40 protein-coding genes (2 of these 40 cut by a window edge) are annotated in these 57,671 nt (G+C 69.9%); 19 read left to right on the top strand and 21 right to left on the bottom strand.

Annotated features, from left to right (window positions below):
• The 5 genes from ACWDV4_RS21030 to ACWDV4_RS21010 form a co-directional block, all read left to right on the top strand.
• Window positions 1–1,214: the 3' portion of an AMP-binding protein gene (locus ACWDV4_RS21030; RefSeq protein ID WP_449981331.1), read on the top strand. It extends 313 nt beyond the left edge of the window; only the last 1,214 of its 1,527 coding nucleotides appear in the window; its start codon lies off the left edge, out of view; it ends in the stop codon at window positions 1,212–1,214.
• Window positions 1,215–1,237: 23 nt separating this feature from the next.
• Entirely contained in the window at window positions 1,238–4,426 is a 3,189-nt protein-coding gene (locus ACWDV4_RS21025) for a non-ribosomal peptide synthetase (RefSeq protein WP_449981329.1), read from the top strand.
• Window positions 4,427–4,714, top strand: a complete 288-nt coding sequence (locus ACWDV4_RS21020; protein ID WP_449981327.1) for an acyl carrier protein — start codon at window positions 4,427–4,429, stop codon at window positions 4,712–4,714. It abuts the gene before it with no gap.
• A 143-nt stretch (window positions 4,715–4,857) separates the two neighbouring features.
• Complete coding sequence (locus ACWDV4_RS21015) at window positions 4,858–6,273, top strand: MFS transporter (RefSeq protein ID WP_449981325.1); 1,416 nt, start codon at window positions 4,858–4,860, stop codon at window positions 6,271–6,273.
• Entirely contained in the window at window positions 6,254–15,706 is a 9,453-nt protein-coding gene (locus tag ACWDV4_RS21010) for a MupA/Atu3671 family FMN-dependent luciferase-like monooxygenase (protein ID WP_449981323.1), read from the top strand. The genes ACWDV4_RS21015 and ACWDV4_RS21010 overlap by 20 nt, the downstream gene beginning before the upstream one ends.
• 90 nt (window positions 15,707–15,796) lie before the next feature.
• Here ACWDV4_RS21010 and ACWDV4_RS21005 read toward each other — a convergent pair whose 3' ends face one another.
• Window positions 15,797–16,333 (bottom strand): TIGR03618 family F420-dependent PPOX class oxidoreductase, encoded by a 537-nt coding sequence (locus tag ACWDV4_RS21005; RefSeq protein WP_449981322.1) that lies wholly within the window; start codon window positions 16,331–16,333, stop codon window positions 15,797–15,799.
• Between the two features lie 155 nt (window positions 16,334–16,488).
• Between ACWDV4_RS21005 and ACWDV4_RS21000 the strand changes: the two genes are divergently transcribed.
• The 5 genes from ACWDV4_RS21000 to ACWDV4_RS20980 all read left to right on the top strand — a co-directional run bounded on the left by ACWDV4_RS21000 (window position 16,489) and on the right by ACWDV4_RS20980 (window position 25,163).
• Window positions 16,489–17,784, top strand: a complete 1,296-nt coding sequence (locus ACWDV4_RS21000; RefSeq protein ID WP_449981320.1) for a tetratricopeptide repeat protein — start codon at window positions 16,489–16,491, stop codon at window positions 17,782–17,784.
• A 241-nt stretch (window positions 17,785–18,025) separates the two neighbouring features.
• Window positions 18,026–20,659 carry a fibronectin type III domain-containing protein gene (locus tag ACWDV4_RS20995; RefSeq protein ID WP_449981358.1) on the top strand — a complete coding sequence of 878 codons (2,634 nt, stop codon included), beginning with the start codon at window positions 18,026–18,028 and terminating at the stop codon, window positions 20,657–20,659.
• Between the two features lie 34 nt (window positions 20,660–20,693).
• A complete protein-coding gene (locus tag ACWDV4_RS20990) occupies window positions 20,694–21,680 on the top strand; it encodes an AAA family ATPase (RefSeq protein ID WP_449981318.1) in 987 nt (328 codons plus the stop codon).
• A 10-nt stretch (window positions 21,681–21,690) separates the two neighbouring features.
• Window positions 21,691–22,854, top strand: coding sequence for a DUF58 domain-containing protein (locus tag ACWDV4_RS20985; protein ID WP_449981316.1), 1,164 nt, complete (start codon window positions 21,691–21,693; stop codon window positions 22,852–22,854).
• Window positions 22,848–25,163, top strand: coding sequence for a DUF3488 and transglutaminase-like domain-containing protein (locus ACWDV4_RS20980; RefSeq protein WP_449981314.1), 2,316 nt, complete (start codon window positions 22,848–22,850; stop codon window positions 25,161–25,163). The genes ACWDV4_RS20985 and ACWDV4_RS20980 overlap by 7 nt, the downstream gene beginning before the upstream one ends.
• Window positions 25,164–25,228: 65 nt before the next feature.
• Here ACWDV4_RS20980 and ACWDV4_RS20975 read toward each other — a convergent pair whose 3' ends face one another.
• The gene (locus ACWDV4_RS20975) at window positions 25,229–26,203 is read right to left on the bottom strand and encodes an LLM class F420-dependent oxidoreductase (RefSeq protein WP_449981356.1); all 975 of its coding nucleotides are present in this window, start codon (window positions 26,201–26,203) and stop codon (window positions 25,229–25,231) included.
• 101 nt (window positions 26,204–26,304) lie between these two features.
• A complete protein-coding gene (locus ACWDV4_RS20970; protein WP_449981312.1) occupies window positions 26,305–27,186 on the bottom strand; it encodes a phosphatase PAP2 family protein in 882 nt (293 codons plus the stop codon).
• Window positions 27,187–27,340: 154 nt separating this feature from the next.
• Here ACWDV4_RS20970 and ACWDV4_RS20965 point away from each other — a divergent pair, with 154 nt between their 5' ends.
• A complete protein-coding gene (locus ACWDV4_RS20965) occupies window positions 27,341–27,988 on the top strand; it encodes a DUF3159 domain-containing protein (protein WP_449981354.1) in 648 nt (215 codons plus the stop codon).
• Window positions 27,989–28,041: 53 nt separating this feature from the next.
• On the opposite strand, the gene ACWDV4_RS20960 is transcribed toward ACWDV4_RS20965, so the two are convergent.
• Complete coding sequence (locus ACWDV4_RS20960) at window positions 28,042–30,948, bottom strand: glycoside hydrolase family 48 protein (protein WP_449981310.1); 2,907 nt, start codon at window positions 30,946–30,948, stop codon at window positions 28,042–28,044.
• Between the two features lie 767 nt (window positions 30,949–31,715).
• On the opposite strand from ACWDV4_RS20960, the gene ACWDV4_RS20955 reads away from it, so the two are divergent.
• On the top strand, window positions 31,716–33,116 hold the full coding sequence (locus tag ACWDV4_RS20955; protein ID WP_449981308.1) for a GH1 family beta-glucosidase: 1,401 nt from the start codon (window positions 31,716–31,718) through the stop codon (window positions 33,114–33,116).
• A gap of 27 nt (window positions 33,117–33,143) precedes the next feature.
• Here ACWDV4_RS20955 and ACWDV4_RS20950 read toward each other — a convergent pair whose 3' ends face one another.
• From ACWDV4_RS20950 to ACWDV4_RS20940, 3 genes are all read right to left on the bottom strand, one after another.
• Window positions 33,144–33,566, bottom strand: coding sequence for a roadblock/LC7 domain-containing protein (locus ACWDV4_RS20950; protein WP_449981306.1), 423 nt, complete (start codon window positions 33,564–33,566; stop codon window positions 33,144–33,146).
• Window positions 33,563–36,142 (bottom strand): sensor histidine kinase, encoded by a 2,580-nt coding sequence (locus tag ACWDV4_RS20945; RefSeq protein ID WP_449981352.1) that lies wholly within the window; start codon window positions 36,140–36,142, stop codon window positions 33,563–33,565. The genes ACWDV4_RS20950 and ACWDV4_RS20945 overlap by 4 nt, the downstream gene beginning before the upstream one ends.
• A 65-nt stretch (window positions 36,143–36,207) precedes the next feature.
• Window positions 36,208–37,620: an FGGY family carbohydrate kinase gene (locus ACWDV4_RS20940; RefSeq protein WP_449981304.1), complete on the bottom strand. Its 1,413-nt coding sequence runs from the start codon at window positions 37,618–37,620 to the stop codon at window positions 36,208–36,210.
• A 304-nt stretch (window positions 37,621–37,924) separates the two neighbouring features.
• Between ACWDV4_RS20940 and ACWDV4_RS20935 the strand changes: the two genes are divergently transcribed.
• A complete protein-coding gene (locus ACWDV4_RS20935; RefSeq protein WP_449981303.1) occupies window positions 37,925–39,859 on the top strand; it encodes a chorismate-binding protein in 1,935 nt (644 codons plus the stop codon).
• A gap of 8 nt (window positions 39,860–39,867) precedes the next feature.
• On the opposite strand, the gene wrbA is transcribed toward ACWDV4_RS20935, so the two are convergent.
• Window positions 39,868–40,485, bottom strand: a complete 618-nt coding sequence (gene wrbA / locus ACWDV4_RS20930) for an NAD(P)H:quinone oxidoreductase (RefSeq protein ID WP_449981301.1) — start codon at window positions 40,483–40,485, stop codon at window positions 39,868–39,870.
• Window positions 40,486–40,769: 284 nt separating this feature from the next.
• On the opposite strand from wrbA, the gene ACWDV4_RS20925 reads away from it, so the two are divergent.
• The 4 genes from ACWDV4_RS20925 to ACWDV4_RS20910 all read left to right on the top strand — a co-directional run bounded on the left by ACWDV4_RS20925 (window position 40,770) and on the right by ACWDV4_RS20910 (window position 42,775).
• Window positions 40,770–41,201, top strand: coding sequence for a hypothetical protein (locus tag ACWDV4_RS20925; RefSeq protein WP_449981299.1), 432 nt, complete (start codon window positions 40,770–40,772; stop codon window positions 41,199–41,201).
• Between the two features lie 73 nt (window positions 41,202–41,274).
• Entirely contained in the window at window positions 41,275–41,559 is a 285-nt protein-coding gene (locus ACWDV4_RS20920) for a hypothetical protein (protein WP_449981297.1), read from the top strand.
• Window positions 41,531–41,842 carry a hypothetical protein gene (locus ACWDV4_RS20915; RefSeq protein WP_449981295.1) on the top strand — a complete coding sequence of 104 codons (312 nt, stop codon included), beginning with the start codon at window positions 41,531–41,533 and terminating at the stop codon, window positions 41,840–41,842. Before ACWDV4_RS20920 ends, ACWDV4_RS20915 begins: the two co-directional genes overlap by 29 nt.
• A 123-nt stretch (window positions 41,843–41,965) precedes the next feature.
• Window positions 41,966–42,775, top strand: coding sequence for a metal-dependent hydrolase (locus tag ACWDV4_RS20910; protein WP_449981293.1), 810 nt, complete (start codon window positions 41,966–41,968; stop codon window positions 42,773–42,775).
• Window positions 42,776–42,787: 12 nt separating this feature from the next.
• Here ACWDV4_RS20910 and ACWDV4_RS20905 read toward each other — a convergent pair whose 3' ends face one another.
• The 7 genes from ACWDV4_RS20905 to ACWDV4_RS20875 all read right to left on the bottom strand — a co-directional run bounded on the left by ACWDV4_RS20905 (window position 42,788) and on the right by ACWDV4_RS20875 (window position 50,176).
• On the bottom strand, window positions 42,788–43,249 hold the full coding sequence (locus tag ACWDV4_RS20905; RefSeq protein WP_449981291.1) for a ribosomal protein L7/L12: 462 nt from the start codon (window positions 43,247–43,249) through the stop codon (window positions 42,788–42,790).
• Between the two features lie 23 nt (window positions 43,250–43,272).
• Entirely contained in the window at window positions 43,273–43,866 is a 594-nt protein-coding gene (locus tag ACWDV4_RS20900; RefSeq protein WP_449981350.1) for a nucleotidyltransferase family protein, read from the bottom strand.
• 136 nt (window positions 43,867–44,002) lie between these two features.
• Complete coding sequence (locus ACWDV4_RS20895) at window positions 44,003–45,676, bottom strand: bifunctional 3'-5' exonuclease/DNA polymerase (protein WP_449981348.1); 1,674 nt, start codon at window positions 45,674–45,676, stop codon at window positions 44,003–44,005.
• Window positions 45,677–45,791: 115 nt separating this feature from the next.
• Window positions 45,792–46,748, bottom strand: coding sequence for a carbohydrate ABC transporter permease (locus ACWDV4_RS20890; protein WP_449981289.1), 957 nt, complete (start codon window positions 46,746–46,748; stop codon window positions 45,792–45,794).
• Window positions 46,749–46,760: 12 nt separating this feature from the next.
• Complete coding sequence (locus ACWDV4_RS20885; RefSeq protein WP_449981287.1) at window positions 46,761–47,672, bottom strand: carbohydrate ABC transporter permease; 912 nt, start codon at window positions 47,670–47,672, stop codon at window positions 46,761–46,763.
• A 17-nt stretch (window positions 47,673–47,689) separates the two neighbouring features.
• Complete coding sequence (gene ngcE, locus ACWDV4_RS20880) at window positions 47,690–49,123, bottom strand: N-acetylglucosamine/diacetylchitobiose ABC transporter substrate-binding protein (RefSeq protein WP_449981286.1); 1,434 nt, start codon at window positions 49,121–49,123, stop codon at window positions 47,690–47,692.
• Window positions 49,124–49,210: 87 nt separating this feature from the next.
• Entirely contained in the window at window positions 49,211–50,176 is a 966-nt protein-coding gene (locus ACWDV4_RS20875) for a MurR/RpiR family transcriptional regulator (protein WP_449981284.1), read from the bottom strand.
• A 203-nt stretch (window positions 50,177–50,379) separates the two neighbouring features.
• On the opposite strand from ACWDV4_RS20875, the gene ACWDV4_RS20870 reads away from it, so the two are divergent.
• The gene (locus ACWDV4_RS20870; RefSeq protein ID WP_449981346.1) at window positions 50,380–51,363 is read left to right on the top strand and encodes an N-acetylglucosamine kinase; all 984 of its coding nucleotides are present in this window, start codon (window positions 50,380–50,382) and stop codon (window positions 51,361–51,363) included.
• Window positions 51,364–51,467: 104 nt separating this feature from the next.
• Here ACWDV4_RS20870 and ACWDV4_RS20865 read toward each other — a convergent pair whose 3' ends face one another.
• From ACWDV4_RS20865 to ACWDV4_RS20855, 3 genes are all read right to left on the bottom strand, one after another.
• The gene (locus ACWDV4_RS20865) at window positions 51,468–53,162 is read right to left on the bottom strand and encodes a tetratricopeptide repeat protein (RefSeq protein ID WP_449981283.1); all 1,695 of its coding nucleotides are present in this window, start codon (window positions 53,160–53,162) and stop codon (window positions 51,468–51,470) included.
• A 115-nt stretch (window positions 53,163–53,277) separates the two neighbouring features.
• Entirely contained in the window at window positions 53,278–53,853 is a 576-nt protein-coding gene (locus ACWDV4_RS20860) for a hypothetical protein (RefSeq protein WP_449981281.1), read from the bottom strand.
• Window positions 53,854–53,881: 28 nt separating this feature from the next.
• A complete protein-coding gene (locus ACWDV4_RS20855; protein ID WP_449981279.1) occupies window positions 53,882–54,481 on the bottom strand; it encodes a hypothetical protein in 600 nt (199 codons plus the stop codon).
• Window positions 54,482–54,589: 108 nt separating this feature from the next.
• Between ACWDV4_RS20855 and ACWDV4_RS20850 the strand changes: the two genes are divergently transcribed.
• Window positions 54,590–54,919 carry a hypothetical protein gene (locus ACWDV4_RS20850; RefSeq protein WP_449981277.1) on the top strand — a complete coding sequence of 110 codons (330 nt, stop codon included), beginning with the start codon at window positions 54,590–54,592 and terminating at the stop codon, window positions 54,917–54,919.
• A gap of 120 nt (window positions 54,920–55,039) precedes the next feature.
• Here the strand turns inward: ACWDV4_RS20850 and ACWDV4_RS20845 are convergent, their stop codons facing one another.
• From ACWDV4_RS20845 to ACWDV4_RS20835, 3 genes are all read right to left on the bottom strand, one after another.
• Window positions 55,040–55,657 (bottom strand): hypothetical protein, encoded by a 618-nt coding sequence (locus ACWDV4_RS20845; protein WP_449981275.1) that lies wholly within the window; start codon window positions 55,655–55,657, stop codon window positions 55,040–55,042.
• Between the two features lie 784 nt (window positions 55,658–56,441).
• A complete protein-coding gene (locus ACWDV4_RS20840; RefSeq protein ID WP_449981274.1) occupies window positions 56,442–57,326 on the bottom strand; it encodes a phosphotransferase in 885 nt (294 codons plus the stop codon).
• Between the two features lie 7 nt (window positions 57,327–57,333).
• Window positions 57,334–57,671, bottom strand: partial view of a hypothetical protein gene (locus ACWDV4_RS20835; RefSeq protein ID WP_449981272.1) — the 3' portion only. 1,018 nt of this gene lie beyond the right edge of the window; the window shows 338 of its 1,356 coding nt (coding positions 1,019–1,356); its start codon lies off the right edge, out of view — the gene reads right to left on this strand; the stop codon is at window positions 57,334–57,336.

The raw sequence follows: 57,671 nt of genomic DNA, 5'->3' as shown, positions 1-57,671 counted from the left end.
GGCAACTCCGGTACGCACTGGAGCACTGCGCCGCCAGGCTCGTCCTGTACGGCGGTGACACCTCGCCACCGGCCGCCCCGGCGGGCGTACCGGTCCGGTCCCTGGCCGACCTGCTGGCCAGTGTCGACAACGGCGGCACCGCGGCGACGGATCTCCCACCGGTACGCCCCGGTGACCTGGCCCAGATCCTCTACACCTCGGGTACCACGGGCCGACCGAAGGGGGTCGCGGCCAGCCACGCCAACCTGACCGTCGGCGTGCCGAGCCACCCGCGCCGGCTGGCCCTGGCCCACTCGGAACGGTTCCTGCACGCCTTCGCGATCGGCACCAACGCCGGGCAGACCATGCTGTTCAACGCGCTCACTTCCAAGCCGACCGCGCTGACCCTGCCTCGGTTCACCCCGGTCCGGTTCGCCCGACTGATCGAGTCGGCCGGGGTGGGCACGGTCTTCGTGGTGCCGTCCATGGCCATCGAACTGCTCGACTCCGGGGCGCTGACCGGCCGGGAGCTGGCCGGCGTACACCTGATCGGCTCGACCGCCGCGCCGCTGGCCCCGGCGGTGGCCGCCCGGCTGGCGGCAACCTTTCCCGAGGCGGCGATCGTCAACTACTACACCTCGACCGAGGCGGCACCGGCGCAGACGGTCATGATCTTCGACCCGGCCCGACGGGACGCGGTGGGTCGGGCGGTCGACGGTCAGCTCCGGATCGCCGATGCCGACGGCAATCCGCTGCCCACCGGGACCATCGGCGACGTCTGGTTGCGGGCCCCGCACTCCCGGGCCTACTACCAGGACGAGGTGGCCAACCGGGCCACCTTCCGCGACGGCTGGGTCCGGATGGGCGACATCGGCCGGCTCGACGACGGCGGCTACCTCTATCTGTCCGACCGGCACGAGGACGTGATCAAGTCCGGGGCCTTCAAGATCTCCTCACTGGAGGTCGAGGCCGCGTTGCACGAACATCCGTACGTTGCCGAGGTGGCGGTGGTCGGCCTACCGCACCCGGTGCTGGGGTCCGCAGTGGCCGCTGTGGTGGTGCCCCGTCCGGACACCCCACCGGCCGAGCTGGCCCTGCCGGCACTGCGCGGCTTCCTCGCCGGCCGGCTCGCCGACTACCAACTCCCGGCCCGGGTGCTGCTACTCGACCAGCTACCCCGCAACGCCGGCGGCAAGGTCCTTAAACGACAACTGACCAGCCAGTTCGACAACTGATGACAACTGAGGGAAACCCCGATATGGGAGGGCACGTGGGCATCGCCGAGGCGACGTACGCGCAGCACGCGGTCTGGTTCACCGAGCAGGCCGGTGTGGCCGGTACGGCGTACCAGATGGCGCTCGGCATCCGGTTCACCGCCGACCTGGACCGGGCGGCGCTGGTCGAGGCGTGCCAGGCGGTGATCGCCCGACACGAGGTGCTGGGCACCCGGATCGTCGTGGACGCCGACGGGACGCCCCGGCTGGCCCCGGCCGACGATCAACCGAAGGTCGGTTTCGGAGAGCTGACCGAGGAACGGATCGCCGAGGAACTCGCCCGTCCCCACGACCTGCGTACCGGCCCACTGGCCCGGTTCACCCTGATCACCGGCACCGACGGGCGGCACCTGCTGCTGGTCACCGCCCACCACCTGGTCTTCGACGGCATGTCCAAGGACGTACTGGCCCGGGATCTGGCCACCGCGTACGCCGCTGCCGTCCGCCCCGCTGCCGTCCGCCCCGGCGCCGTCCGCCCCGGCGGTGAACGCGCTGGCGAGCAGGTCGACCTCGGGCCACTACCAGCCGGGTACGCCGCACACGCGGCAGCCGAGCGGGACCGGGTCGACGCGGAACTGTCAGTGGCCCTCGCGTACTGGCAGCAGCACTGGTCCGGCCCGGGCGGGGTGATCCTGCCCGGCCTGCGCCGGCTACCGACCGGCGCGGAACCCGGGGCGGCCGTCGACCTCGACCTACCGGCCGAACTCGTCGCCGGACTGGACCGGGCCACCGCCTCGCTCGGCGTGACCCGGTTCGAGCTGCTGCTCGCCGTGGTGCACGCCCTGCTGGCGAGGTACGGCAACCGGGGCACGCCGGTGGGCGTCGGCCTGTCCACCCGTACCCCGGAGCAGGCCGACCACATCGGACTCTTCGTCAACGAGCTGCCGGTCGGGGTCGCCGAGGCCACCGGAACGTTCCGAGCCCATGCGCAGGCTGTCCGGGCCCAACTGCGGGAGTTGTACCGGATCCGTGCGGTGCCGCTGGCCCATGCGGTGTCTGGGCTGCGGCCGGCACCCGCACTGACCCCGGTCTCGGTCGGCTACCGCCGTCGGGCACCGGAGCCGACCTTCCCCGGGGTGGCGAGCAGCGTCGAGTGGAGCCTGTTCAGCGGAGCCGCCCGCAACGCGCTGCACATTCAGATGGTGGACTCCCCGGCCGGGCTGACCGTGAGCCTCCAGCACAGTCCGGCGGCCATTCCGACCGAGGCAGTGGCCCGGATCGGGGGCCATTTCCGTACGCTGCTGGCCGCTGTCGTCGCCGACCCGGAGCGGTCGGTGGCCGACCTGCCGATCCTGCCCGCCGACGAATTCGAACAGCTACAAGACTGGAGTGGGACCGACCGGCCGTATCCCGGCAGCGCCACCGTGCCCGGCCTGTTCGCGGCCCGGGTTCGGGAGACGCCGGACGCGGTGGCTGTGGTCGACGGTGACCGGAGGTTGAGCTACGCCGAACTCGACGCCGCCAGCGCCCGGCTGGCCGGGCTGCTCCGGCAGCGGGGCGTCGGCACCGGTTCGCGGGTCGCGGTCGCCCTGGACCGGTCCTGGTCGGCGGTGGTGACGCTGCTGGCCGTGCTGCGGTGCTGGGCGGCGTACGTACCGGTCGACCCGGGCTATCCGCCAGCCCGGCAGACGCTCATCCTCGACGACGCCGACCCGGTCCTGGTGGTCACCACCACCGAGACGGCCACCCGGCTGGACCCGAGGCTCTCGGTTCTCGCCCTCGACCAGGTCGAGCTGGGTAACGGGCCGGCACCGGCCCGCGAGGAGAAGCCGCCGACCCCCGACGACCTCGCCTACGTGCTGTACACGTCGGGCTCGACGGGACGGCCGAAGGGCGTCGCGGTCCGGCACGGCTCGTTGGCAAACACAATGCTGGCCATGCGGGACCTGCTGGACAGCCGGCCGGAGCACGCTTGGCTGAACCTCACCTCGCTGTCGTTCGACATCTCCGGCGTGGAGCTGTTCCTGCCGTTGACCACCGGCGGTCGGGTGGTGGTCGCCTCCTCGGTGAGTGCGTTGGATGGTGCCGGCGTGTTGCGGCTGGTCCGCGACAGCGGGGTGACCCACGTGCAGGCAACCCCGTCGGGATGGCGGGTGTTGCTGGCGGCCGACCTGGGCGGGTCGCCGAATCGGTCCGACGGCCGGCTGGCTCCGGAGCCGCTGGTGGCGGTCACTGGCGGCGAGGCGTTGCCGGTTCCGCTGGCCCGCGACCTGCGGGCCCGGGTCACCCGCCTGATCAACGGGTACGGCCCGACGGAGGCCACCATCTACGCCACCTTCGCGGAGATCCCCGCTGAGCCGGACGAGGTGAGCATCGGTCGGCCGGTCGTCAACACCCGCGCGTACCTGCTGGACGATGAGCTGCGGCCGGTGCCGATCGGGGTGCCTGGCGAGCTGTATCTGGGTGGACTCGGCTTGGCCGCCGGCTACCTGGGGCGGCCCGACCTGACCGACGAGCGCTTTGGACCGGATCCGTTCGGGTCGTCGGATGGTCGGCTCTACCGCACCGGGGACCGATGTCGGTGGCTGCCGGACGGGCGGATCGACTTCCTCGGCCGCACCGACGACCAGGTGAAGATCCGGGGGCATCGGATCGAGTTGGGTGAGGTCACCACTCGACTGTTGGAGCATCCGGCGGTGGCCGAGGCGGCGGTGCTCCTGGCCGAAGCCGCCGCCGAGGAGCCTCGGCTGGTCGGGTACCTGGTGCCTCGCGGCACGACCACACCTGAGCCGGCGGACCTACGTCAGCATCTGGCCCACAGCCTGCCCTCGGCCATGTTGCCGGCCGACTGGGTCGTCCTGGATCGGCTGCCGCTGACCCCGAACGGCAAACTGGACCGGGCCGCACTGCCCGCCCCGGCGGCACGGGGCACGGCCACGGCCGCCTCTGCCTCTGCCTCCGTTGCTGGTCTGGCGGACGCGGTCGGTCCGGCCGAGGCAGCCGATCCGGTGGTCGCACAGTTGACGGTGATCTGGCAGGACGTGCTGCGGATCGACGACATCGGTCCGGACGAGGACCTGTTCGACCTTGGCGGTCATTCGCTGAGCATCACCCGGATCAGCAGCCGGATCCAGCAGCGGCTCAGCGTGGAGGTGCCGTTGGACGTCTTCTTCGATACGCCCACCATCGCCGAGATCGCCGAATTCATCCGAGACGCCCGAGGAGCAAACTGAATGCATACCAACGAGGCGCTACGGCAGCGGGTCGCCGAGCTGATCAGCAGCGTCACGGGCGGCCAGGTGCCGGTTGCGGACCTGCTGACCGGCGGATCGATGGTCGCCCTGGGCGTCGACTCGCTCGGCCTGCTGCGCCTGGTCGACGCGATCGAGCTGGAGTACGACGTCGAGGTCGAGTTCGACGGCCCGGCGGGCCGGCTGGACACTCTGGACGACGTCGTCGCGGTGCTGGCCGCCGCCCGGACGCCCAGTGACCAGGACGAGGCCATCGAGACACCGGTTTAAGGGGTTTCTTCGCAGATCTTGGTGAGGGTTGGCCCTTCGAGGGGCCAACCCTCACCAAGATCTGAGTGCTACGTGGACCATGTATCTCGCCCGGACACCCACGCCCGGCCGACCGAGCCACGATACCCACACACCGCCCCGAAATGGTTACCCTTCGCAACCGGCCGCCCGCATCGTCGGAAGATCGAAGTACCGCAACGGATCTTGTGTCCACAATCGACGCGACCTCGGGCTACGCTACTGCCGTGACCCGCGCCGGTTCCCCCGCCCGGGGGCACGGCTTGCTCACTGCCGCTTACGCAGTGTCATCGTACGGAACATATCTCAACCTGGTCGCGCTGAGCCTGTTCGCGTTCCAGGTCACCGGCTCCGGCCTGCAAACCGGACTCTTCATGGCGCTACGGCTCGGATCCGGGATCATCGCCGGACTCGCTGCCGGGATCCTGGCTGCCCGCCACTCCCGCCGAGCCCTGATGATCGGTTGTGATCTGCTGTCGGCCGGGGCGATCACCGCGCTCGCGCTGGCCCCCGCCTCGGCACAACACCTCCTCCTGTACGCAGTGGGGGTCGTACTCGGCGTCACCCAGACCCAGTGGGGTGTGGCGATGCGGGCGAGCGTGCCCGACCTCGTCGGTGCCGAGCGGCGTACCGGGGCCAACAGTCAGCTCGTCACCGCCCGCTCCGTGGCGATGCTGCTCGGCTTCGCCTCTGCCGGAGTGTTGGTGGCCCAGTGGGGTTTCCAGCATGTGTTCCTGATCGACGCGGCGTCGTACCTGCTCTGCGCGCTGCTGCTGCTCGGCGTACCACTCGGCCGGGCCGCCAGGAGTCAGAAGGCTGCCAAGAAGCAGAAGGCTACCGGGGCGGCGAAGCAGCAGCCACGTCGATCGCTGATCCACTGGCGGCTACCGGCGGTCGGCGCGATCCGGGCCATGCCCGCGCTACTCCTGGCGATGGTCGCGGTACGCAGCATGGACGCGTTCGGGTCGGCGTCGCACAACGTGGGCCTGCCGATCTACGCCAACCTCGTCTCGCCGGAGAACCCCGCCTCGTTCTCCGCGACCTTCCTGACCGCGTGGGCGGTCGGCACACTGGCCGCCGGTGGCCTCCTGAGCTGGCGCGGCCGCAAACAGGAACTAGCGCACCCGGAACTGACCTTCGGTATCGCCACCTGCCTGATGTCGGTCTTCTTCGTGCTCTCCTTCGCCGATCCACCGGTGTGGCTGCTCGTGCTACTGGCGGCGGCCGCGGGCATGGCGGACGGCTGCGCCGAGATCACCTACACCGCGCGGTTGCAGGGGGTGCCGGACAACGTACGGGCCCAGGTGCTCGGGTTCGCCGTCACCGCCCAGAACACCGGCTTCGGGCTTGGCATGGTCGGCTGCGCCGCGCTGCTCGACGTCTTCGCCCCGTTCCCTGTCGTCGCCGCCGCGCACACGGCGGCCCTGGCAGCGGCGATCGGCTTCCTCATCGTCCACATTCGCACTGTCCGGGCCGGCTCCCGCCGGTCCGCGCCCCGCCCACAGACCACAGAGGTGGCCCGTGAGTTCAGCGACGCCTGACCGACCGCCCGCGATCAGCTACGGGGGTGACCTGCCGGTCGATCCGGAGCATCCCCTGACCATGCCGGCGGCGCTGCTGCGTGCGGCCGACCGGTTCCCCGACTCCGGCGTGCACCTGGTCGGCCCGACCGGCGAGCGCGGTCACCTCAGCTACCCGGATCTGTTGACCCAGGCTCGTGCGGTGCTCGGCGGGTTGCATCGGCGCGACGTCCGGGCCGGACAGTACGTCGTGCTCCGCCTCTCCGACGCGGAGTTCTTTCCAGCCTTCTGGGGCTGCCTGCTTGGTGGCATCGTGCCCGTCGTCACCGGCGCGCCCCCGTCGTACGAGATCGATGGGCCGGCGCTGCGGGCCATCAGCCACACCTGGCAGGCGCTGGGCCGACCGATGGTGATCGGCGGGGCCGACGACCTCGACGGTCTGCGCGAACTGCCCCTGGCCGACGATGCCGTCGCCGTGGCAGAGTTGGCCGCCGCCCGTCCCGTGGATCCGCCGACGTTGGACATCACCCCGGACTCCGTGGCGATGCTGCAACTCTCCTCGGGCAGCACCGGCACACCGAAGATCATCCAGATCACCCACCGGGGCGTCAGCGAGTACGCCGTCGGCGCCCGAACGATGTTGGACGTCCAGCCCAGTGACGTACTACTCAACTGGCTGCCGCTGGACCACGTCGCCGGGCTGATGCTCTACCACCTCGGCGGGGTGTTCCTCGGCGCGACCAGCATCCAGGTGGAGACGCCGTTCGTACTCACCGATCCGCTGCGCTGGCTCGACCTGATGCAGGAGTACCGCGTCACGCACAGCTGGGCACCGAACTTCGCCTTCCGACTGGTCGCCGACGCCGCCGGTCGGGCCACCGACCAGGCCACTGACCGGGCTGCCGGACGCAGTTGGGACCTGCGTACGATCCGCCGCCTGGTCAGCGGTGGCGAACAGTGCACCTGGGAGACGTTCCAAGCGTTCCTCGACGTGACCGCCCCGGCCGGGGTGACCGCCGCCGCGCTGAGCCCCGCCTGGGGCATGTCGGAGACCTGCACCGGCATCACCTTCGCCTCCCTCGGCGACCCCGGCAACTGGCAGCGGGTACGCACCAGCAGCCTCACCGGGGATCTCCAATGGGCCGAGGAGCACGAGGAGGACGTCACCACGTTCCTGTCGGTCGGAGCGCCCGCGCCCGGTGCCACGCTCCGCATCGTCGACGAGGCCAGCCAGGTGCTGCCCGAAGCCCGGATCGGCCGACTCCAGGTCCGCTCGGCACGGGTCACCCCCGGCTACCTGGGTGATCCCGATGCCACCCGGGCTGCTTTTCCGGAACCGGGCTGGCTGGACACCGGTGACCTCGCCTTCATGATCGACGGACGGATCACCATCACCGGCCGCGAAAAGGATCTGATCATCCTCAACGGCCACAACTACCCGAGCCACGAGGTCGAACGGATCATGGTGGGAACGGCCGGCATCGTGCCCGGGCTGGTCGCCGCCTGCGGTGTACCGGACCCGCACACGGGCACCGAGACGCTGGTGATCTTCTACGTTCCGGATGCCACCGAGCCGATCGAGCCGGGACAGGTCGAGCGCCACGTCGCTGCGATTGTCGGGCAGCGGCTGCACGTCGCGGTGGGCGACGTCGTCGCCGTACCGGAATCGGAGTTTCCCCGGACCAGCGGCGGCAAGATCCAGCGGGCCTTGCTGCGGCAGCGCTACCTTGCTGGGGCGTACCGGCCGGACCCGGTGGCGGCCAAGTCGGACCCGGACGGGTCGGCGCTGTCGCCAGCGGCGGGGGCCGGCATCCGGCAGGACGTACGACAGCTGGTGCTCGACGCGGTCGGCGAGATCGTCGGCGAACCGGTGGATCCGACCCGTCCCTTCTACGAACTCGGGTTGGGCTCGGTGCAGATCGTGCGGTTGCGCGCCCGGTTGGCGCAGGTGCTCGGCCGGGACATCCCACAGCCGGCGTTGTTCGCTCACCCGACCGTGGAGAGCCTCGCCCATTTCCTCGCCGGGGCGGAGTCGACGGCGCAGGAGAGCACGTCCACACCCGGGCAGCCGGCGGACGGCCAGAAGACCCCGGTAGCCGACCGGCGGATTGCGATCATTGGCATGGCAGCGCGGCTGCCCGGTGCCGCCACCGTCGCGGAGTACTGGGCCAACCTCACCGCTGGCGTGGCGAGCCTGCGGCGCTTCAGCCCCGACGAGCTGGCCGCCGCCGGTGTACCGGAGGCGACCATCCGGGACGCCGACTTCGTACCGGTCAGTGGGGCCCTCGACGACGTCGCCGGGTTCGACGCCGCCCACTTCGGCATCAGTGCCCGGGAAGCCGAGTTGCTGGACCCGCAACACCGGTTGTTCCTCGAAACCTGCCACCACGCACTGGAGGACGCCGGCTACGCCGGCAGCGGTGACGATGCCCGGATCGGCCTCTTCGCTGGCAGCGGGATGAACCTCTACTCCCACCACACCTACCTGCGTAACAACCTGGCGGCGGCCAGCGGCTCCACGGACCAGGCCACCTCGATCGGCGTGGCGCTGGGCAACCAGCCCGACTTCCTCGCCACCCGGGCGGCGTACCGGCTGGGGTTGACCGGGCCGGCGGTGAACGTCCAGACCGCCTGCTCGACCTCCCTGGTCGCGGTGCACCTGGCCGTGCTCTCCCTGCTCAACGACGACGCCGACATCGCGATCGCCGGTGCGGCGGCGGTACACGTCCCGCAGGTGACCGGATACCGCCACACCGAGGGCTCGGTCCTGTCCCGGCAGGGCCAATGCCGGCCCTTCGACGCGGACGCCGACGGCACGGTCGGTGGCAACGGTGTCGCGGCCGTGGTCCTCAAGCGACTCGACCGGGCACTGGCCGACGGGGACACCATCCACGCGGTCGTCCTCGGCACCGCCGTCAACAACGACGGTGCCGGCAAGGTGGGATTCACCGCACCCGGCGTGGCCGGGCAGGTCGATGTGGTGCGCCGGGCGTTGCGCACCGCCGGCGTGCCGGCCGACTCCATCGGGTACGTCGAGGCGCACGGCACCGGCACCGCCCTCGGTGACCCGATCGAACACCAGGCGCTCGCCCAGGCCTACTCGACCGGCACCCGCTATCTGGGCTCGGTCAAGGCAAACATCGGCCACCTGGACAGCTGCGCCGGGCTGGCCGGGCTGCTCAAGGCGGTGCTGGCGGTTCGTACCGGCCAGATCCCAGCGCAGCTGAACTTCGACCGGCCGCACCCGGCGATCGATCTCACCAGTGGCCCGTTCCGGATCGCCACCACCCTGACCGCCTGGCCGGCGAACGGCACTCCGCGCCGCGCCGGCGTCAGCGCGCTGGGGGTCGGCGGCACCAACGCACATGTGATCGTCGAGGAGCCGCCGACTCCGGCGGCTGACCCACCCGGTACGGCGGGGGCACCCGGGCTGCTCCCGCTGTCGGCCACCGACCCGGCGGCGCTGCGCCAGCTCGCCGAGGCGTACCGGGATCAGCTGGCTGGGCAGGACCCGCCGCGCCCGGCGGATCTCGTCGTGACCGCCGCCCGTGGTCGCCGCCACCTGCGCCATCGGCTCGTGGTCCTTGGCGACTCCCCTGCCGAACTGGCGACTGCCCTCGGTGCCTTCGTCGTCGACGGGGCGGCGGAGGGCGGGCTGGGCGGCCGGCCCCCGACCGGGGCGATGTTGACCGGTGAGGTCCCGACCCAGGGGGTCGGGACGCTGGCCATGGCGTTCCCCGGCCAGGGCGGCACCCTGCGTCCGCTGCTGGCGCTCGCCGAGCGGTTCGATGTGGTGGGTGAGCTGCTGGCGCAGACCGCCGCCAGCTACCACCAGGCGGTGGGCGGCGATCTGTACGAGCAGCTTGCCGACACCGGACCCGACGGACCGCCGACCGAGGTGAGCCAGCCAGCCCTGGTCGCCCTCGGAATCGGGCTGCACCGGCTGTGGCACACCTGGGGGGTACGACCGGCCTACCTGCTCGGCCACAGCGTCGGGGAACTCGCCGCGCTCGCCGCCGCCGGGGCGCTCTCGGCAGTCGACGCGATCCGGTTGGCGAGCCACCGAGGTCGGCTCATGCGGGACGGGATGGCGCCGGGCGCGATGCTTGCGGTGGCCGCCGACCGGTCCACTCTGGATCGACTGTTGGACGCTGTACCCGACCTGGAACTGGCCGCAGTCAACAGCCCGACCCGGTACGTCGTCGCCGGCGCACCGGAGACGGTCGCGGCGGCACTACGGCAGGTGGACCTCCTGGGTGCGACGAGTCGACGGTTGGCCGTCACCCGGGCGTTCCACACCAGCGCCGTGAAAAAGGTGCTGACCGAGTTTCGCGAACTGGTCGCCGAGATCGACATCCGGCCAATCGAGTCGCCCTTCATCAGCACCCTCGACGGGGTGCTCCGGGAACCGGGCTGGCTGCCGAACGCCGACCACCTGTGCCGGCAGGCCCGGGAACCGGTCCGGTTCGACGCGGCACTACGTCGACTCGCCGAGGTGAAGGTACGTCTGGTCGTCGAAGCGGGTCCGGACGCGACGCTGACCGGCCTGGCCCGGACGACGACGCCCGGTGTCACATGGCAGCCGTCGCAGCCAGCCGGGCAGCCACCCGTGGCCGGCCTGTGGCGGGCCCTCGGGGCGCTCTACTGCGTCGGCGCGCCCATCGACTGGGCGACGGTCACCGAGGGCAGCGGTGGGCGGCGGGTGCCGCTGCCGACGTACCCCTTCCAGCGACGTAGGCACTGGATATCCGGGCAACCGGATACCGCCGCCCGGACGACAGGAGACGACCCGACCGTGAACGACGTTCTGGAACAGGTCCGGGCCATGACCGCGACCCGGCTCGGCGTCGAGCTATCGGAGATCACCCCGGACGAGACCTTCCTCGGGCTCGGCGCCGACTCGCTCCTGCTGCTCACCATGTCCCGCGAGGTCGACCGCGAGTTCGGCATCCGGGTCCCGATTCGCGACCTCTTCGGTGGCCTGAACACGCCGCGCCGGCTCGCCGAGGCGATCGCCGCGGCTGCCGCAGTCCCTGCCCCAGCCGCTCCGGCCACAACCGTCCCTGTCCCAGCCGCTCCGGCCGGAACACCAGCAGACGGAACGGCGGTAGGTGCGACGCCGGCAGACAGGACCGTGGCAGGTGGGACGACACCGGCGCTCACCGACATCGTCCATCGACAACTCGATCTGATGCGCCAACAACTCGACCTGCTCGCCGGAGCCACGCCGCCAGCCCCGGTGGAGTCAGCCGCGCCAGCGTCACCGCAGCCAACGTCGGTGAAGCCGGAGAAGGCCACGCCCCCGGAGGTGACCGCTGAGCCGGAGGCCGAGACCACCGACTTCAGCCTGTACTTCTTCGGCGACTACCCCGCCTCGGCCGACCAGGACCGTTACCGGTTGATCCTCGACGCGGCCGAGTACGCCGACACGCACGACTTCCACGCGGTGTGGTTCCCGGAACGGCACTTCCACTCGTTCGGCGGAATCTTCCCCAACCCGTCAGTCCTCGCCGCCGCCATCGCCGCCCGTACCGAGCGGATCCGGCTCAACGCCGGCTCGGTGGTCCTGCCGCTGCACCACCCGGTCCGGGTGGCCGAGGAATGGTCGATGGTCGACAACCTGTCCGGGGGACGGGTGGGGCTGGGCTGCGCCCCGGGCTGGCACGCCAACGACTTCGTCTTCTACCCGGAGAACTTCGGCAAGCACAAGCAGGTCATGTACGAGCACCTGGCGACCGTGCAGCAGTTGTGGCGGGGCGAGCCGGTGCCGGCCCGGTCCGGCAGCGGAGAGCAGATCGAGGTACGGCTCTTCCCCCGACCAGTGCAGGAGATGCCACCGTTCTTCACCGCCATCGTCGGCAACCCCGACAGCTATCGGGAAGCGGCCCGGCGGGACATCGGCGTGGTCACCAACCTGATGACCCAGGACGTCGCCCAACTCGCCAAGAACATCGCGCTGTATCGGCGTACCCGGGCCGAACATGGGCTGGACCCGGCGGGTGGCCGGGTAACGGTGCTGCTGCACACCTACCTCGGCCCGGACACCGACGAGGTACGCCGGCAGGCGTTCGAGCCGTTCTGCGCGTACCTGCGGTCCTCGTTCAGTTTGCTCGGCCAGGTCACCAACAGTCTCGGCATCAACATCGACCTGGCCAACACGCCCGAGGACGACCTGCGGTTCCTGCTCGCCCAGGCGTACGAGCGCTACTGCGAGCAGCGAGCCCTGATCGGCTCGCCGGAGAGCAGCCAGGAGGTGGTACGGGCGGTACTCGACGCCGGGGCGGACGAGATCGCCTGCTTCGTCGACTTCGGGGTACCGCCGGAGGCCGTACGGGCGGGCTTGCCGTTCATCGATGCGCTCCGCCGGTCCACGCCACGCCGCCACGACACGACGGGCCGCCGGGCCGCTGTACCCCTCCGCGACACGACGGGCCGCCGGTCCACGCCACGCGGCCACGACACGATGGGCGACGGGCAGGCACCACCTGAGGCCGGGCCGGCCCAGCCCGAGGTGGCTCCCCTGTCCCCGGCACAACGGCGGCTCTGGTTGGTCGAGCAGATGCAGCCGGGCACTCCGGCGTACAACGAAGCCGCCGCGACGCGGCTGGACGGCGCGCTGGACGTCCCCGCCTTGCGGGCGGCGCTGCGTGACGTGGTCGACCGGCACGCGCCGCTGCGTACCTCGTATCGGCTGGTGGACGGGGAGCCGATGCAGGTGGTCCACCGTGAGATGGCGGTGGAGTGCCCGGTCGTGGACCGCACCGGCTGGGCCGAGCAGGACGCTGTACGGCAGGCGCTGGATGAGGAGAGCCAGCGGCGGTTCGACCTCGTCGCCGGTCCGCCGTTCGCGTTCCGGTTGCTGCGGTTCTCCGCCACGCACCACGTTCTGGTCACGTCGTTCCACCATCTCGCCACCGACGGCCACTCGTACGGGGTCTTCACCCGGGACCTCTCGGCCTGCTACCGGGCCCGGTCAGCGGGCCACGCACCTGCGCTACCGCCGCTACCGGTGACCTACCCCGAGTTGGCCCGGGGCCGGCGGATCGACGCGGAGCAACGGGCAGCTGACCTGCGCTACTGGCGGGAGCGGTTGACCCCGCCCGCACCCACCCTGATGCTCCCCACCGCCCTGCCCCGGCCAACAGCACCGTCGGCGGCCGGGCGCAGCCTGTTCGAGACGATCCCCCCGGCGCTCACCACCGAGGTCAATCGGTTCAGCCGGACGGCCGGGGTGACCGTCTTCAGCACCCTGATGGCGGCCTTCGCCGTCATGCTCGGCCGGGCCAGCGGCGAGCGGGACTTCGTCCTCGGCACCGGTGTGACCAGCCGCGACGAGCAGGCCACGGATCTCATCGGGTTCTTCGTCGACACCGTGCCGCTGCGCTGCGATTTGACCGGAGATCCGACCTTCGCCGAACTGGCTACCCGAGTCCAACGATCCGTCGTGGACGGTCTGCCGTACACCGGGTTGCCCTTCGACGATCTGGTACGGGAACTGGACCCGCCCCGGGAGCCGGGCCGACACCCGCTGTTCGACGTCGCCGTCGAGTACGAGAGCGGCGGTGCCTTCGCGTACGACCTGCCCGGGGTCACCGCCACCCCGCTGCCGCAGGGCCTGGCCAAGGCCCCGGTCGACCTGATGGTCTATCTCTCGCACGGTGAACAGATCCGCTGCCATGTCGAGTTCCGTACCGAGGTCTTCGACGAGGCAACCGTCCGAGGCTTCCTCACTGACTTCCACCGCGTGCTCGAGCGGGCCACCGTCGATCCGGCGCTGTCCCTGTCCCGGCTCGCCCCGGCCGCCGGTACCGACGGCGATGCCGGGCTCAGCACGACGGAACAGCTGGTCCACGATGCCTGGTGCGCGGAACTCGGGGTGTCCCGGGTGCCGGTGGATCAGGCGTTCTTCACGGTCGGCGGGCATTCACTGGCTTCGGTACGGCTGGCCAACCGGCTCTCCGAGCTGTTCGGTACGGCTGTTCCGGTGCACCGGCTGCTGACCGCGACCGGTATCCGGGACCTGGCGACCATGCTCGCCACCGACGAGTTGGCAGCACACACCGGAAGCCAACCACCGGTGGATGACAAAGACCGACCGACGGAGGACAAAGACCGACCGGTGGACGCCGGAGACCGGCCGGTGGAGGACGAGGCCCCCGCCACCTATCAGCAGGAACAGATGTGGTGGCGACAGCGGCAGGTGCCGGATCCGCCGGCCGTCCACATCGCGCTGCGGGTGGATCTGACCGGACGGCTGTCCGTGCCAGCATTGACCACAGCACTCGACACCCTGGTACGCCGACACCCCGCACTGCGTACCAGGCTGGTGGAGCGGGACGGGACGCTGGTCCAACAGGTGCTCGCCCACCGGCCGGTCACCGTGGCGGTGTCGACGGTGGCTCCCGACGACGTCGAGGCGTGGGCCGTCGCCACCGGGCGGATGCCGTTCGTCGACGGGGAGCCGCTGCTACGGGCGACGCTGGCCCAGGCCCGCGCAAACCAGGCCCAGGCCGGCACGGACCAGGCCGGCACGGACCAGTTGTCACTGCTGGTGGTGATCCACCACCTGGCCGCCGACGGATGGTCGGTCCTGCGGCTGCTGGACGAGTTGGCGGAGACCTACGCGGCGACGTTGGCCGGTCGTTCACCCGCCCTGGCTCCGCTGCCGGCCAGCTATGCCGGCTACGCCCGCCAGCAACGTGGCATGCTCCCAGAGGAGGGCGTACGGAAATACTGGCGCGGTCAGCTCGCCGACGCGCCGGCCCGACTGGAGCTGCCCACCGACCGGCCGCGCCCAGCCGGGTCCCAGGCGGGGGCCGAGTTCACCTTCACCGTCCCCGCCACGCTCACGGATCGGCTGACGGAGTTGACGCGGGACACGAAGACCACACTGTTCCCGGTGTTCGCCAGCGCGTACGCGATGCTGCTGTCCCGGCTCACCGGTGGTGACGACATCGTGCTGGCCAGCCCGTACGCCCATCGTGCCGGTACGGAGCACGAACCGGTCGTCGGGCTGTTCGCCAGTCCGATGCTGCTGCGAATCCGCCCGACCAGCGACTTGACCTTCGCCACGCTCGTGGCGGACACCGACGCCACCATCCTGGACGCGGTACGACACCAGCCGGCCCCGGTGACCGTGGTCCACCAGGAACTCGATCCGCGATGGCGACCCGGCCAGCCCTCACCGGTCGGAACCGCCCTGTTCACCTGGAACCCGGGGCTGCCCGAACTGTCCCTGCCGGACCTCGTCGCACGGGTGGTCGACCAGCCCTTGGCCTGTGCGCGACGGGACTTCGCGCTGATGCTGAATCCGGCTGGGGACGAGGTCTCCGGTGTCGTCGAGTACGCCAGCGACCTGTTCGAGGAGAGCACAGTCGCCGACTGGTGTGACCGGTTCATCCGGCTGCTCGACGCGGTGAGCGAGGATCCGCATCGGCGGCTCGACGCGTACTGACCGGGGATCGGCAACCCAGCCCGGATCGGCGGCCCGCCCCGGATCGTTCGCTGCTGCGGATCTTTGCTGCTGCGGCGATTCCCGGGCGGGTCACTCTCCGGTGGAGATGTCCAGAGCGGTGCCGTACAGGCGGGACACCCGAATCCGGATCACCACCCGCTGGTCCGCCACCACCTGGTCGAGGAACGCCGCCTCGTCGGCGGGGTCGGCGAAGCCGGGGGTCAGGGCGAGCAGTTCCCGTCCGATCGCGTCACCGGGGACGGTCGAGACCGCCGAGACCTCCGCTTCGCCCTCGGCAACCGCGAAGGACCAGACATCCGGACCGTTGACGTGTAGTGCGGCGTGCGGATCACGCTTGAGCTGGCGCACCTTGAGCCGGTCGGCCGTACTGGAGATCCGCAGCATGCGCTCATCCGGTGCCCAGTTGTAGAGCACGGTGGACAGATGCGGGTGCCCACTGCGTTTTACGCTCGCCAGCACCCCGAACTGTTGCTCACCCAGCAGTCGGGACAGCTCCTCAGCGCTGAGTTGCCGCGGCCCGGGGCCGGATCCCGGCCGCTGCCCTGCGGTTTCCGGCTGTGCCGTCTCATCGACCACAGCAACTGCATCGATCCTGCTCGTGTCCATCGTTTCGACCCTTCCGCCGACTGACCCCGACGAACAAACCTTAGCAGATAGTTTCGTTGCAGATAATCCTACTCGGGCTTGAATTCCTCGGTGGCGGGGAAGACGAAGTCGACCAGGGCCTGTCGACTGGCGCTTCCCCCCTCGGGACGGGCAGCATGACGGACGTGTCCCAGCCGCCCCCACTTCCCGCCGTACGTCGCGACGCCCAGGCCCGCCGCGACACGGGCGACCTCGCCGGAGCCCGCAACCTACTGACGGCCGCGCTCGAGGCCGGCCGCGCCGCGTACGGCAAGGATCATCCAGAGGTACTCAACACCGCACACCTGCTGGCCCGGCTACATCAGGAGGCCGACGATCCGGCCTCGGCCCGACGCGTCCTGGAGGAGGCGCTGGCCGACGGGCAGCGCCGGTGGGGGGACGCCGACCCGCTGCTACTCGCGATCTCCTTCGACCTCGGCACGGTGGCCGAGGCCCTGGGCAACCGGCACGAGGCTCGACGCAACTTCACCCGAGTGGCCACCACCGGTCCCGGGGTGCTGGGCGAAGACCACTGGTCGGTGCGGGCAGCACGGGACTACCTGGGCCTCCCGCAAGCCGACGAGGGCACGGTCGCCCTGCCTGCGCAGCCGGCCACATCACCGCCGGTACCGGCAGCGCCGCCCATACCCGCCCCCGCACCCCCTCCTGCCCCTACCCCTGTCCCTACCCCTGTCCCGCCTCCGCCCCCTGCTCCTACTCCCCCACCGGCTCCTACTCCCCCACCGGCTCCTACTCCGCCACCGGCTCCCGCTCGGCCACTGGGACCGGTGGCCGAGCCTCCGACCACGCCCCTCGTCACGGTGCCGGTCTCGGCACCGCCACGTATGGCCGCTCCCCCACCCACCGCGTACCCGGGCAATGGCTATCCCCCGCCGACACCGGGACCCCAGCCGTATGTGACCGGACCGTCGGGCAGGGCCGCCCCTGCTCGGCCGATGTCGGCACCTCCGCTCGCACCTTCGAACCCGCAGGGCTCACGGGGACGGAACGGAATGGTGATCGCTCTCGTCGCGGTCGCGGCCGCAGTGGTGGCGGTAGTCGCGCTGGTGATCGTTGTCGTGTTGCGGGACAGATCGACACCGCTGCCCCCGGCCGAGCAGACGCAACCCTCCACCACTCGAACCACCGCCGGCGATCCCCCTACCGAGCTACGGCTACGCGACGACCAGTCGAGCATCACGATCACCTGGACCGACCCGACCAACGGCACGGTGCCGTTCATCGTGGCTGGCGGTCAGGCCGGTAGGAGCCTGGGCGCGATGGCCACACTCGACGCCGGGGTCACCAGCCATACGATCAACGGTTTGAACCCTCGACTCGACTACTGCTTCACCGTCCTGGCGGTCTATTCGACGGACGGCTACGCCACCTCAGGACAGGTCTGCACCGCCCGCAGCAACTCGCCAGGGTGACGCAACGTCACCAGCCCTTTTCCACCTCAGCCACCTGACCTGGGACGACGATGCGGAGGCTCGCGAGTTCCAATACGCCGCGTCGAAGTGTCCATAGTCGGACAGATCGGGTTACCGCACGTAACGACCAGGCCCTATGATGGCACCCGGCTCGGCGTGGAACGCTGGCGTCAGCACTGACCAGGGACGTTTGCGACGTATGGGGAGGCGGCCGGCTGTGGTCACCACAGACAACGGCAGCATGGGCGGCGACATCGGCGACGGCCCGGTCGATCCAGCGACGACACCTCGTCGCCGGTCCCGACGGATACGCGGCGGGATCGTCACGATCGGCACGGTCGGGGCGCTGGTCGCCGCAATGGGCCTGACCGTGCTGGGGCTCGGTGCGGCCGACAACGCGGTGGCCAGCTACGACGCCAGCTCCTGGCTGTGGAGCGCCGCCAAGGGTGAGTTGGCCCGGGTCAACGGGCTCACCGGGCGGGCGGACACCCGCGTGCAGGTGCCCACCGGTCGCACCCATCCGGTCCAGGTGGTCCAGACCGATCGGCTGCTGGTGCTGCGGGATCTCAACACCGGCCTGGTCAGCTCCCTCGATCTGGCTACCCTGCAGGTGAGCGCCACTACCCGAACCACCGCCGGGCTCGGCGTCAACGTCGCCCTACACAAGGACTCCGCCTTCGTCATCGACGCCGTACAGGGCATTGTCCGCCAACTCGACCCACGAACGCTGACGCCAATCGGCGAACCGATCAACTACCCGCCGGGCATCACCGGCGGTGCCTTCGACGGCGCGGGCCAGCTGTGGATCGGCATCCCCAGCCAGGGCACTGTCTCAGCGATCACCGCCGGCCCGCTACCCGGATCTGCCGGTGGCAGCGGCGGTAGTGGTGGCCTCAGCCCCAAGCAGGTACGTACGGTGGCGGTCGCCGACCCCAGCCACGACCTGGCGATCTCCACTCTGGACGACGGGGTGGCCGTACTCGACCGGACCACCGGCGCGCTGACCACCGTGCGCGGTGAGGAACAGCGGACGGTCAACCTCACCCTGGGCGGACTGGGCAGCCTGCCGCCCCGGACCAACGGGCCAACGGTGGCGGTTACCGTCGCCGAGCACCGACAGGTCTTCCTGGTCGACGCCGCCGGCGCGGTACGACAGTTCAAGGTGCCCGGCGAGGGAATCGAGCTGAACCCGGCGGTGACCTGGGCGGGCCGGGTCTACTGCACCGACCCGGCCGACGGGGTCATCTACTCCTTCGACCAGAGCGGCCAGCCGACCGACAAGATCGAGGTATCGGGCGCGAACGGACCGCTGGAGTTGGAGGTCCGGGAGAACCATCTGTTCATCAACGCGCCGAACTCGGCGAACGCCCGGGTGGTCGACGACAAGCATCAGGTACGGACGGTCGACAAGTACACCAACGACATCCTCGGCGGCGACCCGCCGAAGAGCATCCCGCCGACGCCGCCGAAGAAGCCGGCGGTCAACAAGCCGAGCGCACCGCGTAGCGTCACCGCCGCTGCTGGGGACGCCCAGGCCCGGGTGAGCTGGCAACCGGCCGCCGCCAACGGTGCGCCGATCATCAAGTACGTGGTGCGTGGCGCCGACCGGACCTTCGAGGTTGGCGCGAACCAGCGCGCACTGGAGGTCACCGGCCTGGTCAACGGCGAGACGTACCGCTTCTCGGTGCACGCCGTGAACGCCAAGGGTGCCGGGCCGGAGCGCACCAGCAACCCGGTCGTGCCGACCTCGGAGGTGCCCGCCGCACCGGCCAGTGTGACCGCCCAGGAGCGGCCGGACGGCACCGTGCTGGTCAAGTGGCCGGCCGCCGACGGCCTGGGCCACAAGATCGCCAAGTACGCGGTGACCGCCATCTCGCCCGGAGCCAACGCCCCAGCCGGTGAGTCGACCAAGACGGAGTTGGTCATCCCCGCCGGTGAACTGGAGTACGGCACCCAGTACGCCTTCACGGTGGTCGCGGTGAGCCAGAACGGCGCGGGTTCCAAGGCGTCCCCGGTGAGCAACACCGTGGTTCCGTTCAACCGGCCGGCCGCCCCGACCGGGCTGACCGCGGCGACCGTGGCCGGCGAGGCGGGCGCGATCTCAGTGGCCTGGACGCCGGCCAAGGAAAACGGCCGGCCGATCACCAAATACGTGGTCGAGGCGGGAAGTCACAAGGTCGAGGTAACCGACACCCGGGCCAAGGTGACCGGGCTGGGCAACGGCCAGAACGTCGTGGTCAAGGTGCAGGCGGTCAACGAGGCCGGCACCGGACCGGCCGCCACCAAGTCGGCCAGCACGGTAGCCGAGCCGAAGGTGACCGTCACCGGGGTCACCACCGACGCCACCTCGGCGACGGTCCGATTCACCGTCAACGCCGGCGGCGGACAGGCCACCTGCACGGTGGCCCCCACCGGCAAGGCCGCCGTCCCCGGTAGCTGCTCCAGCATCCGGGTCACCGGCCTGAACCCGGGTACCAAATACACCTTCACGGTGACCGCACGCAACGCGGCCGGCGCCGGCACGGCGACCGGGACCGGCACCACCACCGACCTGTGGGGGACGGCGACCTGCAACAACGGCGAGTCCGGCGAGACCGCGACCTACTGCGACAAGGACCGGGACGGCCGTAACGGCAACGAGGTCTTCTCGGTGCCCCGGCAGGACAACGACAAGCAGGTCGGCTGGGCGAAACCGGGCACCCGGTTGAAGGCGTTCTGCAAGGTACGCGGCGAGCACATCGACTCGTACATCTACAACAAGCAAAAGGCGAGCACCTGGTGGGTACGCGTCGACTACAAGGGACGTAACTACATCCCCTGGGCCTGGCTCAACCTCGACGGCGGCGACAACATCAACGCGCTGCCCGGCTGCTGACCCACCCCCGTACCAGCGAGGAGCAACATCCGCAGTGAACAGCCGTGAGCCGCTCTTTCCGCAGCAGGTGCAGGGCTTTGCCGCCCTGGCCGCCCGGCTGGCCGCCAATGTCAGTTCGGTGGTGCTGGGCAAGCCGAAGGTGGTCCGGCTGGCGTTGACCGCGCTCTTCGCGCAGGGGCACCTGCTGCTGGAGGACGTGCCCGGGGTCGGCAAGACGACGCTGGCCCGGGCGATCGCCGCGTCGGTACGCGGGCAGTGGCGGCGGATCCAGTTCACCCCCGACCTGCTACCCGCGGACGTGGTCGGGGTGACCATCTTCAACCAGGCCACCCGGGGGTTCGAGTTCCACCCCGGTCCGATCTTCGCCAACATCGTCATCGCCGATGAGATCAACCGGGCCTCGCCGAAGACCCAGTCGGCGTTGCTGGAGGTGATGGAGGAGCGCACCGTCACCGTCGACGGCACGCGCCACCCGGTGCCGCAGCCGTTCCTGGTGGTGGCCACGCAGAACCCGGTCGAGATGGATGGCACCTACCGGCTGCCCGAGGCGCAGCTCGACCGCTTCCTGATGAAACTTTCCGTCGGTTATCCGGACGAGGCGGTGGAGGTCGAGGTGCTGCGCGGGGCGACGCTGCGGTCCCCGGAGGCGCTGGAGGCGGTCACCGACACCGCCACCGTCGGCGAGTTGGCCCGGCTGGCGCAGCGGGTGCACATCGCCGATCCGCTCTACGCGTACGCGGTCCGGCTGGCGGCGGTGACCCGGAGCCACCCGCACGTGCGGATCGGGGTCAGCCCGCGCGGGGTGATCGCGTTGACCCGGGCGGCCTGCGCATACGCGCTCATCGACGGGCGCGGCTGGGTGCAGCCGGAGGACCTGAAGACGCTGGTCGAGCCGGTCTTCGCGCACCGCATCCTGCTCTCCCCCGACGCCCAGGTACGCGGGGTCACCGCCACGCAGGTGCTACACGAGGCGGTGGCGTCGGTGCCCGTACCGTTGCCCGCCGCAACGCCCGGAGCCTGAGCCGCCACCCATGACGATCACCGCACGCGGTGCCGGCCTGCTCACCGGTGCCGTCCTCCTTCTCGTGACCGGATTCTGGTTCGGGTACGCCGAACTGGCTCTGCTCGGCGTCGCTGCGGCGATCGCGGTCGCCTGCGCGGTCGGCTACGCCGCGTGGCGGCCCCGGCTCGACGTGACGCGGCTCGCCGAGCCGGACCGGGTAGGCCGGGGGGAATCGGCCACCATGACGCTGACCGTGCGCAACAGTGGCCGGGTGCGCTCGGCGAGCCTGATCGCCGAGGACCGCTGTGGCAACCAGCCGGTCCCGGTGCCGCTGCTGCGCCTGCGCCCCGGGCACGACACGACCGTGAGCTACCCGGTGCCCACCCAGCGACGCGGGGTGGTGACGATCGGGCCACTGCGGATCACCGGCCGGGACGCGCTGGGGCTGATGACCGTGGCCCGCTCGCAGGGCGGCACCGCCGAGGTCCTGGTGCACCCACGCATCCACCCGCTGGCCGCCGTACCGGCCGGGGTGACCCGCAGCCTGGACGGCCGGATCGACCGGGTTCCGCACGGTTCGATCACCTTCGACTCGCTGCGGGAGTACGTCGTCGGCGACGAACTGCGCCGGGTGCACTGGCGGACCAGCGCCAAGGTCGGCGAGTTGATGGTGCGTGAACACCTCGACACCAGCCTGCCTCGGCTCGTGGTGCTGTTGGACAACCGGGCCGGTGCCCACCCCCGGGTGGTCGACGGCGTCGCCGAGACCTTCGAATCCGCCTGTGAGGCGGCGGCCTCGGTGGTCGCCGCCGCTTACCGCGAGGACCTACCGGTGGTGCTGCTGATGGTCGTCGACGACAGCGACCCGGCGACCGGCGGTGCGTTCCTGGACCGGCTCGCGGCCGTCACGCTGCGCCCCGACCCGCCCGGTGCGGGCGACGGGCCGCTGCGTACGGTGGCCCGCCAACTGCGGCAGGACCGGCTCGGCGACACCCTGGTCTTCCTCACCGGCCCCGGTGCCCGCACCGACCTGGGCCAGCTGGGCGCGCTGCGTGGGGCGTACCCGTCGGTGGTGGTCGGGATGTTCGGTGCGACCGGGCAGTCCGCCCCCGATGCCGCCGGTCTGGTCGTCCTCGACGCGGCCGACGGCACCGAATTCGCCGCCGAGTGGGATGGCGTACGCCGATGGTGAGACTGCTGCGGGTCGTCCTGCTGCCGCTGACCCTGATCGGGCTGATCGGACTGACCGGGCTGGCCCTCGGTCGGGTCTACGCCGGGCCGCTGCTGGCCCAGCTCACGCTCGGTGCGGCGGTGGGCTCGGTGCTGGTCAGCGTCGCCGCCCGACGGTTGCCGTCCTGGCTGGTCGGACCGCTGTCGGTGCTGGCGATGACCGGGTACGTCGGGTTCGCGCTCTGGTGGACCGCCCGCCGTGCCGAACTGCCCGGTGCCTTCGGCACGGTGGCGCTCGACGCCGCCCGCAACGGTATTCCCCGCCTGCTCACCGCGATGATCCCGGCCGAGCCGGTACCGGACACCGTGATCGTTCCGCTGGTGGCGGCCTGGCTGGCCGGGCTGACCGCCGCCGAGGTGGCGATGCGCGCGGGCCGGGTGCTGCTCGGCTACCTCCCGCCCACCCTGCTGTACGTCGGTGCGCTCTACGTGGTGGGCCCCAACGCCGAGCCCGCCATCTGGCCGACCGTGGGCTTCGCCGCCCTCGCCGCGCTCGGACTCGCGGTGGGCGGACGGGACACCTCGCTGACCGCCGGGTCCGGTGGCAGCGGCAGCGATGTTCCGGCTGCGATCCGGGTCCAGACCCTGCTCGGTACCGCCGCCGGCCTGGTCGTGGTGGTCGGGCTGATCGCGGCGGTGGCCCCGGTGGTGGCCGGCCGGGTCGGTGACACGCCGGTAGATCCACGACGCTACGTACAGCCGCCGCAGGTCGACAGCCTCGACGAGAATCCACTGATCCGAATCTCCGGCTGGGCGTTGAACCCCGACCAGGAACTCTTCTCCGTACGCACCACGGTGGGGGCGGTCGAGGGCGGGGAGCAGACCGTTGAGACGCCACCCCCGGCACCGGATCCGGCGGCCAGCGACGCACCGGATCAGACGCCGCGCGGCACCGCGGTACGAATCCGACTCGCCGTGCTCAGCGACTACGACGGGGTGACCTGGCGGGTCGGCGGCACCTACCGCAACGCCGGCCGGGTGTTGCCGACCGTGCCGGTGACGGCGGGGACCGCGCAACAGCCGGTACGGCAGGAGATCACGGTCGGGGAGCTGAGCGGACGGCTGGTGCCGGCGGTGGCGACACCCCGGCAGGTCACCGGGGCCCGGATCGCCTACGACGTCGCCAGCGGCACGCTGATCCGCCCGGAAGGACTGGTGCCGGGGCTGCGCTACACCGTCGACTCGCTCCAGGAACGTCCTGATCCGAATCTGCTGGCCACCGCGAACGTCCCGTCGGGTGACGCGGTGGCCCGGGTGCTGCGGGTCGAGGAGGGCACCCCGGAACAGCTCCGCCGGCTGGCCGACGAGCTGGCCACGGAGAACGGTGCACCGTACGCCCGGGCGCTGGCGATCGAACAGTTCCTCGCCGAGCACTACCGGATGGTCGCCGACGCGCCCAGCGGGCACGCGTACCCGAACCTGAACTTCTTCCTCTTCGGACCGCGTAACGGCGGTGGGCAGCGCGGCACCTCGGAGCAGTTCGCGGCGGCGTACGCGGTGCTGGGCCGGTTGATGGGGCTGCCCACCCGGGTGGTGGTGGGGTTCAGCTCGGCCACCGGCGACGGCCCGGTCCGAGGTGCGAACGCCTTCGCCTGGCCGGAGGTGCTCTTCGAGGGGATCGGCTGGGTAGCGTTCGACCCGCTGCCCCGACCGGACACCGAGCCACGGCCGGTCGAGGAGGACTTCAAGCCGCGACCGGAGGAACCACCGCCGTCGCCGGACGAGGCCCTGCCCAGTGCCACCCCGGCAGAGTCGGACGCTGCCCCGGTAGCCGCCCCGCCGCGAGACCGAGGGCTCTCCGGTCCGCTGCTGGCCGGTGGTGGCGTGGGTGCGCTGGCGCTGATCCTCGGCGGGCTCGTGGTGGTGGTCCTGGCGCTGCGTCGGGCCCAGCGCCGCGGTCGGCTCGACAGCGGCCCGCCGGAACAACGTATCGCCGGTGCCTGGCGGGAGGTGACCGACGCGCTGCGGCTGGCCGGCGCGCCGGTCGCCGGCCATCTGGCCGCAACCGAGGTGGCGGCGCAGGCCCGGGCGGTCGCCGCAGCCGGGCCGGACTTCGTCCGGGCCAGGGTGCGTCCGCCGGTACCACCGATCGACGACCTCGCCGACCTGGTCAACCTGGTGGCCTTCGCGCCGGGGACGGCCAGCGACGAGCAGGCCCGGTTGGCCAGCGAGCAGGCTGTCGCGTACGCGGACGCGCTACGCGCCCGCCGGCCCTGGTGGCGTCGGCTGCTCTGGTCGGTGCACCCCGGCCCGCTCCGCTGGCGGCGTTGACGGTCGCCCCGCTGCCGCTGGCGGCGTCGGCAGTCACCCCGCTGTCTGCCGGCGAGGTCGGGTGGTCAGTGCCCGGCGCCCTGGCCCAACTGGGAGATCATCGTCGCCAACGCGGCGGATCCGCCAGCGGCCAGCTCCGGGGTCGGCAACAGGGCGATCACCGGAGTGTTCACCCCGGCCGCCACATACTCGCGTACCTTGGCCCGGCACACCTCCGGGCTCCCGTGCAGCACCAACGCGTCGACCACCTCGTCCGGCACCGACGCGGCAGCCCCCCGCCGGTCCCCCGCCGCCCAGGCCTGCCACATCGGCCCGAGCACCGATTCGCGCCCCAGCCAGCGGTGGAACTCGGCGTACGCCGGCACGGTGAGGTAGCTGGTGATCAGCCGGCGGCCCAGCGCGCGAGCGTGCGTCGTGTCCTCGGTCGGGCAGACGAACAACCGGGCAGCCACCTCGAAGCCGGGCCGCCGCTGGCCCACCTCGGCCAACACCCGGGGTACGTCGGTGGCGGCCAGCCAGTTGAGGATCGTGCCATCCGCCTCGGCACCGGCCAGGCGCAACATCCGGGGACGTAACGCGGCGAGCAGGATCGGCGGCGGAACGCTCGGCGTCCGTTCCAGCCGGAACCGCCGGATGGTGAAGGTGTCGTACACCTCGTCCACTGTGTCGCCCCGCAACGCGGCCCGCAGGAACCGCAGCGTGTCCCGGGTACGCCGGAACGGTTCGACGAACCGGATGGCGTTCCAGTCCTGGACCAGCACCGGCGATGACGCGCCGATGCCGAGAGCGAAGCGGCCCGGAGCAGCCTCGGCCAGCGCCGCCGCGTTCATCGCCAGCAGCCCCGGTCCCCGGGTGTAGACCGAGGCGATGGCCGTACCGAGCCGTAGCCTCGGTTGCCAGGCGGCGGCCAGCGCCAGCGGGGTAAACGCGTCCGTGCCGTTGACCTCGGCGGACCACAGATCGGTGAAGTCGGCTTGGGCCAGCGCCGCGTAGACCGCGTGGTGGTCGGTGAGCGAAACACCGCCCAGCGGCACAGTCATTCCCCAACGTATCGTCACCGACTGATGGTGCCTGGTAATCCGGCCTGTCGGCAAGATCCGACTTCCGGCGTGCCGCATCGACGGTGGCCGTGTCCTCCCGATCAGCCGGTGTACCGAGGGACCACCCGGTGCACGGTGGTCAGCACCAGGGCCATCAGCAGACCCGCGACGCCCGCGATGCCTGCCGCGCTGCCCGCGTACGCGACGAAGAGCCGGCGGCGGCTGAGCTGCTCGGGCGGTACGGAGAGCACGTCACCGGTGAGGTCGAGGGCGACCGCCGCCACCGCCAACAGGACCACGCCGGTCAGCACCAGCAGGGTCGACGCGACCCGGTGCTTGTCCCCTGGTTCCACCTGCGCGTCCGCCCCTTGGACGAACAGGAGCAGTATTCCGGCGAGCGCCGCCCAGCCCCCCACGACCAGCAACGCCGCCGCCGCGTCACTGGGCCGGTGCCAACCTGCCGACAGGGTCGCCACCCCGGCGAGGGCGGCGTACCCGGCAGCCACCAGCGCACCCCACCCCCGGACCCGGGGCGGGAGCACCAGAACCAGCGCGACCGCCACGGAGGCGGCGACCGTGGTGTGCCCGCTGGGCAGCGTGTTCCCGACGGCCGCCCGGTCCGGGTCGACGCCGAGGTCCGGACGGTAGAGGGAGTATTTGAGCACCTGGGTGGTGACGTTGGCCCCGGCGATGAGCAGAGTGGTCGCGACCGCCAACGCGATCCGGCTGCGGATCAGGGCGATGAACCCGATGACGGCGGTGGCCGCCAGCAGGGAAACCACCGACATGGCGCTCAGTACGGTGTCGACCAGCCCGTCGATGCGCTGCTGTCCGATGGTGTTGCCGGTGAGGGCGATCGTGTCCAGCAGTTGTCCGCGTCGGGTATGGACGGCGAACCGCCAGAGCGCACCCAGCGCCAGAATCTGGCCGATGAGCAGTAGCACCAGCCAGCCGATGGTCAGGCCGCTTCTCCGACCGAGCATGCCCCCTACGGTAGTGCCGGAGCAGAACCGCCGCTCGGGCACCACCCGGACCGCCGGTTAGGCTACCCTAAAAACGAAGGTGGTGATTCCTTACCCGGGTGTCGCGCCACCATCCGGTACCGCGCTCGGCACCGGCCAGCTACCGGAGGTGCGGATGTCAGTGACGCCGGAGCGTGACCAGCCGGACTCCCTTGTCAGCCTGCTCGGTGGCCGCCGGGGGGCGATCGACGCGACGCTACCGCCGGTCGGTTTCGGCGTCGGCTGGCTGGTCGGTGGGGAGTCGCTCTGGGGTGGGGTGATCGCCGCGCTGCTGGTGGGCGTGGCGGTGGCCGGATGGCGGCTGAGCCGTCACCACCGGCCCCGCTCGGTGCTGGTCGGTCTGCTCGCCGTCTGCCTGGGTGCCCTCATCGCCCTGCGTACCGGTCGGGCCACCGACTTCTTCCTGCTCCAGCTCGTCTCCAACGCGGCCAGCGCGCTGGCCTGGACGGTCAGCATCGTGGTGCGCTGGCCGCTGCTGGGCGTCGTCGTCGGCATCGTGCTCGGTCAACGTACCCGGTGGCGGCGTGACCCGGCGCTGCTGCGGGCGTACGGCCGGGGCAGTTGGGTCTGGGTGATGCAGTACGTCGTGCGGCTCGCCGTGTTCATTCCGCTCTACCTGGCCGACCAGGTGCTGGCGCTGGCCACCGCCCGCGCCGTCCTGACCTGGCCCCTGGTGGCGGCCTGCCTGGCCGGCAGTTGGTGGGTCATCCGCCGGTCGCTGCCCCCCGAGCACCCCGGCCTCCGCCACCCCGCCTTGAGGTAAGGAAGGGCCCCTTCTTATCGCTTTCTGCATAGGAAGGGGCCCTTCCTAACACCTCAGCCGTTCGGGAACAGGTGACCGAAGTCGGCGAACGCCATGGCGATGTCCGTCTGTGCCCAGAACCGGTGGTAGCGGAACTCCGGCACCGGGCCCCCATTCAGGTACGCCTGGACCTTCGGCCAGTCCGGGTCGGAACGGTAGAAGGACCGGATGTCCACGAAGCTCTTGCCCGCGGTGATGGTGTCCCCGTTGGGCATTTGACCGGTCCAGCCCGGCGGCAGGTAGAGGCCCTGCCCGGTGCTGGCGTCGTACACGTCGTCGAACCGGCGGTAGTCCGCCCGGGTCTCCACCGTCGAAATACCCTTCTCCTCGGCGTGCGCGTACATCGCGTCGAGCAGCCCCTTGGCGGTGGTCTTCGCCGCCGCGTTGCCCGACTTGGCCGCGTACCACATCAGGGTCCGGGCGTACGCCGCACCGACGCCCACGTCCCTACCCTTGGCGATCACCTCGACGTGCAGGTTGGTGTTCGGCTGCGGGTTGACCGGGTCCCAGGTGTTCGGCTGACCGGTCCACCGCATGTCCGCCGGGATCTCGAAGTTGCCGCCGGTGCCGATCGTGGTGTTGGCGATGGCCCACGGCACCCACTTGTCGAGGATGGCCTTGGCCTTGGCGTTGCCGGTCACGTAGTACAGCTCCGCGACCCGTTGCAGCGACCACACCTGCATGCCGAACCACTGGTTGCTGCCCGGGTCCTCGTAGACCGGGTGGTCGTCGTAGAACATGCCGTAGAAGGTGGACTTTCCGGCCGGCGGCTGGGCGTACGCGCCGTCCCAGCTGTTGGTGGCGCCGCCGGAGATGGCTCCTTCGGCGGACTGGAGCCACTGGTAGAACTCCAACTGCCGGTTGAAGCTGTTGGTCCAGTCGGCGACCGCGGTCGGCGACTGCGGCTTCAGCTCGGTCACGTTGGTCAGCGCCCAGGCCGCGAACGGGTTCTGGTAGCCGAAGTGGTTGTGGCTGGAGCCGATCCGCCAGGACCAGCCGGCCGACGTGTCGGTCGCGCCACCCCAGGCGTAGTACCACGACATCAGGTAGTGCGCGGAGTCCTTGCCGGTGCCGGCCGCACAGGTGGTCGGCCCGACACAGTTACCGATCTTCTTGAAGTACTTGTCGAACATCGCGTAGCGCAGGTAGTCGCCCATCTTGGCGGCCTTGGCCACGGTGGCCGCCACGTCAGCCTGCTTGCCCTGGGCCTTCGCCCAGGTCAGCGCCCAGTAGGCGGCCTGCACGGCGCGGGCGTCGGCGTCCGGCGCGTTGGTGTACTTCCACTGTTTCGCCGGGGCGTTGGCCTCCTTGACGGAGATGTCCAGGTAGCCGTACGGGCCGCCGTGGCGGAACGTGTCGCAGGACGGCTGCGGCACGGTCTCCCACACCGACTCCTGGGGCCCGCGCTGGAAGGTGTTGATGTACGCCGGGCGGGTGGTGCCGTCGCCACACCGGCCGTAGCCGTACGTGTTGTCCACGTCCAGCAGCCAGTGCATGCCGTAGATGTCGCCGGTGCCGTACGTGGACTGCAGTTCGTTACGCAGCGGGTCGGCACCCACCGACACCGAGGGCTGCAACTGGGACGGGTACTGGCTGGGCAGGTTGTATTCGGCGGCGTACTGGGCGGTGCCGTTGACACCGGCGGTCGGCTGGTCGGCGTGCGACGGGATGATGTAGTTCTCCATCACCGTCCAGGCGTTGTTGAACGGGGCCCAGTTCTGGGTGACCCGGCCGTACTGCGCCTCCAGCCAGATCCAGAAGCTGAACGCCTCCGATGTGGTCTCGTGACCGTGGTCCGGTGCTTCGACGATCAGTGTCTCGATGGAGTGGTACGGCACGCCCTCCGGGCTGAAGTAGCCCGAGTTCTTGATTTTTCCGTACTGCTCCAGGAAGCGGGCGGTGTAGATGTTGTCGCCGCCCGGCACGTCGTTGTCGATCTCGGTGGCGGTGATCGCCAGCGGGGCGTACCCGCTGGCCGAGGCGGTGATGGTGGCGGTACCGCCCACGGTGTCGGCGTCCTCGGCGGCCGAGACGGTCAGGTTCACCCCGGTGTTCCAGTTGCTCGAGGTGAGGACGGCCGAGGTCGGCGCGACGGTGACATCGGTGTCGCCGGTGCGGGTCAGGGTGACCGGTACGTTGCCGGCCGGTGCCGCGCTGAGCTTCAGGTTCACCGTGGAGCTGCTCCCCTCGGCCACGCTGACCGAGGACGGGGTGGCCACCAGCACCGGCCCGGAGCCGGGGGTCACGGTGAACGCCTTCTCGGCGGTCGCGGTGAGGTTGGCGTTGTCGTACGCCTTGGCCTGCACCGTGTACGCGCCGGTCGGCAGATCCTCCAACAGATAGCTGTACGGTGCGCTGGTGTCGGTGTTGACCAGCAGGCCGTTGCGGTAGAACTCCACCTTCGCGATGGTGCCGTCCGGATCGCTGGCGGTGGCGGTCAGCGGCACGTCGGCGGGGGCCTCGAAGGGGCCGGCCGGCACGGTGAGGCTGACTGTCGGCGGCTGAGGCTGACCGGTGCCGCCGCAGGTCACCCCGTTGATCGCGAACGAGGTTGGCTTGGCGTTGGTGCCGGTGTAGGCACCGTTGAAGCCGATGTTGGTCGAGGCCCCGGTACCCAGGTTCCCGTTGTACGACATGTTCGTGGCGGTCACCTGGTTACCTGACTGGCTCCAGTTGGCCGACCAGCCCTGGGTGATCTGCTGGTTGCCGGGGAAGGCGAAGGTCAACGTCCATGAGGTGACCGGATCACCGAGGTTCTTGATGGTCACGTTGGCGGTGAATCCGGTGTTCCAGTCGTTCGTCGCGTAGACCACGTCACAGGAGGGCGCGGCGTGTGCCGCCCCGCCGGGCAGGGTGAGCCCGGCGGCCATCAGTACGCCGGTGGCAACCACCGCCACCCGGCGTCTTGCCTTGATTCGCATAGCTCGCTGTCTCCTTGCGGGACCGGGCCGGGACCGTACGGACCCGGCTGGCGCCCACTGCCCGGGGTACGGACACATGGGCGGCGTGGTGGAGGGTGGTGGACCCGACCCGGATCGGGCGCATGGCCGACGGAGCACGGTGGTGCGTGCTCTGGTCGACGGATACGGGTCGCCCGTTGACTGCCCTCGGCGGCCCGCTGCTCACGCGGTGTGGCTCCCGGCCACAACTTCGACAGTCTTGCATGGGAGCGCTCCCGCGAACAACTGCTGCACTCCCAAAAGTCCCGCCAGAGACAGAGAAATGTTTCGATCTAGTTCCGGGTCTTTCACATTCACGTGACGGGCGTTACAGTCCAGGAACCACCTAGATGGGAGCGCTTCCATAGAAGGTGGTCGAATCAGTTCGACCCGGTGCCATCACTCCGCCCCCTATGGAGCGGCACCGCTCAGCCGCGCGACTGGCGGCGGTCCAGCCCGGATTCCGTCGCCAGTCGACCCTGCAACGTCGAGAGGAGGTGGAACCAGAGCCACTCGCGTGGCCCGGCTCCCGCGGCACGTCGGGCTGGATGCCAGTCCGCCCGTACGTGTGTGTCATCCACGGTGGGGACGGGGTTGCCCTCCCCGTCCCCACTCTACTGCCATTGAGATTGATCCTCGGCGGTCGGCACTCCCAGGAATCGACAATCAGCCAGGGGCGAACGTTACCCCGCTTGGGAGCGCTCCCGCGATATCGTGGATGACCGTCCAGTCACGAGGAGACAGACCGAATGTCCACAGCCAACCGGCGGCAAACGCTGCACCACACCGCGCCGCCCGCCGCCACGTCTTACCCCGAGTCCGAACCGGTGCTCGGCCTCCGCTTCCCAGACAGCTTCGCATGGGGAGCCGCCACGTCGGCGTACCAGATCGAGGGTGCGACCAAGCACGACGGGCGCGGCGCCTCCATCTGGGACACATTCAGCCACACCCCGGGCCGCACCCGGGGCGGAGACACCGGTGACGTCGCCGCCGACCACTACCACCGCTACCTGTCCGACCTCGACCTGATGCAGGAACTGGGGATACGCACGTACCGGTTCTCCATCTCCTGGCCACGGATCCAGGCCGACGGTACGGGTATGCCCAACCAACGGGGCCTGGACTTCTACCGGCGCCTGGTCGATGGGCTGCACGAGCGGGGCATCGCCCCGATGGCGACGCTCTTCCACTGGGACCTTCCCCAGTCCCTGCAGGACGTCGGAGGTTGGGAGTCCCGAGATGTGGCGTACCGGTTCGCCGACTACGCCGATGCGGTGTTTCGAGGGCTCGGCACCGACGTAGCCAACTGGCTGACGATCAACGAGCCAAAGACGGTGGTGCAGAACGGTTACTTGCAAGGGCACCACGCCCCGGGCCGGCAGGACCCCGCCGCCGCCTACCTCGTGGCACACCATCTCCAGCTGGCGCACGGGCTCGCCGTACAAGCCTTCCGGGGCAGCGGCAACCCGGGACGAATCGGCCCAGCGCTCAACCTCCACCCGTGCTATCCCGCCGACGACAGCGCCGCCGCCGAGGCGGCCACCCGGCTGTACGACGGCTATGAGAACCGCCTCTACCTCGATTCCATCCTCAAGGGCCAGTACCCGGCCGATGTCCTGGCCGATCTAGGCTCGGACAGCCGGATGGTGCGCGGTATTCGGGACGGCGACCTGGCGATCATCTCCACACCCGTGGACCTGCTCGCGGTGCAGTACTACACGCCGATCTACGTCACCGCCGACGGCGGCTCGGTAGGCCGCTGGCCCACCACCCAGGCGGACTGGCAGCAGATCTTCCCGGACGGGATGTACGACATCCTCACCCGAATCACCCGCGACTACGGCAACGTGCCGCTCACCATCTCCGAGAACGGCCTGCCCACTCCCGATGTACCAGGCGAAAACGGCACGATCGCCGACGCCGGGCGGATCGACTTCCTGCGGAACCACCTCGCCGCCGCCCATCGAGCCATCGCCGACGGCGTACCGCTGGAGAGCTTCCATGTCTGGTCGCTGCTGGACAACTTCGAGTGGAACGAGGGGTACGACCAGCGCTGGGGTCTGATCTACGTGGACTACGCCACGCAGGAGCGGATCCTCAAGCGCAGCGCGCACTGGTACCGCCAGGTGATCGCCACCAACGCCATCTGACCCGAGCCGGAGTGACTGACCTCGTCGTCAGCGGGGCAATGCCTGCTGGAGTTCCGCCCGCAGCGCCGGGGTCAGCATCTCTCCGGTCTGCTTGGCCAGCCGGGCCATCTCGTAACCCACCACACCGATGTCAGCCTCGCTGCCGGCCAGGGTGGCCAGGATCGATCCGTCCCGAATCTGCATGACCAGGAAGTAGCCCCGGCCCATCTCCACCACGGTCTGCTTGACCACGTCGTTGTCGAACATCTGCGCCGCACCGGCGGTGATGCTCATCAGGCCAGAGGTGACTGCGGCGAGCTTGTCGGCGTGGTCCCGGGGTAAATGGTCGGAGATCGCCACGAGCAGCCCGTCGGACGAGACCACGATCGCGTGCGATACCCCGGGCACCCGCTCGGTGAACGCGTTGACCAGCCAGCTCAGATCCCGAGCCTCTTGACTGAGCGTTGTCACTGTTGCTCCCTCTCGATACGCGTGCCGCTGGGCGGCAGGACTATCTCGGTGGTCTCCTCGGCTTCCGCCCGCCGTACCCCGCCGTAGAACCGGGTGAGCATGCCACCCACCGCGTCGGGGTCCGGCTCGTGCCTCGGGGCCGGAACCGGCGGGGCTGCCGCCGGGTTGGCACCGGGTAGTTGGGCCATCGGCACCCGAACCGGTAGTCCGCTGGCGTTGACGCCACCGGTGCGGGGCGCGGCGGGCTTCGGCGCGGGTGCCGGGGCGGCCGGCCGCGTCCCCTGCCGAGACCACCAGGCGCTAGCCGGGGCCGATGTGTCGCCGGAGACCGCCGCCCTGCCGGCACCGGTAGCGATGGCAGTCGGGCCGTTCGGTAGGACCGCCCGGCTGCTCGGGATGGCCGCCGGAACACCACTGGCCGGTACGGTCCCAGGCTGTACGGTCCCAGGCTGTACGGTCCCAGCCGGTGCCTGGCGGGCCGAGGCGACACCGACCGGGGCGACACCGGCGGGTCCCGCCAGTGCCGCGAGCACCCGGCGGGGCGGCCGGTGCTCCGACTCCTGCTGATCAGCGGGAGCGAGCAGGGCGGTCGGCAACCAGATGGCGGCAGTGACACCTCGCCCAGCGGCACCCAGGCGTACTCGAATGTTCTGGCGGGCGGCAAGGTGACTGACGACGAACAGGCCCATCCGCTCGGAGGCGGAGACATCGGCGGCGGGCGGGGAGGCAAGCGTCTGGTTCGCCGCCTCGATGGCGGTCGGGCTCATGCCCAGTCCTTCGTCGACGATCTCGATGACCGCCTCGTCCCGCCCATGGGGATGCCCGGATATCCGCACGACGGTGTCCGGCGGCGAGAACGACGTGGCGTTCTCCAACAGTTCGGCCAGCAGGTGCACGAGGTCGGGAACGGCGTGACCGACAATGTGCAACCGGCCGGTGGTCGCGGGTCGGATCCGCTGGTACTGCTCGATCTCGGCGGTCGCGGCGAGCATCACCGTGGCCAGCGGCACCGGCCGACCCCGACGTCGGGTGGGCTCGGAGCCAGCGAGCACCAGCAGGCTCTCGTCGTTACGCCGCATTCGGGCAGCCAGATGGTCGATCTTGAAAAGGCTGTCCAGCTGGTCCGGATCGTCCTCTTCCCGTTCCAGGTCGTCGAGGAGTTCCAACTGCCGCTCGACCAACACCTGGCTCCGGCGGGCGAGGTTGACGAACATGGCGCTGACGTTGCGCCGCATGACTGCCTGCTCGACGGCTACGGTAACCGCGCTGCGATGCACCGCCACGAACGCCTCGGCGACCTCACCGATCTCGTCCATCGCCCGCACGTCGGCGGGCGGTACCTCGATCTCCGACACTCCGGAGTGCACCTGGCGCAGCCGGTCCAGCGCCTCGGGCAGCTCGACCTGGGCGACCCGCAACGCCTGGTTACGCAGCATTCGCAAGGACCGGGCGATGGACCGACCGATAACGATCGAGACGAGCACCGCGCCCGCCAGCACCGCCAGTACCCCACCGGCAACCAGCAGGGTACGACGCAACTGGGCGACGCTACGCGCGTCCGCCAGCGTCACCGCGTCGGTCAGTACCGCCGTCTCGACCTGGCCCAGCAGGGCGGCGCGTTGTTCGCTCGCCGTCCACCAGGATTCCGGTTCGAGAACGGCCGGAGCACCGGTCTCGGCGGGAATGGTGCTCGCCTCCATCCGCAGGGCGGAGAGGAATCCCGGGTCGACGGATATCTCGTCGTACCGCCGTATCTGCTGATCGGTCGCCACGACCCGGAACTCGGCGAGCGCGGCGAGCTGCTGCGATCGCAGTTCGCCGAGGATCATCTGGTCCTCGGGCCCGTAGGCGCGGGCCCGGCCAGCACCGTAGAGCTGGGCCCGGATCCGGGAGCCGACCTCCTTGACCCGAGCGAGCTGGACGTACCGCAACACCGCCTCGGTCAGCTCCGGCTGGTCGGAGCCGGGCGAGGGCTCGGCCAGCAGGGACAGCAGCGCCTCGATCGCGCGGCTGTAGTTGCCCAACACGGTCTCGGTGCTGAGCATGACGGCCGGCACCGCAGCCCGTACGTCGCCGAGCCGGTTGAGTGCCTCGTCGGCCCGGGAGTAGGCCACCCGCCACGAGACATCGGAGCCGAGTAGTGGTTTAGCGGCAGCCCGGAATCGGCTGATCGCCTCGTCGGTCTGCTGGTAGAGCGGATCCAGCGCCGCCACCGCCGCACCGGAGTCGGCCTGACCGGGCTGGGCGAACCGGAGACCGGCCAGTTCCCCGGCGGTACGTGCCCGCTCCTGTTGCAGCTCGTGTAGCAGTGCGCTGATCGGCCGCCCGATCTCGACCTGCTCAGCGAAGTCGCCGAGCACGTTAGTTCGTCCGATGAGGACGTTGGTCTGCACTCCGGCGAGCACCAGGAACGCGACTGAGGGGAGGATCAGCACCGCACCGAGCTTGGTCCGCATCCGCCAGTCACGTAGCCGCAGCGGGGAACGCCGTCGATGTGGCATCACCCGTACGTCGAGACGCCGACGGGGCTGGGACGACTCCGCACCGGAAGCGGGATCCGGGCCAGCGCTCAACATGCCTCCAAGACGTACCATCCGACCCGGAACGGCATCGTGATCGATGGCCCGACCTGTGGTTCGACTCAGGCAGGATACTGTGACCGGTGCCGTTCTGTCGTTGCCCGCGCCCCTTGATCGTCCGTCCGGCCGATGTCACCGGGGCCGGCCGTTCCGCCGATCCGACCGATCGCCACCAGGGCCGCACCGGTCGCGCCGATCTCCGGATTGGGCTCGTGCCGTACGGTGCGCGGCGCCAGCGCCGCCGCGAAGGTCCGTCGCCACCACGACGACGCGGCAAGGGCACCACCGCCGAGGACCACCTCCACCGGATCTCCCACAGTGGACTCGATGTCGGCGAGATCCGCCGCGACCTGCCGACTCAACGCGCTCATCAAGCCGGTGAGCAGGTCTACGGCCGTGGTGCCGAAGCTGAGGCCGGAGAACTGCCCCGAACCGGCCGGGGCCAGCCCGGGTGGCCGGTCACCGCCGAGCCGGACGTCGACCGGCGGGCCGCTGCCCGGTGGGCGGCTGGCCAGGGCCGCGTCCAACGCGGGCCCCTCGGGCAGCCGTAGCTCCCGCTTGGCCCAGGCGAACAGGTTACCCCCGGCCGAATAGGCGGTGCCGGTGACGATGTGGTCCTGATCCACCCGGTAACGCCACAGCCCGGCCGGCAACGGTGGCAGCGGATCCCCGGCCGGTGCCGGCTGTGCCAGTCGTACGGCCGCAGAGGTGCCCACCGTGACCGCGGCCCGCCCCGGGCCGACGCACCCGGACCCGATGTTGGAGGCCGCGCCGTCGCCCAGCGGCGGTGCCCAGCGCGCGGACCGCAACGCCGGCCAGCGCCGGGCCAGGTCCGGTCGCAGCCGACCGGTCCAGCCCGCCGGGGTCAGCGCCGGCAACTCCCCGGCCCGGACGCCGGCCAACTCGCACGCCTCGGCGTCCCAGTCGAGGGTGCGCAGATCGAGCAGCCCGGTACCGGAGGCCTGCGAGATCGACATGGGCGACTCGTCGAGCAGGCGACCGAAGACGTACTCGACCAGTCCGACGAAGTGGGCCAGGCCGACATCGGCGCGTTCGCGTAGCCAGGGCAGCCGTACGCTCCAGTAGAAGCGGTGCCACCAGGTGCCGGTGCGCTGGTGGAAGGCGGCCGGGTCGGCCGGCCCGGTGGCCCCGGCCAACGGCTCAGGACGGGTGTCGAGCCAGGTCAGCACCGGCCCCAGCGGTGCGCCGCCGGAGTCCAACGGCACCACGGAATGCCACTGCGCGGCGGTGGCCACCAACTCGACGCCGTCCAGGTGTCCGGCGCTGGCCAGTTCGTCGAGGCATTCGATCAGCGCGGCCAGGTAGCCCGGCCCGTCCAGCGTCGCCGCCCCCTCGTTGGTGGTCACCACGGTCACCGGACGACGGGCCAGCGCACCGGGCCGCGGCACGGCGTCGGAGTCCAGCACCAGTCCCCGTACCGAGGAGGTGCCCAAGTCGAGGGCGAGAATGTTCATCGCCGGACACCGTACCCGCCGAAGGCCCCCACCAAGCCCCGGTCGGCACCAGCGACTTGCCAGCACCGGTGCCGGCGGCCCGCCCAACAGGTGGACGCCTCGGCCCGCCGGGGTTCCGCCGGCCCGGCGTACGCCGTATGGTGGGCCCGTGCTCGTGCGACTGATCTCCTGGTGGCCCGCCTGCCCGGCGGCCATCGTTCGCGCGTAGCTTCTCCCACGCGGCCGCCCAGCGAGGCGGCCGTCGGCGTTTCCCACGCAGTCCGGCTCCCCCGCCGGACGGCCCTCGGCCCGAGGAAACGACACCATGAAGCTGCTATCGCACCTGCTCGCCACGCTGGCCGCCGGCCGCGACCCCGGTCCGTTCGCCCTGATCCGCCGCGAGGGCGCGGCCCACCTGGAGGTCTTCACCGGTACGACGCACGCCGTCGACCGGCTGGCCGATCTTCCCCTGCCCGAGCGCCCAGGTGGGCCGGCCACGCTGGCTCTGGTGCCATTCCGGCAGGTCGGCGAGCGGGGGTTCGCCCACGTCGACGACGGCACCCCGCTGGAGTACCTGACCGTGACCGCCCACGACCTGATCCCACTGGACGAGGCGCTGACCGTGCTGCCCGACGTGCCGGTCCGTACCGAGGCGGGTGGTTTCGACCTTTCCGACCAGGAGTACGGGGAGATCGTAGAGCGGGTGCTGCGGGACGAGATCGGACGCGGGGCGGGGGCGAACTTCGTCATCCACCGCACCTACCGGGCGCGACTGGTCGGCCCGGTCCTGGCCTCGGCCCTGGCCGCGTTGCGCCGATTGTTGACCGGTGAGCGGGGCGCCTACTGGACGTTCCTGGTGCACACCGGCACCCGGACGCTGGTCGGGGCCACCCCGGAACGGCACGTCAGCGTCGAGGACGGTCTGGTGATGATGAACCCGATCAGCGGTACGTTCCGGCACCCGGACGGGCCGGCCGACCACGACGCGCTGCTGCGGTTCCTTGCCGACCCGAAGGAGATCGACGAGCTGTACATGGTGCTCGACGAGGAACTCAAGATGATGGCCACGGTGGCCGACCGGGGCGGGCAGGTGATTGGGCCGTACCTGAAGGAGATGTCCCAGCTCAGCCACACCGAGTACCTGCTGGCCGGGCGGGGCTCGCTGGACGTACGGGACGTGCTGCGGGAGACCATGTTCGCCCCGACCGTCACCGGCAGCCCGATGGAGAACGCCTGTCGGGTGATCGCCCGGCACGAGCGGACCGGTCGGGGCTACTACGCGGGGGTGCTCGCCCTGCTCGGCCGGGACGCCGCCGGTCAGCAGACCCTGGACGCGCCGATCATGATTCGGACGGCGGAGATCTCACCCGATGGCGAGTTGCGGGTAGGGGTCGGCGCGACCCTGGTGCGGCACTCCACGGCGGCGGGCGAGGTGGCCGAGACCCACGCCAAGGCCGCCGGGGTGCTGGCCGCGCTCGGGGTACGAACGACCAACGGGCCGGCCCGCACCGCCGCCCCGGCGACTCGACTGGCCGACGATCCGGCGGTCCGCGCCGCGCTGGTTGCCCGCAACGACCGGCTCGCCCGGTTCTGGTTGGAGCAGCGTGCGGAAGGCGAGGCGGTGGTGCCGACGCTCGCCGGTCGCCGGGTACTGATCGTCGACGGCGAGGACACCTTCACCGGCATGCTGACCCACCAGCTGCGGGCGCTGGGGCTGGCCACCGAGCTGCGGCCGTGGCACCGCATCGGTGACCCGACCGGGTTCGACCTGACCGTGGTCGGTCCCGGGCCGGGTGACCCGACCAGGCCGGACGACCCGAAGATGACCACCCTGCGTACGTTGCTCGGCGCGCTGCTCGACGGCGGCCACCCCACCCTGGCCATCTGCCTGGGGCACCAGCTGCTCTCCGGGCTGCTCGGGTTGCGCCTTTATCGCCGTGCCCTGCCCTACCAGGGGTTGCAGCGGGAGATCGACCTCTTCGGCGCGCGCCGCCGGGTCGGGTTCTACGCCACGTACACCGCCCTGGCCGAGTCTGACGTGATCACCACGAGCCACGGGCCGGTCCGGGTGGCCCGCGACGCCGACGACGGTACGGTGCACGCCCTGCGCGGGACGACCTTCGCCGGGGTGCAGTTCCACCCCGAGTCGGTACTCAGCCAGGACGGGATGCTGGTGCTGGCGGAGCTACTGACGCAATTGCTGCCCGCCCCGACCGGCTTGCTGCCGGCCGTGCCGGCATCGACACACCCGACCGCCTGACGCAAGGGCTACTGGGCCAGGCCCGCCCGCAGGGCCGTGCTGATCTGCACCGCCCTGCGGGCGGTCAGCGCCGTCGCGGTCCGGGCCACCTCGTCCGGTGCCGTCTCGCCGTTGTTGCTGGTGTGCGAGCCGCCGTACGGGTTGCCGGAGATGAACTGGCTGGGCTCGACGTAACCGGGGGTGACCACGATCCCGCCCCAGTGGTAGAAGACGTTGAACATGGAGAGCAGGGTCGCCTCCTGGCCACCGTGGGCGGTGGCGGTCGAACAGAAGCCGGCGTAGACCTTGTTGACCAGCACGCCCTGGCTCCAGAGCGGTCCACTGGTGTCGATGAACTGCTTGAGCTGGGCGGCCATCACCCCGTACCGGGTCGGGGTCCCGAAGATCACCACGTCGGCCCAGGTGAGGTCGTCCAGCTCCACCTCCATCACGTCCTGGGTCTCCAACCGGTGGGCGTGCCAGCCGGAGTTCGACCGGATCGCCTCCTCCGGGGCAAGTTCCCGCACCTTACGCAACCGGACCTCGGCACCGGCCTGCTCGGCGCCCTCGACCGCTGCCAGGGCCATCTGATAGGTGATCCCGGTCGCGCTGTAATAGATCACCGCTACCTTGGTACGGCCGTCCATCGAAGATCCCCTTCTCTGTGTTCGTACGGGCCACCATCGGATGGCAAAAGCCATCGCGACTACCCGGGTCTCTCGGCGATAAACCTCCGCCCCCGCCGACCCGGCCAACACGGCATGTACCGCAGGCGCCTCATTCGGTTACCGTGTCCGAGAAACTGCGCGCCCTTCGGCCGGTCGCCGTCGATGTCGACATGCTCCTGGGCCCGGCGTACGCCTGATCGGCGAAACGCGTCCCGTCCCGGCGGTCCCTTCGGCAGGATCGTCATCAACGAGGAGGTGCTGCCGTGCCGGACACCCGCACGCTCGCCCTGTCGTTCGAGGTCACCGGCCTTCCCCCGGCCCAAACCGAAGCACTATCGATCTTCGCGGCCGGGCATCGCCAGGCCGCCCGGGTCCGGGCCCTGCTCCAGGCCGCCTGCGGCGCGGCACAGCAGAGCGGCTGGATCCCGCTAACCGGCCCGGTCGAGCTGGACGTCGTCCTGTACGGCCCGCCCGGGCATCGCACCGCCGACAGCGCCAGTCTGTTGGGCGGGATCTGCGCAGTCCTCCAGGACAAGAAGCGGGTGTCGCACATTGGGTTGCGGCATCTCGGGGTACTCGTCGATGTCGCCCTCTATGTCGACGACCGGCAACTGCGCCGGCTCTCTCTCCGGGAGGAGGTCGCCGAAACGCCGTCGTACTCCGTCCGGGTCACCGCCGTACCGGAAATGGTCTGACCGACCTGGACCCGGCACCGAGATCACCGCCGCCGAGTGGCGGAGGATCCCGGTCTCAGGAAGGGAGAGAACCATGTCGGAGCCACCCGTCTCGCTGGAAACGGCCAGGGCCAACCCCGCGCGGCAGACCGGCAGTCCCACTGAGGAGCAACTCCGCCTCGCCCTACGTACCGCCACCGACCTGGTCCGTGCCAACTACACCGGTGAACCCATCGAGGACGTCTGTCGTCGGCTGTTGGTCGAAACCAGACTCGCGCTGCCCTCGGAGGTCGCCCCGGACTTCACCCCCGACATGGAACAGTTCTGTCAGATCGCCGTGGCGATCGTCCGTGGCATCCCGCTTCGCGAAAGTTCTTGATCCGCCACGACTCGGCGGGGAAGACCTTCCGGTCGAGTTCGCCGAGGCGGTAGCCGACGGCATCAGGCGCGAGCTGTCCGGCGAGGTCGAGCCCCATCTGACAGAACCGCTACCGGGAAGCGGCCCCGACGCGCTGGCAGTCGTTGCCGCACTCATGCAGGCCCAGTGGCACGAGGTCGACTCCAACGAGTACGGCTTCCGGCGAGCCGGGCGGATGGCCGTACGGGCGGCCGTCGCGAGGCTCGGGGTTCGACGCCACGACCCGCGTACGGCAAGGGCTTAGGAGGCGCTCCACCGACGCCGTCCCGGGTCTCTCCACTGTGGAAGCGCGGCGAATTGCTCGCGCGCCTCCCCTCTGACACAGTGGCGTAGCCTGCGGGCAGATCTTGGGGAGGAATGAACGACGATGATGGGACCATCCCATGCGCTGTCCGGTGCCGCCGTCTGGCTGACCGGATCGCTAGCGCTGCAGCAGTTCGCCGGGCTTGAGCAGTCGCCGATCGAGATAGCCGTCGGCACTGCGGTCTGTGCCGGTGGCGCGCTCTTCCCCGATCTGGACCTCTCCGGCAAGGTGACCAAGAACCAGGGCGGCGCGACCGTCGCCCGGACCTTCGGCGTGGTGTCGCTGTTCATCGCCGAGGTGATGGAAAAAATTTCGCTCGGCGTCTACCACGCTACCAAGCTGAGCAAGGATCCACACCGCAACAACGGACACCGTACGCTCACCCACACCATCCCGTTCACCCTGCTGGTGGGTTGGGGCACCACCGCACTGTGCACCGCGTACGGCAAGTGGGCGGTCATCGGCATCCTGTTCTTCATGATCGGGCTGGCGCTGCGCGGACTCTTCGACGAGTGGGCCAAGCGGGCCGGCTGGGTGATCGTCACGCTGGTCTCCCTGGCAGCGGCGTACTTCACCTATCTGCACCTGCCCGACGACCGTGGTTATCCGATGCTCGGTCTCGCGGTCGGGGTCGGCTGCATCGTGCACATCCTGGGCGACATGATCACCAGCGCCGGGGTGCCGATCCTCTGGCCGATTCCCATCGGACGGCGGATGTGGCGCATGATCGGCATCCCGAACAAGTACGCGGTGAAGGTCGGCGGCAAGGTCGAGGTGGTCGTGCTCCGTACCGTCTTCACGGTGCTGTCGGTGCTTTCCGCAGCTGGACTGTTGGCCCCATCGATCCTGCGCCGGTTCAACATCGAAATCTGAGCGCGGCCGGATCTACAGTCGCTCGACCGCTTCCTTGGCCTCCTTGAGGCCGAGGCGGGTGTGCTGGCGCAGCACCTTGATCGCCTCAATCTTCCGGCCCTGGAGAGCCAGGGCCCGTACCTGATCGAGCACCGTCGGCGGCACATCGGACAGCGACGAGCCGGGCGACGCCGGGGTGAACGGTAGCTTGCCGAGCCCAGGCATCGCCTGGGCTCCGCCCCGTTCGATGGCGTCGACGGCCTCCTTCGCGTCCCGCAGGGACAGTCCGGTCCGTTCACGGACCAGCTTGACCGCAGGGATCTTCTTGTCGGCTCGAAGCAGCGCCTCGACCTGCTCCGCCACCGTGCGCGGATCGCCTTCTGCTGGCGGCACCAGATCGATGCGTCGCTTCGGGCGTCGGCTGACGAGCAGGATCAGCAGCAACAGCGCGAACGGGGAGAAGAAAGCCACCACGAGGGAGATCGAGTCCGACACGGACTCACGCTACCGGACCCGGTCTACACCCCGACCCGCTGTGGTGGCACGGTCAGTCCCCACAGAGCCATCAGCTCGGGACTGTCCACCCGGCACCCGTCGGCGACCGTGTCACACGCGATGTCCACGATCTGCTTCTTGTGGGCCAGCAGGTAGGGTCGCGCTCCCACGTCTGCGTTGGCCAACGTCGAGATGCCGGCCCAGTGCCGCCGCCCGAAGAGCATCGGGTAGCCGCGGAGTCCGTCGTAGGTCGCGCAGACCAGCACATCCGGGTACGGCAGCGCGATAACCCGCCGGATCGCCGCCACGGTCAGCCCCGGCATGTCCACCGGCACCACCACCACGGCCTCGACGTCTGGAGCGCGCAATGCGTCCAGCCCCTTGCGCATCGACGATCCGATCCCGGTCCCCCAGGACCGGTTGACGACCACCGTCGCCTCGGTCAGGTCGGTAGTTGCCCGTACCTGGTCGGCGGCGGCACCGAGGACCACCACGAGTGGGTCGCACCCGGCCTTCCGTACCGTCTCCAGCACCTGTCTCACCAGCGGTTTCTCCCCCTGGTGCAGCAGCGCTTCGGGGCCACCGATGCGGCGGCCACCACCCGCCGCAATGATCATTCCTGCGATCCGGCTCAGCTGCGCCACTTCCCTCCTGGCCCGTGGGCTCGGCGCGCTGCGCCGGACCCGTCGTACGCACACCGAACCCAACGATCCGCTTAACGGAGGGGTGTCGGGATTTGAGGGAATTGGTCCGCTATGTCGCGTCGGCATAGCAGTCGACCACCGAAACATCGAGCGGAAACCGCACTGCCGTCGTGCCGAAGAGCAGCCGACCGGCCCGCTGCCCGGCCTCGGTGACCAGCGTCGCGACCCGCTCGGCCTGCTCCTGTGGACAGTGCACCATCACCTCGTCGTGCTGGAAGAAGACCAACTCCGCCGAACTGTCGGCCAGCGCCCCGCGCAGCGTGGCCAGCAGCGCCAGTGCCCACTCGGCGGCGGTGGCCTGGATGACGAAGTTACGGGTGAACCGCCCCCGGGAACGTGCCGCCGCCCGCGCCCGAGGGCCGTACGGATCGGCCCCGGCGGCCACCTCGAAGTCGCTTCCCTCCCCCGCCGCATCACCGATGCTGACCGACGCCGGCGGGCAGGTACGCCCCAGCCAGGACCGCACCAGGCCACCCCCCTCACCCGTGCGAGCGGCCGTCTCCACGTAGTCGAACGCCGTCGGATAGCTGCGCCGCAGCGCCGCCAGGGCGGGGATCGCCGCGCCACCGGTCTGGCCGTACATGGCACCGAGCAGGGCAAGCTTGGCCCGGCCCCGGTCACCGTCGAAGGACTGCCGGGCCAGCGCGGCATAGAGATCACCCGCGCCCGCCGCCGCAGCCAGTCGGGCGTCACCGGAGACCGCCGCCAGCACCCGCGGCTCCAACTGCCCCGCGTCGGCAACCACGAACCGCCAACCCGGATCGGCCACCACCGCGCGGCGGATCACCTTGGGGATCTGCAACGCGCCACCGCCCCGGGTCGCCCACCGACCGGAGACCACCCCACCGGGTACGTACTCCGGGCGGAACCGGCCGTCGCGTACCCAGGTGTCTCGCCAGGCCCAGCCGTGCGCCGTCCAGATCCGGTAGAGCTCCTTGTATTCCAGCAGCAGTGGCACCGCCGGATGGTCCACCTTCCGCAGCACCCAACTGCGGGTGTTGGGCAACTCCACCCCGGCGCGGGCGAAGGCGCGCAGCAGCTCGGCGGGGGAATCGGCGTGCAACTGCCGTACGCCGAAGGCCTCGGCGATCTGGGCGGCAAGCTCGGCCAGCCGGCGGGGTGGCCCGCCCACCGGTGACGGCTCGCCGAGCAGGTCGAGCAGGATCTCCTCGTGCACGTCGACCCGCCAGGGCAGCCCGTGGGCGGCCATCTCGACGGCGACCAGCGCACCGGCCGACTCGGCGGCGACCAGCAGCCGGAACCGTCCCGCCTCGGCTGTCGCCTCGATCCGGGCATGCTGGTCGGCGTAGACGCGTACCAGGGCGTCCAGCCCGACGGCCGGCGGACCCGGCAGGGCATCGAAGAGCGCGGCCTGACCGTCACCGGGCGGGGCAGCCGGTCGGGGTGGCGGGTCGGCCGGCACCGGCGCACCGGTGAGCCGGGCCCAAGCGGCTGGCAGGCCCCGGGGTTCGCCCCACCGGCCGGCGTATCCGAGCAGCAACGACTCGGTCAGTTCGACGTCGTGGCAGCGGTCGACCCGGACGCCGGCCCGCAGCAGGGCCGGATAGGTCGTGCTGGTGGCCGGCCAGACCCAGCGTGGCCGGTCGGTGCTCTCCCGCCGGGCGACGACGGCGGCCAGGTCCGGGACGGTCTCGATGGGGCCGGTGGGGCGACCGTCGGCGGCCAACGGCCGCAACTGCCCCCCACCGCCCTCGTCGGGCATCACCGCCACCAGCACGTACGCGATTCTGCCCGGCCCCTACGACATTGCCCGGCCCCTACGACACTGCCCGCCACGGGCGCGGCCGCCCGGTCCCTCCGACAGGTACGCCGAGCGGCTACTTCACCGCGCCAGCGGTCAACCCGTTCTGGATCTGCCGCTGGAAGAATCCGTAGACGATGATCATCGGCAGGATCGACATGGTCAGCGCCGCGAAGAGCGCCGCCCAGTCCGCCTCGTAGCCGGCCGCCGTCGAGATGCTGGCGATGCCCTGGGTCAACACCCACTTCTGGTCGGCGCCCTGCCCCTGCATCAGCGCCACCGGCAGCAGGTACTGGTTCCACTGGCCGATGATGTTGAAGATCGTGATGCTGACCAGCGCTGGCTTCGCCATCGGCATCATGATCTGAAAGAAGAGCCGGGTGTGCGACGCGCCGTCGATCATCGCGGCCTCGGCCACCGAGTTGGGCAGCGTCTTGAAGAACGCGGCCAGGAAGAACACGGTGAACGGCAGCGAGTACGCGATGTAGACCAGGATCAGGCCGGTGTAGGTGTTGAGCAGGCCCAGGTTGTTGACGATCAGGAAGAGGGGCACGAGCGCCAGGAACACCGGGAACGCCAGCCCCGACACGAACAGGTAGTAGATCGCCCGGTTGCCGAAGAACCGATAGCGCGAGAGCACGTACGCGGCCATCGCGCCGAACAGCATCGTCCCGGCGGTGCTCAACGTCACCACGAAGACGCTGTTGAGGAAGTACCGCCCGACGTTCGCCTCGCTCCAGGCTCGGCCGTAGCTGGCGAAGCTGAACGAGTCGGGCAGGGCGAACGGGTTGCCGAGGAAGATCTCGGTGTTGCTCTTGAAGGAGGCGAGGAACGTCCACAGCAGCGGTGCGATGACCAGGATGGCCCACACCAGCAGGGCGATGTGCCCCAGGCCGGAAAGGAACCGTACCTCCGACTTCTGCTGAGTGGCCGCGTTCCCACGGCCACCGGCTGGCTGGTTGCGGCCCGCCGGCGGCCGGGTCGAGGACTTCGCCGGCGGCGCCGGCGCGATCGGTTCGCTATTAGTCGTCATCTCGGGTCCCGCTCAGAGCTCGATCGTTTCACGCTTGCTGACGCGCAGGGTGAGCGCGGCGAACGTGATCGTCAGGAAGAACAACGCGACGCCCATGGCCGAGGCGTAGCCGAACTGCGAGTAGCTGAAGGCGTTGCGGTAGATCTCCATGCCGAGCACCGTGGTGGCACCGTCCGGGCCGCCCTGGTCGACGGAGAGCACCTGCACGATGGCGAAGGCGTCGAAGGCCGCGATCCCCAGATAGACCCAGGCGACCTGCAGGGTGTCCCACAGCAACGGCAGGGTGACCCGGAAGAACATGCTGCTCCCGGTGGCTCCGTCGATGGTCGCCGCCTCGTAGATCTCCTTGGGCACCGACGACATGCCGGCGGAGAAGAGCACCACGTAGAAGCCGACCGCCTGCCAGATCAGTACGGCGACGATGGACCACAACGCGATGTCCGGATCCGCCATGAACAGCACCGGATCCAGGCCCACCGCGGTGAGGACACCGTTGAGTAGGCCACTCTCGTCGGGCGCGTATACCCGGCTGAAGATGACACCGACGATGACCACGGCCAGGACCTGGGGGAAGAAGAACACCACCCGGTAGAACTTCGACCCCCAGACCCCGGTCATCTCCCCCCGTCGACTGCCCCCTCCGACGTTGAGCATGAACGCGAAGAAGAGGGCGATCGCGATGGTGATCAGCGGTACGGCAAGCAGCAGGAGGCCGTGGTGGCGGACCGCCTTCCAGAAGATGTCGTCCTGCAGCAACCGCTCGAAGTTCTGCAGCCCGATGAACTTCGGGTTGGCGCTCACCCCACGCCAGTTGGTCATCGCCAGGTAGAACGCCTGGGCGTACGGTGCGATGACGAAGGTCACGTAGATCGCGACCGGTGCGGCTAGGAAGCCGACAATGAACGGGTACCTGCCGTACCGCATGATCCCCTACGCTCCGCTCAGCGCTTGAACTTCTCGATGGACGGGTCGTTCTTCACCGCGTCGGCGGCCTTCTGCATGCGCTCGCAGAACTTGTCCGCGCTGCCGCCGTTGAACATCAGCTCGTTGGTGGCGGCCCGGGCCTCGTCGTCGAGCTTCTTGTACCAGTCGGGCCAGCGGTAGCTGAAGTAGTCGCTGCCGGCGGCGGTGAGCATGGCGTTGCCGCTGGTCAGGCCGGGCGAGACGGCGACGCCGTCGACCGCGCCCTGCACCACGGTGAGCACCTTGGTCAGCTCGGTGAAGCCCTTGGCGCCGGCCTTGGAGAGCATGTGCCGCAGGTACTCCATGCCGCCGCGCGGGTTCTTGCCCTTCGAGGAGACGAAGTACATCTCACCGGCCGACGCGAAGATCGCCGTCTGCGGCAGCTTGTCCGAGGCGGTGACGCTGGGGATCGGCATGACCGCGTACTTGAAGGCCGGCGGGGTGTCCTTGGCCTGCTCGTTCTCCAGCCAGGAACCGCTGGGGTAGAAGGCGACCTTGCCCTGGTTCTGCTGGAGTTGGACCTCGGTGTGCTTGAGGCCGAGGTGCGCCTTGCTGCCGTACTTGGCACCGATCTCGGCCCAGGCCGCCGCGGCCTGCTTCACCGCGTCGTTGGTCCAGGCACCGGGCTCCAGGTTGTCGATGTTCTTGAGGACGTCCGGACCGCCGATCTTGGCAGCGCTGGTCAGGATCACCAGGTACTGGTAGTAGGCGGCGTTCGCTCCGGCGTACGAGTACGGCGTGATGCCCGCCGCCTTGATCTTGTCGCAGAGTGCGGTGAACTCGGCCCAGGTCTTCGGCGCGACCCAGCCGTTCTTCTCGAACAGCGCGCTGTCGTACCAGAGTCCGTAGACGGTGAAGGCGTAGTTGAGCACGTACGGCTTGCCGTTGAAGCTGCCCTGCTCGATGGTGCCCGGGATCAGCGTGTCCTTGACCTTCTTGCCCGGGATGTCCAGCGAGTCGGCCTCGAAGAGTTCGGTCAGGTCCTGCACCTGACCGGCCTGCACCAGCGCGCCCTGGTCCATCAGCTTCGACCCGGCGTTGTTCACCATGTCCGGCGGGGTGTTGCTGGTGAACCGGGGCTGGAGAACGGTGGCGATCTCCTCGGCCTGGGAGAACTTGACGTTCGCCTGCGGGAACTTGGCCTTGTACGACGGGACGTGCACGTCGGTGGCGTACTTGGTGCCCAGACCGCCGTTGAAGATCACGACCTCCAGCTCGGCGTCCGCCTTGACGCCCAGCGGGTTGTCCGCGGTCTTCTCGCCCTCGGCCTGGTCGGTCGGCTCGTCGTTGCCACCGCCGACGCAGCCGGTGAGCAGGCCGGCGGCCGGGGTCGCGAGCATGCCGACGGCTGCGGCGCGGCGCAGCACGGTGCGACGGCTCAGGTCCGCCGCACTCTCGGGGTTAACGGACATCTTCGTCTCTCCTCAGTAGGGGATCGGATGAGATGGAACTGCCGTGACCGTCGGGTGCCACGGGTACGTCAGCCACGGGGGTGTTGGTCATCCCGCCCCCTTTCCGGCCTTGTGCCCATCGACGGCCTGTGCGGTGCGTTGGAACGCGGCGTGGGCCCGGTCGTGCGTACGCTGGGCGACCGCGATGTAGAGCAGGTCGAGTACGACCAGCTGTGGGTGTCGTGCGGAGAGCGCGTCCGGCCGAAACGTGGTCGCCTGGGCGGCGGTGAGCAGGACGATGTCGGCCAACTCGGCCAACGCGGACCGGGGAAAACTGGTCAGGACCACGGTGGTGGCACCGTGGCTGGCCGCCTCGGCGAGCATCTCGATCGTCTCGCGGGTCTGCCCGCTGTGCGAGATGCCCAGCGCCACGTCCCCGGGACGGAGCAGCGCGGCGCTGGCCAGCCCTTCGTGCACGTCGTTCCACGCCCACACGGGTACGCCGATGCGGTGCAGGCTGAACTGCATCTCCTCGCCGACCAGGGCGCTGCCGCTGGCTCCGAAGATGTTCACCCGGTCGGCGCCGGCGATGGCGTCGGCGGCGCGTTCGACCTCGGCCAGGTCCAGCAGGGCGGCGGTGTCGTGCATGGCCCGGGTGTCGGCAGCCATGATCTGGTCGAGAACCCGGTCCAGCGGGTCGCTGGGCTGGATCTCCCGTCCAATGTCGACGGTCCAACCGGCGGAGCGGGCGCGGCCGGTCTCCGCCGCTATGCCCAGCCGCAGCCCGGCGTAGCCCTCGAATCCCATCGCCCGGCAGAACCGGGTGATGGTGGCCGGCGAGGTGCCGCTGCGCTCGGCCAGCTCGACGATGGTGGCCCGGGCGGCGGCCTCGGGGGCGGTGAGCACCTGTTCGGCGACCCGTTGCAGGGCCCCGGTGAACTCCGGCAACCGGGACCGGATCCGGGCCAGCACGCTGTCTGTGGCGGAACGTCCGCCGATGGCGATCCGCCGGTCGAGGGGCTCAGCATCGACCATCGCGGACCCCGCGTTGGTCTCCGCCGATCGCTCCACCATGATGATCACCAATCTGGAAACAATATTTATCGTTAGTGGTAAAAGTTCTTACTAAAGGCCCCCTGCTGTCAAGGCCGTGGATGAAGTTTTCAAACTGTTACCTGGAGTCGACCGCCGACGCCGGCTGCGCCCTTGCCCCGTAGACCCCCAACCACCAGCATGGACACCGTCCGACGCCGGCCATTGGAGGCACCTTGCCGCAAATATCCGAATCCATAGTGGTTGGTCTCGATGTGGGCGGTACGTCAACCAGGGCGGCGGTCATCTCCGCGAGCGGTGACCGGCTCGGCGATGGACGCGCCGGCGGCGGAAACCCCACCAGTCACGGCGCCGAACGGGCTGCTGGCGAACTCCGGGCGGCGCTCGGAGCAGCCCTGGCCCACGTCGACCCGAAACTCGTCCGTGCCGGGGTCATCGGTCTGGCCGGAGCCGGACGACTGCTGGCCGACCCGCGCGGTCGCGCCGCCTTCGACCAGGCGTGGCAGGACACCGGACTACGCTGCCCCTACACCCTGCACGGCGACGCGCTGGTGGCGTACGCCTCGGGCACCGCCGCCACCGACGGCACGGTGCTGATCGCCGGCACCGGGGCGATCGCTGCCCAGGTCCGCAACCTGACCCTCGACCGGACCGCCGACGGCCACGGCTGGCTGCTCGGTGACGCCGGTTCCGGCTTCTGGCTGGGCCGGGCGGCCGTACAACGGACCCTGGCCGATCTCGACTGCCACCGCGAGCCAGCTCCGCTCTCCACCCTCGTGCTAGCCGAACTGCTCGGGTCGACGGCGGTCGCGGCCAACCCCCGGGACACCGTCGACACCCTGGTCCAGGTGGTCACCCGCCGACCGGCGGTGGAACTGGCCGCCCTGGCCCCGCTGGTCATCCGGGCCCACCACGACGGCGACCCGGCGGCGGTCGCGATCGTCACCGAGGCGGCCAGTCACCTCGCCGACAGCGTCGCCCGGGTACGCCCATCGGACGCCTCCACGCCGATCGTGCTCGGCGGTGGTCTGCTCACCGGGGACACCCCGTTGGCGGAGTCCGTCACCGCGACACTCGCCGCCCGCTGGCCGGGCGCAGCACTGTCCCGTGCGGGCGACGGTGCAGTCGCCGCCGCCTGGCTCGCCGCCCAACCATTCGTGGACAGCGGCGAGTCGGAAAAGCTTCATCGACGGCTGCTCGGGCACTGACAATCAACCCGTGCAGCCGTTCAGATCCCACCGGTGGCCGGCGATCCGGCTCGTGTCGCCTCCCATTGCCGTCGCCCCTGTCCCCTCCGTCAGCCGGCGGCCAGTCATCGACGAAGGGCGGCGGCCGCCTTCGTGGCAGCGTGCCCTTCGTGGCGATGACGCTGCTGCTCGAGATACCAGCCGAGCCAGGCCAAGGACTCGGCGACACCATCGAGGTGGTATGCGGGATGAAGATCGCTCACTGCGGAAACGAGCTCGACAGCTTCCGCGGTGGTGGCCGCCGCCTCTTGGGGACGGTCCAGACGGGCCAGCCGGAGGCTGAGGTTGACCAGGCTCGACAGGAGACCGGCGAGGTGGGTGCCGGGGTCGGCCAGGTACAACCGGCGATACACCGCGACGGCTTCACGGGTAACGTCGTGCGCCTGCGGGTGACGGCCGACGTCACACAGCCGGATACCGAGATTGTTCAGCGCCCGCGCCAGGATGGGCGAGTAGCGATGGGGATCGGACTTGACCAGTTGCCGGTAGCGGTCGACGGACTCCTCGGCGGCGCGCGTCGCGTCGCTGTGGCGTTCGACCGCCGCGAGCCGGGCACCCAGACTGTCCAACGTGTCGGCAAGCCGCGCATCGACGCTACCGGGCGCGGAGACGTCCATTTTCCGGTAGCAGCGGGCCGCCTCGCTGGTGGCCTCGAGCGCTTCACTGTGCCTGCCCAACCACGCCCGCACCAGACCCAGGTTGTGCAGGGTTCTCGCCAGTTCGGGCAGCGCGTTCGGGTTGGCGGCGGCGACCTGCCGGCACAGGCCGACAGCCTCCTCATGCAGCGTCAGAGCTTCCGTAAGGCGCCCGGCTCCCGCCAGTCGCACGCCACGTTCGGTCAACGCGTCTGCGCGGGTCAGTGCCTCCAACAGGTGTTGGTTGTCGGTCGCCCGCTCGGTCATCGTCTCCCCGCGCTCGCGGCCACGGCGAGTCCGGCCGTCGTTCTGGGTAAGGGTAAGGCCGTATTTCCACAGCACGGCCGTGCAGAACCCGATGAGATCCGGCTTGGTCCGGACAAGCACGTGGTACATGGCCATTGCCTCATGGAGAGACCGCCGCGCGTCAGCGTCACGGCCCAGCACGGCAAGCTCGTGGCGGTACGCCATTAAAGCCACCCAGTGCTTCAGCAGGCCCTCGCCGGGGTGTGTGCCGGCAACCGCCCGGTACCGCTCGATCTCCTCCTGGAGAACGGTGGCCGCCTCCTCATGACTCCCCATTTCGCCGAGTTTGATGCCCAGATCCGTCAGCGACGACGCGAATGCGAGCCCTCCGGCATCGGTGTCGGCCCGAACCAGCCCACGGTGCAGGTCCACCGCTTCCCGTATAAAGTCGAGGGCCTCCTCGTGCTGGCCCAGCTCGGCCAATTGGTTGCCGAGGTTGGCCAACGACAAAGCCAGGTTGGGAAGATAAGTCTCTGGTTCCGCGCTGGCGAGTGCGCGATACAAGTCAGTGGCTTCCTCCACGATGCGGCGCGCTTCGTCCGGATGACCGTGTGCAGCCAGGGTCAGGCCGAGATGCTGCAATGAGCCCGCCAGGTGGGGGCGATAGCGACGATCAGAGTCGGCCAGCCGACGATAGACGTCAATTTCCTCCCGCAGCGCTGCCACCAGCTCGTCGAAACGGTCCGGCAGCCTCGTCAGCGCCGCGCTGAGCTTGCCCAACGCTCGCCCGAGGTCGACAAGGTGCCGGTCGGGCTCGATCTCCACCAGTCGTCGGTATAGCGTGACGAGCTCCTCCGCGGCTGCCACCTGATCCGCCATGGACGACTCCTGAGGTGGCATGTGGTGTGATCTCCTCACGTTTCGCTGACAGGCCGACGTCAACCGACTCCTCGCCCCGCATCGATACCTAGGCAGGAGGAACTGGGGCGAGTGGTTAAGGATCGGCGTCGCAGACATCCCGAAGTGTTTGGGCATCTCGTCGGGTCCGGGCCTGCACCGCCGCGTAATCCCCCGACACCATGCCGGACAATATGAAACGCATCTCCGAGAAGTTCTGCGACAGCGCCACCGTCACTGTATGGACGGCCCCCTCCGCGTTCAGACTCGCGCCCATCATTCCCTGGTACGCCTCAGTCGCTGCGGCCTGCTGACTCAGCCTGGTCGAACCCGCCGTCCGGTAGTACCTGTCCACCACCGCAAGCGCCTCCTCACAGCCGGCGGGAAGCAGCGGCACCAGCGACCAGGACGGGCTGGGTCGCGGGTCGGATGTCTGCGGGGTTGGCGTTCGGGGAGTCGTCGGATCTGGCTCGGGTTGGTCAGGACCGGGTGGGTCGATCACCGGAGTTGGCTGCGCTCCCGGGTCGGCAGCCGGCGGCGTGGGATAAGGGTCGGGCGGCAACGCGTACGCGAGCAGGGCAATGACGGCCGCAGCAACCCCACCGAGTGCCCCCACCGCTGCCCAGTCCAGCCTGGACCCCAGGATGCCCCTCCGGCCACCGCTACCCTTCATCTGTCGTTCGTCGATGTCTCCACTCTAGCTACCGCGAGTAGGCCCTTGAACCGCCTGAACCAGCCTCGATGACGGTGGCGACGCCAGCCACCGGCATCCGTTCGTGCATCGCAATCACATCACCAGCTACCAATCGTCGCCACGGTCGTGGGCTCAACGGAGCCAGCCGAACCACCCCTTTGCCTCCGGGCCGAAGAATCGGCTGATCCTCGACCCAGATCCGCGCAACATAGAGCTCCGGGTCACCCGTTGCCGTCACATCGCCGATGTCCCACAACGGTCGATAGTGTCCGCCGCCGGAAATCGGCGTACGACGGCCGCCGGCGGCATCCGGATCCACCAACTGAAGGTTTGCCCGGAGCACACCGTGTACGGCTTCGAAACGACGCCAATGACACCACCGCTCGGTCCGGGAGCGCCCCATCAGCCTGGCAGCCTCGGCGAGAAGTTCCCAGAAGGCAGCCTCGGCGTGGTAGCCGTCTCCGAGTTCCACGAGGATGTCGAATGCAATTTCCCACTCCGCGTACTCGAGGTACTCGTTCGCATCGAGGACTGACGCACCAGCGGCACCTGTCGCGGTCAGGGGCACCTGACCGGCGGCGCTACGAAGGAGCTCCGGGACATTCACGGGATGGATTCTTCCGCATGATTCATCGAAGGCCGCGTGCTTGCGCAATCTCGCGAATCCGGTCTCCGCATCGAACTGCGGGGTCGAGATTCGCGTACGGTGGGAGCCGTGCTTGCGGGAGCCCTGATCACCGAAAGTCTGCGCCACGACGTGACGCTCGAAGGTCTCAACCTTCGCGTCGACAGGATTACCCGCTGGCGAAACCCCGACCCGGCACCAGGTCAGCCGGACACGTGGACCATCGTGGACTTCGCCTCAGATCGCGGCGATCCCGATCGGCTTGCCAATCAGCTCGCTCAAGCTCTGGCCAGCCCTGGCTGGTACGTCGACTTCCACACAGAAGATCAGAAGTATGTCGTCTTTTCCGGCAAACCTTCATCTACCGCAGAACCGACGCCCGAGGCCGTGCCGAAGCCATTGCCTACGCCCGCTCGATAGGCGTACCAGCCGAACAGTGCGACTGAACAATGACCGTTCCCTGCCAAAACACGATGTCTTCAGGAGCATTGCTGCGCCAGGAACCGGGCGGGCCAACGACGCCGCACGCCCTGGCTCGACTCATCGCCGGCCCGCCGAGCCGTCGTCACTCTCGTTGCCGCCGGGCCAATCATCGGTCGACTGGTCGTCGCTCCAGCAGAGACCGAGGGCGAGGTCGTCTCGGTGGCAGCCGAGGTGGTCGTTGGGTCGGATGCACCGCTCGCCGTCAGGGCCGCGCAAACTGCACGTCACCGGCGCGATGTGGTTCCACTGGTCGGCCCGAGAAAGCAGCGCCGGGCTGAGGCCCACCTCGGGTCGGAGCACGATAAGAGCTTCGGTGTACGAGGCGGCCTGTTCCCGCGCCGCGTCCAGGTCAGCCGCTGGAAAGGTCAGGTGCAGGGTGTACCGAGTACCCGAGTCGTTGTTGACTGCTGGCCGATAGGACCCACGCTCGCGGCCGGTCAGTAGCCGATCGACCAGCGCATCGACGAAGTCCGGTCGCTCGGCTGACTCGGCCGGCGCAGGCGGCGGGTTGAGCGCGTGGGCGAGGGCCGCTCGGACGGCCTCCGACACGTCGGCCCGGTCGAGCACCGCGAACAACTCGGCGTACGGCTCGGACGGTGCACCCTGGCCAATTGGCTCGGCGCGCATGTTCTCCCTACGATCCCGGTTCCAGTACGGCCAGCTGTTGTGGGTCACGCATACCTCCCAAGTCGTCGCTGTCAGGTCAGCTCGGCGGGTCACCGGGGAGGCGGCCGTCCAGGACCGCCTCCCCGGTGACTTGCGGCGGTGCCGGACTGCCGGATCCGGCTACCGCCGGCGAAACACGGCCGCGCACCGCCGCCGCCTGGTGGGCGACGTCGGGTGGAGGAAGGCGGTCGTGTTTCGCGGTCCCTGGCGAGGGCGACTGGCCAGGGACGGTGGTGGGTCTTGTTGGGTGGCCGGTAGCAGGCCAGCTCAATCGCTCGGTCCGCACCTGCTCGGCCCACACCCGTGCTGCGCACGGCCACGATCCGTGGCAGGCCTGGCACCGGCGGTCGTTGTCATGTGGGTGGAACACCCATGCCCCGATCGTCCGCCGGGCCGGTACGTGATGTGACCAGTAGCGGTCGGCGAGCGCGGCGCGCGCCGGGTCGTCGATGCACATCCGACCATGACCGGGAACGATCTCAATTGCGGGCACCACTCCCCCCTCCCGTGCACTGTGACTGGTCGGCTCGGCTCGCACGTGTTCCCTGCGCTCCCGGTCCCCGTACGGCGAGATGCTGCTGTTCGCCATGCCTACCTCCAGGTCGTCGCCGCCCGGGATGCATAAAAGACCCAAACTGGACCAGCTCGCCGACGTGTTCTGACGTTCACGATCGCTGGAATGACGGAGCGGGAATAGACACACGACGGTAGGCCACCGTGTATCTCACCGTGTCTGAACTGGGCGGACACCTAGAGGACGGACGGTGCCCGTCCGTCCTCTAGAAGGTTCGGTTCAGAGGATTCGCCACCGGCGCAGGTCCGCCCCGTCGTCGGCGAAGCCGGCGATCCGGCGATGCACCTCGTCGGCGGCCTCGCTCCCGGGGCGGGACTTGCGGGCGTTGGTGGCAATCATCTGCAGCTCGCGTAGCTGGCACAGCTCCTCGAACTGGGACCAGGCGGTGACATCCCAGCCGTAGGCGGCGGTGAAATCGGCGAAGGCTCCCGGGCCGGGTGGGTCGAATCGGCGGCAGTGGACAGCGACCGTGGCGATGTCCCACTCGCGGGGTCCCAGGGCGGCACCGTCCCAGTCGGCGAGTACGGGCGTGCCGTCGAAACGCCGGAGCGCGTTGCGAATCTGCGGATCGGACTGGATCAGGCTCGTGCCGCGGGGAAACCGCATCGCTTCCCAGCCGGCGGCAAGCGTCTCGAGCCGGCCCATCAGCAGATCCTGTTCCTTGCCGTGCAGGATCTCCGAACGGGCGACGGATTGCTCGATGCCCTGGAGCGGTCGCAGTACCGGCAACGACACCGGTGGAGCAGGCAGGGCGTGCAGTTCCCGGAGAAGGCTTCCGAGCTCGGAAACGGTGATGGGTTGATCGTGTGCCGGGTCCAGACGCTGCCAGACCGTAACGGCGTGCCCGCCCACCTCCAACGGCTGGGCCGGCCCTGGGCGAAGGCCTACCGTGGGGAAATTTCGGTCTACCAGCCAGTCGATTACAGCCACCATCGCACGCACCCGGTCCAGGTCATAGTCACCCGGAGCGATCTTGACGACCATGTCCCCGACGGCGTAGACGGCATTGGTGTGGTGCCGCAGCAGGATCGCGTTCGAGTCGGAGTAGCCGAGGAGACGACATACCTCGGCGAGCACCGGCCGGGTGCGCGCCTCGACAAACATGGGGCTCCTAGGGACCGAGTGCGGCTGTGGCCCCAAGACTACGGGCGTGCTCGCGGCAGGCCCGTACGTAGTCCGTCAAGGTGGCGACCTCACCGTGCCGGCTCTCTTCAGGGATAGCCGTGGCCACGTCGGTCGCCCGGGTCAGAATGATCTCCGTTCGCTGCGCCTCGGGCAGGTCTGCGACAGCGTCACGCGCGGTCACCGCCGCCTCGGTCGCCCGCCGGTCCTGTGCGAGGCACATCGACCGATCCAGGGCGATCAGTGCGGCATCAATCGGTACGGCGGGAGCCACGCCATAGAGCCGCAAAGCCTCGTCCTGGACCCGGTACGCCTCACCAGTATCAC

This window comes from Micromonospora sp. NPDC003197, from assembly GCF_053590565.1.
This window is presented reverse-complemented; position numbering and strand designations above follow the sequence as displayed.

What these genes read in the sequence shown, in the direction of transcription:
- ACWDV4_RS21025 (WP_449981329.1), top strand. Translation starts at nt 1,238, where the DNA reads ATGGGAGGGCACGTGGGCATCGCCGAGGCGACGTACGCGCAGCACGCG.
- ACWDV4_RS21020 (WP_449981327.1), top strand. Translation starts at nt 4,427, where the DNA reads ATGCATACCAACGAGGCGCTACGGCAGCGGGTCGCCGAGCTGATCAGC.
- ACWDV4_RS21015 (WP_449981325.1), top strand. Translation starts at nt 4,858, where the DNA reads ATGGTTACCCTTCGCAACCGGCCGCCCGCATCGTCGGAAGATCGAAGT.
- ACWDV4_RS21005 (WP_449981322.1), bottom strand. Translation starts at nt 16,333, where the DNA reads ATGGACACGAGCAGGATCGATGCAGTTGCTGTGGTCGATGAGACGGCA.
- ACWDV4_RS21000 (WP_449981320.1), top strand. Translation starts at nt 16,489, where the DNA reads ATGACGGACGTGTCCCAGCCGCCCCCACTTCCCGCCGTACGTCGCGAC.
- ACWDV4_RS20995 (WP_449981358.1), top strand. Translation starts at nt 18,026, where the DNA reads ATGGGCGGCGACATCGGCGACGGCCCGGTCGATCCAGCGACGACACCT.
- ACWDV4_RS20985 (WP_449981316.1), top strand. Translation starts at nt 21,691, where the DNA reads ATGACGATCACCGCACGCGGTGCCGGCCTGCTCACCGGTGCCGTCCTC.
- ACWDV4_RS20980 (WP_449981314.1), top strand. Translation starts at nt 22,848, where the DNA reads ATGGTGAGACTGCTGCGGGTCGTCCTGCTGCCGCTGACCCTGATCGGG.
- ACWDV4_RS20975 (WP_449981356.1), bottom strand. Translation starts at nt 26,203, where the DNA reads ATGACTGTGCCGCTGGGCGGTGTTTCGCTCACCGACCACCACGCGGTC.
- ACWDV4_RS20970 (WP_449981312.1), bottom strand. Translation starts at nt 27,186, where the DNA reads ATGCTCGGTCGGAGAAGCGGCCTGACCATCGGCTGGCTGGTGCTACTG.
- ACWDV4_RS20965 (WP_449981354.1), top strand. Translation starts at nt 27,341, where the DNA reads ATGTCAGTGACGCCGGAGCGTGACCAGCCGGACTCCCTTGTCAGCCTG.
- ACWDV4_RS20960 (WP_449981310.1), bottom strand. Translation starts at nt 30,948, where the DNA reads ATGCGAATCAAGGCAAGACGCCGGGTGGCGGTGGTTGCCACCGGCGTA.
- ACWDV4_RS20955 (WP_449981308.1), top strand. Translation starts at nt 31,716, where the DNA reads ATGTCCACAGCCAACCGGCGGCAAACGCTGCACCACACCGCGCCGCCC.
- ACWDV4_RS20945 (WP_449981352.1), bottom strand. Translation starts at nt 36,142, where the DNA reads ATGTTGAGCGCTGGCCCGGATCCCGCTTCCGGTGCGGAGTCGTCCCAG.
- ACWDV4_RS20940 (WP_449981304.1), bottom strand. Translation starts at nt 37,620, where the DNA reads ATGAACATTCTCGCCCTCGACTTGGGCACCTCCTCGGTACGGGGACTG.
- ACWDV4_RS20935 (WP_449981303.1), top strand. Translation starts at nt 37,925, where the DNA reads ATGAAGCTGCTATCGCACCTGCTCGCCACGCTGGCCGCCGGCCGCGAC.
- wrbA (WP_449981301.1), bottom strand. Translation starts at nt 40,485, where the DNA reads ATGGACGGCCGTACCAAGGTAGCGGTGATCTATTACAGCGCGACCGGG.
- ACWDV4_RS20920 (WP_449981297.1), top strand. Translation starts at nt 41,275, where the DNA reads ATGTCGGAGCCACCCGTCTCGCTGGAAACGGCCAGGGCCAACCCCGCG.
- ACWDV4_RS20910 (WP_449981293.1), top strand. Translation starts at nt 41,966, where the DNA reads ATGATGGGACCATCCCATGCGCTGTCCGGTGCCGCCGTCTGGCTGACC.
- ACWDV4_RS20900 (WP_449981350.1), bottom strand. Translation starts at nt 43,866, where the DNA reads ATGATCATTGCGGCGGGTGGTGGCCGCCGCATCGGTGGCCCCGAAGCG.
- ACWDV4_RS20895 (WP_449981348.1), bottom strand. Translation starts at nt 45,676, where the DNA reads ATGCCCGACGAGGGCGGTGGGGGGCAGTTGCGGCCGTTGGCCGCCGAC.
- ACWDV4_RS20890 (WP_449981289.1), bottom strand. Translation starts at nt 46,748, where the DNA reads ATGACGACTAATAGCGAACCGATCGCGCCGGCGCCGCCGGCGAAGTCC.
- ACWDV4_RS20885 (WP_449981287.1), bottom strand. Translation starts at nt 47,672, where the DNA reads ATGCGGTACGGCAGGTACCCGTTCATTGTCGGCTTCCTAGCCGCACCG.
- ngcE (WP_449981286.1), bottom strand. Translation starts at nt 49,123, where the DNA reads ATGTCCGTTAACCCCGAGAGTGCGGCGGACCTGAGCCGTCGCACCGTG.
- ACWDV4_RS20875 (WP_449981284.1), bottom strand. Translation starts at nt 50,176, where the DNA reads ATGGTGGAGCGATCGGCGGAGACCAACGCGGGGTCCGCGATGGTCGAT.
- ACWDV4_RS20865 (WP_449981283.1), bottom strand. Translation starts at nt 53,162, where the DNA reads ATGGCGGATCAGGTGGCAGCCGCGGAGGAGCTCGTCACGCTATACCGA.
- ACWDV4_RS20860 (WP_449981281.1), bottom strand. Translation starts at nt 53,853, where the DNA reads ATGAAGGGTAGCGGTGGCCGGAGGGGCATCCTGGGGTCCAGGCTGGAC.
- ACWDV4_RS20840 (WP_449981274.1), bottom strand. Translation starts at nt 57,326, where the DNA reads ATGTTTGTCGAGGCGCGCACCCGGCCGGTGCTCGCCGAGGTATGTCGT.